Raw genomic sequence first — 56,432 nt, forward strand, 5'->3', positions numbered from 1 at the left:
ACTCCGAATGCCAATGACTTATCCTTAGGAGTCAGACTGCGAGTGATAAGATCCGTAGTCAAAAGGGAAACAGCCCAGACCGCCAGCTAAGGTCCCAAAGTGTGTATTAAGTGGAAAAGGATGTGGAGTTGCTTAGACAACTAGGATGTTGGCTTAGAAGCAGCCACCATTTAAAGAGTGCGTAATAGCTCACTAGTCGAGTGACTCTGCGCCGAAAATGTACCGGGGCTAAATACACCACCGAAGCTGCGGATTGATACCGAATGGTATCAGTGGTAGGGGAGCGTTCTAAGGACAGTGAAGTCAGACCGGAAGGACTGGTGGAGTGCTTAGAAGTGAGAATGCCGGTATGAGTAGCGAAAGACGGGTGAGAATCCCGTCCACCGAATGCCTAAGGTTTCCTGAGGAAGGCTCGTCCGCTCAGGGTTAGTCAGGACCTAAGCCGAGGCCGACAGGCGTAGGCGATGGACAACAGGTTGATATTCCTGTACCACCTCTTTATCGTTTGAGCAATGGAGGGACGCAGAAGGATAGAAGAAGCGTGCGATTGGTTGTGCACGTCCAAGCAGTTAGGCTGATAAGTAGGCAAATCCGCTTATCGTGAAGGCTGAGCTGTGATGGGGAAGCTCCTTATGGAGCGAAGTCTTTGATTCCCCGCTGCCAAGAAAAGCTTCTAGCGAGATAAAAGGTGCCTGTACCGCAAACCGACACAGGTAGGCGAGGAGAGAATCCTAAGGTGTGCGAGAGAACTCTGGTTAAGGAACTCGGCAAAATGACCCCGTAACTTCGGGAGAAGGGGTGCTTTCTTAACGGAAAGCCGCAGTGAATAGGCCCAAGCGACTGTTTAGCAAAAACACAGCTCTCTGCGAAGCCGTAAGGCGAAGTATAGGGGGTGACACCTGCCCGGTGCTGGAAGGTTAAGGAGAGGGGTTAGCGTAAGCGAAGCTCTGAACTGAAGCCCCAGTAAACGGCGGCCGTAACTATAACGGTCCTAAGGTAGCGAAATTCCTTGTCGGGTAAGTTCCGACCCGCACGAAAGGTGTAACGATTTGGGCACTGTCTCAACCAGAGACTCGGTGAAATTATAGTACCTGTGAAGATGCAGGTTACCCGCGACAGGACGGAAAGACCCCGTGGAGCTTTACTGTAGCCTGATATTGAATTTTGGTACAGTTTGTACAGGATAGGCGGGAGCCATTGAAACCGGAGCGCTAGCTTCGGTGGAGGCGCTGGTGGGATACCGCCCTGACTGTATTGAAATTCTAACCTACGGGTCTTATCGACCCGGGAGACAGTGTCAGGTGGGCAGTTTGACTGGGGCGGTCGCCTCCTAAAGTGTAACGGAGGCGCCCAAAGGTTCCCTCAGAATGGTTGGAAATCATTCGTAGAGTGCAAAGGCATAAGGGAGCTTGACTGCGAGACCTACAAGTCGAGCAGGGACGAAAGTCGGGCTTAGTGATCCGGTGGTTCCGCATGGAAGGGCCATCGCTCAACGGATAAAAGCTACCCCGGGGATAACAGGCTTATCTCCCCCAAGAGTCCACATCGACGGGGAGGTTTGGCACCTCGATGTCGGCTCATCGCATCCTGGGGCTGTAGTCGGTCCCAAGGGTTGGGCTGTTCGCCCATTAAAGCGGTACGCGAGCTGGGTTCAGAACGTCGTGAGACAGTTCGGTCCCTATCCGTCGTGGGCGTAGGAAATTTGAGAGGAGCTGTCCTTAGTACGAGAGGACCGGGATGGACGCACCGCTGGTGTACCAGTTGTTCTGCCAAGGGCATAGCTGGGTAGCTATGTGCGGAAGGGATAAGTGCTGAAAGCATCTAAGCATGAAGCCCCCCTCAAGATGAGATTTCCCATAGCGTAAGCTAGTAAGATCCCTGAAAGATGATCAGGTTGATAGGTTCGAGGTGGAAGCATGGTGACATGTGGAGCTGACGAATACTAATAGATCGAGGACTTAACCATATAATATGAAGCAATGTTATCTAGTTTTGAAGGAATATGCCTTCAATAGTTTGGTGATGATGGCAGAGAGGTCACACCCGTTCCCATACCGAACACGGAAGTTAAGCTCTCTAGCGCCGATGGTAGTTGGGACCTTGTCCCTGTGAGAGTAGGACGTCGCCAAGCAACTAAACACGAGTCAAATGACTCGTGTTTTTTCGTATTTTCTTTTATAATCCATAGTAATTAAAAAAATGTGCTTAAATAATTACTATTTTGATTAAATGCAGGGGAATGTGGCTAGGATAGTGAATAAGCAAAAGAGTTGCAAATTTTATTAATACGTATATAATTAAAGTCAAAGATAGTCAAAGTCAATAAAGGTGGCGGATAAATGAGAAATATATCTGATATCATTGAGCAATATCTAAAGCAAGTTATTGACTTAAGTAATAATAATGTGATTGAAATCAAAAGAAATGAGATTGCGGATCGCTTCGAGTGCGTACCATCTCAAATCAATTATGTAATCAATACCCGTTTTACATTAGAAAGAGGATTTGTAGTAGAAAGTAAACGTGGTGGAGGAGGTTACATTCGCATTATAAAAGTCAAACTGCATGATGATATAGACATTATTGATCAAATGCTTCATATGATTGATCATAGCGTTGCACAAGGGAATGCAGAGAGTATGATTATACGTTTATTAGAAGAGGGAATTATAACAGGCCGTGAAGCAAAACTAATGTTAAGTGTACTAGATCGTTCTGTATTATCAATGGATATTCCTTCTCGAGATGAACTTAGGGCTCGAATATTATGCGCAATGTTAAGAACACTGAAATATAAATAAATACAGCTTTTGTAAAAGAATGATAATTAAGATAGGGCAGTTAAATATTGTAGAAGTTTTGAAAAAGAGCATGTACTTTTATCTAAATGGATTAAGGAAAGAGGACAATCTAGTAATGTATGAAAAGTATCATGAGGTAGATCGTTCCTGTTGTAAAGGTGGGGATATTGATGACTTGTCAAAACTGTAATATAAGACCAGCAACTTTACATTATACAAAAGTAATCAACGAGAAGAAGGCGGAAGTTCATCTTTGTGAGCAATGTGCAGAGCAAAGTGGCTATACGTCTTTCTTTCAATCATCACAGTCTAACTTTTCATTTCATGATGTATTTGCTGGTTTATTACACGGTGAATCAACAATGTTTGGAGAAGGAAAAAACGGGTTTTCAAATACAAATACAGTAAGATGTCCAGGTTGTAAGATGACATATGAACATTTTACAAAGGTGGGACGCTTTGGTTGTGCTTCTTGTTACGATACATTTAAAGGACACTTAAACCCATTGTTAAAGCGACTTCATGGTGGACATACAGAACATTGTGGAAAAATTCCGGAACGAATGGAAGGAAATATCCACTTAAAGAAAGAATTAGATGAACTAAAACTTATTCTGAAACAATATGTACAGAATGAGGAGTTTGAGAAAGCTGCTGAGGTAAGAGATGAAATTCGAGGGCTTGAAACTCAGCTTAGTGAGCATAGAGAGGGGGAGTAGTTCTATGTCACTGGACAAAATTATGAATGAAGCGATTAGTCCATGGATGAAGGGGGATGGCCCTGATTCTGATATTGTTTTAAGTAGTCGAATTCGTTTGGCTCGTAATTTTAAGCAATATCAATTTTCTACTATGCAAAACGAAGAGGAAGCTCAAAAGGTTCAAGAATTATTTAAAAAGAAATTTATAAATAAAGCGGTAGAGCCCTTTGGGAAGTTTGGACTATTAAAAATGAATGAATTAACTCCTCTTCAAAGGAGAGTTTTAGTTGAAAAGCATTTAATTAGTCCAAATCTAGCAGGGACTGAATATGGAGCATGTCTGTTATCAGAAAGCGAACACATTAGTGTGATGCTTAATGAGGAAGACCACATTAGGATTCAGTGCCTATTTCCAGGACTACAGTTATCAAAGGCGCTTCAAAGCGCCAATCAAATAGATAATTGGATTGAAAAAGAGGTTGAATATGCTTTTGATGAATCACTTGGATATATTACGAGTTGTCCTACTAACGTTGGTACAGGATTAAGAGCTTCTGTAATGATTCATTTACCAGGGCTGGTTTTAACAAAAAGAATTAGCCGTATTATACAAGTAATTCAAAAATTAGGTTTAGTAGTAAGAGGAATATACGGTGAAGGTAGCGAAGCGTTAGGTAATATATTTCAAGTATCAAATCAAATGACGCTAGGGAAATCCGAAGAAGATATTATTGCAGATTTAAAGAGTGTCATGCAGCAAATCATACAACAAGAAAAATTGGCCAGAGAATTAATTGTACAAAATTCGAGTATTGAGCTTGAAGATAAGGTTTATCGTTCTTACGGTATACTAGCAAACAGTCGTTTAATTCAATCTGCAGAAGCGGCAACTTGCTTATCGGATGTACGACTCGGTATTGATCTAGGATATATAAAAGGTATATCGAGAAATATTTTGACTGAGCTAATGGTTCTTACGCAACCTGGTATTTTACAACAATATGCAGGAGGACCTTTAGGACCAGAAGAAAGAGATTATCGAAGAGCAACCTTAATCCGTGAGCGATTACGTATTGAAAAAAACTAAGCGCAAGTAGGAGGCGATTTCTATGATGTTTGGAAGATTTACAGAAAGAGCACAGAAAGTATTAGCTTTATCTCAAGAGGAAGCAATTCGCATTGGGCATAATAACATTGGAACAGAACATATTTTACTTGGGCTTGTACGCGAAGGTGAAGGAATTGCAGCAAAAGCGTTAATTGCTCTTGGATTGAGCCCGGAGAAAGTGCAAAAAGAGGTAGAAGCGTTAATTGGACGTGGAACAGAAGCTTCTCAAACTGTACATTATACACCTCGTGCTAAAAAAGTTATTGAATTGTCTATGGATGAAGCGCGTAAGCTAGGACATTCTTACGTTGGAACAGAACATATTTTACTTGGCTTAATCCGTGAAGGTGAAGGTGTAGCGGCACGTGTATTAAATAATTTAGGTGTAAGCCTCAATAAAGCAAGACAACAAGTGTTACAACTTCTTGGAAGTAACGAAGCAAGTTCAGGTCACCAAGGTGGTTCATCGACAAATGCAAATACACCGACACTAGACAGTTTAGCGCGCGACTTAACAGTTGTTGCACGTGAGAATCGTTTGGATCCTGTTATTGGACGTAGTAAAGAAATTCAACGTGTAATTGAAGTGTTAAGCCGTAGAACAAAAAACAATCCAGTGTTAATTGGAGAGCCTGGTGTAGGTAAAACAGCAATTGCTGAAGGGTTAGCACAGCAAATCGTAAATAATGAAGTTCCTGAAACGTTAAGAGATAAGCGTGTTATGACACTAGATATGGGAACAGTGGTAGCTGGGACGAAATATCGTGGTGAGTTTGAAGATCGTTTAAAGAAAGTAATGGATGAAATACGTCAAGCAGGGAATATTATTCTATTTATTGATGAACTTCATACATTAATCGGTGCAGGTGGAGCAGAAGGTGCAATCGATGCATCAAATATTTTAAAACCATCTTTAGCACGCGGAGAATTACAATGTATTGGTGCGACAACTTTAGATGAGTATCGTAAATATATTGAAAAGGATGCAGCTTTAGAGAGACGTTTCCAGCCAATTCATGTTGATGAGCCGAGTCTAGAAGAATCAACTCAAATCTTGAAAGGTTTACGCGATCGTTATGAGGCCCATCACCGTGTGTCTATTACAGATGATGCAATTGATGCAGCTGTGAAACTTTCCGATCGTTATATTACGGATCGTTTCTTACCAGATAAAGCAATTGATTTAATTGATGAAGCTGCTTCAAAGGTTCGCTTACGTTCTTATACAACACCACCAAACTTAAAAGAGCTTGAAGTGAAGCTTGAGGAAATTCGAAAAGAAAAAGATGCGGCTGTACAAAGTCAAGAGTTTGAAAAGGCTGCTTCCTTACGTGATATGGAACAACGCTTACGTGAGAAATTGGAAGATACAAAGCGTCAGTGGAAAGAACAACAAGGAAAAGAAAATTCAGAGGTTACGGTAGAAGATATTGCAAATGTCGTTTCTACATGGACACGTATCCCTGTTTCTAAACTTGCACAAACAGAGACTGATAAATTATTAAACTTAGAATCCATTCTTCATGATCGTGTCATCGGCCAGGATGAAGCGGTAGTGGCTGTAGCGAAAGCTGTTCGTCGTGCAAGAGCAGGACTGAAAGATCCGAAACGTCCAATTGGTTCATTTATTTTCTTAGGACCAACAGGTGTAGGTAAAACAGAATTAGCAAGAGCATTGGCAGAATCTATGTTCGGTGATGAGGATGCAATGATTCGCATTGATATGTCTGAGTATATGGAGAAACATTCAACTTCTCGCTTAGTTGGTTCTCCTCCAGGATATGTTGGGTATGAAGAAGGCGGACAATTAACAGAGAAGGTTCGTCGTAAGCCGTATTCAGTTGTCCTATTAGATGAAGTAGAGAAGGCGCATCCTGATGTATTTAATATTTTACTACAGGTATTGGAAGATGGTCGTTTAACTGATTCTAAAGGACGTACAGTTGACTTCCGTAATACGATTGTTATTATGACGTCTAACGTTGGTGCTGAGGCGTTAAAACGTAACAAACATCTTGGATTTAACGTACAAGATGAAAGCCGTGATTATTCGGATATGAAAGGTAAAGTAATGGATGAGCTGAAAAAGGCATTTCGTCCAGAATTCTTAAACCGTATTGATGAAATTATCGTATTCCATATGCTTGAGAAAAAACATATTCAAGAAATTGTGACTCTTATGGTAAATCAGTTAGTGAATCGCTTAAAAGAACAAGAAATTGAATTGCAATTAACAGAAGGGGCGATTGCAGCTATTGCTGATAAAGGGTTTGATCGTGAATATGGTGCTCGTCCACTACGTAGAGCAATTCAGAAGCATGTAGAGGATAGACTATCGGAAGAACTTTTAAAAGGTGCTATTGAGAAAGGACAAAAAGTTATCTTTGATGTAGAAGGGGAAACATTTGTCATTCATAGTGCTGAAAAGGTAAAATAAGTATAGACAAACTAAGAGGGCTACGAGATAGCCCTCTTTCTTGTACGAGAAGGTCAAATGTTTATAGATGAAAGCGAAGTGAAATATAAAAAGATATGGCTAAAAAGAAAACAAAATTCACATGTCAAGAGTGTGGTTATCAATCACCAAAATATATGGGTAAATGTCCAGGGTGTGGTCAATGGAATTCGCTTGTTGAAGAGATGGAACCAGTTGTATCATCCAGACGCCTAAATTATGCAAATGCAATTCAAACAGAAGTAACAAAACCAAGACGTCTTACAGAAGTAGAAACAAAGTCTGAGGCACGTATTGAAACAAAATTTCAGGAGTTTAACCGTGTACTAGGTGGCGGAATTGTAGATGGATCTTTAGTACTTATTGGTGGGGACCCTGGGATTGGAAAATCAACGTTATTATTACAGATTTCCTCGCAATTAGCAGATGCTTCATATGATGTATTGTATATATCAGGTGAGGAGTCAGCAAAGCAGATTAAACTTCGTGCAGATCGTTTACATGTAAATGGTAGTAATCTATTTGTTGTATCAGAGACAGATTTACAGCGTATTGCAGCACATATTGAAGAGATGAATCCTGCTTTTGTTGTTATTGATTCTATTCAAACGATACATTTACCTGAGGTGACATCAGCTCCTGGTAGTGTGGCGCAAGTACGTGAATGTACAGCAGAATTAATGAAACTTGCAAAAACAAAGGGAATCCCAATTTTCATCGTAGGGCATGTGACAAAAGAAGGTGCAATTGCGGGACCGCGTATGCTAGAACATATGGTCGATGCAGTTCTTTACTTTGAAGGAGATCGACACCATACATATCGTATTTTACGAGCTGTAAAGAATCGTTTTGGTTCTACGAATGAAATGGGTATCTTTGAAATGAAAGAACTTGGCCTTGCAGAAGTCTTAAATCCTTCTGAGATTTTCCTTGAGGAAAGACCAGTTGGAGTTGCAGGTTCAACAGTAGTTGCCTCAATGGAAGGAACAAGACCAGTTTTAGTAGAAATACAGGCATTAATTTCCCCTACTAGTTTTGGAAACCCTCGAAGAATGGCGACAGGAATTGATCATAATCGTGTCTCGCTTATTATGGCGGTACTAGAGAAAAGAACAGGTTTACTATTACAAAATCAAGATGCGTATTTAAAAGTAGCTGGTGGTTTGAAATTAGATGAACCGGCAATTGATTTAGCTGTTGCCTTAAGTATAGCTTCAAGTTTTAGAGATAAATCTACGGCACCAACTGATGCGGTAATAGGAGAAGTTGGATTAACTGGAGAAATAAGAAGAGTATCAAGAATCGAACAACGTGTACAAGAAGCAGCTAAATTAGGATTTCAACGTGCTATCATTCCTAGAAAAAATTTAGGGGGGTGGACAATTCCAGAGGGGATTGAGGTTGTAGGTGTTTCTAATTTAGGAGAAGCGCTTCGTTTGACATTAGGAGGCTAGGCTATGGAAGAAAATAAGCAACGTGTCAAAAGTATAATTAATATTTTACAGCTCGTGGCCCCGGGAACACCACTGCGCGAAGGGATAGATAATGTACTTCGCGCACAAACAGGGGGACTAATTGTTCTTGGGTATAATGAGCAGATTAAAAGCATTGTTGATGGTGGTTTTCATATTAATTGCGCATTCTCTCCTGCTAGTTTATATGAATTAGCAAAAATGGATGGAGCACTTATTTTAAATGAAACTGGAAGTAAAATTTTAATTGCAAACGCACAGTTAGTTCCGGATTCATCTATTGATTCTATTGAAACAGGTATGCGTCACCGAACAGCAGAGCGTGTAGCAAAGCAGACGGGCAGCCTTGTTGTGGCCATTTCACAAAGACGTAATGTAATTACGCTATATCAAGGGAACTTACGTTATACATTAAAAGATATAGGTGTCATTTTAACAAAAGCAAATCAAGCAATTCAAACGCTAGAAAAATATAAGGCTGTATGGAATGACGGCATTACGAATTTGGGCATTCTAGAATTTGAAGAGGTCGTTACAATGTCCGAGGTGGTTCACGTTTTACATAGTGTTGAAATGGTGCTGCGTATAAAAAATGAAATATTGAGCTATATTCATGAGTTAGGAACAGAAGGTAGGTTAATTCGTTTACAGCTTACAGAATTACTAGCTGATTTAGAGGCAGAGGCAGCATTGTTAATTAAAGATTATCACCAGGAGAAAACACAAGACCATCATCAAATCTTGAAAAAGTTACAAGATCTTGCAAATACACAACTTTTAGAGGATAGTGATTTAGTTAAATTACTTGGCTATCCAGGACAAACAAGTTTAGAAGAAAGTGTGACACCTAGAGGGTATCGAATTACAAGCAAGATTTCTCGTGTTCCGCCACTTATTATAGAGAATTTAATTAATCGATTTAAAACATTGCAAGGTGTTTGCCGAGCAACTATTAATGAATTGGATGATGTGGAAGGAATTGGAGAAGTGAGAGCGAAGAAAATACGAGAAGGTCTAAAAAGAATTCAAGAGCATCTCTATATGAGTAGACACAATTAAGAATATTACATTGATTCTATAATATAACGACACTAGAACATTTTTGGTATATGATATGATATATTGGTAAATAAAACTATTTACAAAAAAACACGTCCGCTTTTGCATTCGGCGTTTTGATTAGCGAAACAATGGTTAATAATGAGTAGGAGGTGGTTGGATGTTAAAACGGATTGTACAGCTCTTCTTTTTAGTGATCGGGGGAGCGTTAGGGATTTACTTAATCCCAAAAATTATTAATGTATTAGATATCGGTGCGGTTCCTTTGTTGGAAGGATCGTATGTTCGTGCAATTATTGGTGCAATTATTTTATTTTTAACAACATTTTGGCTTGTAGATTATATTGTTCAACTTATTAAGCATATTGAAGAGGCTCTTGTAAAGGCGCCTGTAGCAGATGTTTTATTTGGTACATTAGGATTAATCTCTGGTCTTATTGTTGCATATTTAATTTTGATACCAATTCGTGAATTTACAATTCCAGTTATTAGTACGGTGTTGCAAGTGTTCTTCACCCTTTTACTTGGATATTTAGGATTCCAAGTAGGATTTAAAAAGAGGAATGAATTGCTAGGATTATTTACATTACCCCAACGCGGAGGTAAGAAGAAAAACAATAGTGAGAATGAAGAGGTAGAGGTCGAAGCGGAAAAATCTACGACTCATTGGAAAATTCTTGATACGAGTGTAATTATTGATGGACGTATTGCAGATATTTGCCAAACAAAGTTTTTAGAAGGAACAATTGTCATTCCGCAATTCGTATTAGAAGAGCTTCAGCATATTGCCGATTCTTCAGATGCTTTAAAGCGTAATCGTGGCCGCAGAGGACTAGACATTTTAAATCGTATTCAAAAGGAGATGCCAATTCCGGTAGAAATTTATGAAGGCGATTTCGATGATATCCAAGAAGTAGATAGCAAGCTTGTAAAGTTGGCAAAAATCACTGGTGGAACTGTAGTAACAAACGATTTCAATTTAAACAAAGTTTCTGAATTACAAGGGGTTACGGTGTTAAACATTAATGATTTAGCTAATGCGATTAAACCAGTCGTACTCCCTGGTGAAGAATTAAGTGTTTATGTTGTGAAAGATGGTAAAGAACAAAATCAAGGTGTTGCATACTTAGATGATGGTACGATGATTGTAGTAGAAGATGGTAGAGAGTATGTGGGTTCACAACTTGACGTACTTGTTACTAGCGTATTACAAACATCGGCTGGTCGTATGATTTTCGCAAAACGTAAATTGCTAGAAAAAGCATTATAAGTAGAGGATTATTAATATGTATACATTAATTATTCCGGCAGCGGGCCAAGGAAAACGAATGGGTGCTGGTAAAAATAAGTTATTTTTACTTATAGATGAAGTACCAATTATTGTGCACACATTGCGTGCTTTTGAAAAAGATAAAGCGTGCAAAAGTATTATTATGGCAATTAACGAAGAGGAACGCCCGTATTTTGAAGAGTTAATGCAGAAGTACCAGATTGAAAAGCACGTACAATTTATTCAGGGTGGAGCCGAAAGACAAGATAGCGTATATAACGCACTTCAGTATGCGAGTGGTGTCGAATATGTTCTTGTGCATGACGGGGCGCGCCCGTTCGTAACGAATAAAGTGATTCGCGATGTATTAACTGCAGCAGAAAAATATGGAGCTTCCATTTGTGCAGTGCCAGTAAAAGATACTGTTAAGAAAGTAGAGCGGGGTGTTGTTGTAGAAACGGTAGAGCGATCTCAACTTAACGCTGTACAAACACCACAAGGATTCTCTGTTTCTCTTTTGCTAGAAGCTCATAGAAGCGCAAAGCAAAGTTGTTTTCTTGGCACAGATGATGCAAGTCTCGTAGAACGTGTTGGGAAGCAAGTAGGTGTAGTAGAGGGGAGTTACTATAATATTAAAGTGACGACTCCGGAAGATCTATTAATTGCTGAAAGTTTCCTACGTGTTCAGAAGAAATAACGTTGATGATGTGTTAATAAAGAAAAGCTCGGCAACAGCCGGGCTTTTCTTTATAAGGATAGCGATATAATATAGAGTCATAAAGCTCAGTAGTTTAGCTTAAGGAGGAAGTAAGGATGTTTCGAATTGGACAAGGTTTTGATGTACATGAATTTGCGGAAGGGCGCCCGTTGATTATCGGTGGAATTACAATTCCACACGAGAAAGGATTAATCGGTCATTCAGATGCAGATGTATTGTTACATACGATTGCTGATGCATGTTTAGGTGCGATTGCAGCAGGAGATATCGGAAAGCATTTTCCTGATACAGACCCAGCTTTTAAAGATGCAGATTCAGCTGTATTGTTACAAAAAGTTTGGGAATTTGTACGTGAACAAGGTTATGAGTTAGGAAATTTAGATTGTACAATTATTGCTCAAAAACCAAAAATGGCACCACATATTGAGAGCATGCGTAAGCGCATTAGTGAACTGTTAGAAACGTCTATCGATAACATTAATGTAAAGGCAACAACAACAGAAAAATTAGGATTTACAGGTAGAGAAGAAGGGATTGCTTCTCAAGCAGTTGTTTTATTACAGAAAAAATAATGGTTTTTAATTCGTAAGATGGATAATCACATTTTTTTGGTGTACAATTATAGAATGTGTTGACATTAAGAATGGAAGGTGTACCAATTATGGAAAAGCAAGTGAGAGTACGCTACGCGCCAAGTCCAACAGGACACTTACATATCGGAAATGCGCGTACGGCATTATTTAATTATTTATTTGCTCGTCATTTAGATGGCAAGTTTATTATTCGTATTGAAGATACTGATGTAAAACGTAACGTGGCTGGTGGAGAAGAAAGCCAATTAAAATACTTGAAATGGCTCGGTATGGACTGGGATGAAGGTGTTGATGTTGGTGGTGAATTTGGACCATATCGCCAAACAGAGCGTTTAGATATTTATAAAAAATTATATGAAGATTTATTAGAGCGTGGTTTAGCTTATAAATGTTATATGACAGAAGAAGAGCTTGAAGCAGAGCGTGAAGGACAAATCGCTCGCGGTGAAACACCTCGTTACGCAGGTAACCACCGTGAATTAACTGCAGAACAAGTGAAAGAATTTGAAGCTGAGGGACGTATTCCAAGTATTCGCTTCCGTGTACCAGCTGATCGTGACTACACATTCAAAGATATTGTAAAAGATGAAGTTGCGTTCCATTCAAATGATTTCGGTGATTTTGTTATTGTGAAAAAAGATGGAATTCCAACTTATAACTTTGCAGTAGCAGTAGATGATCATCTAATGGAAATTACACATGTACTTCGTGGTGATGATCATATTTCAAATACACCGAAACAAATGATGATTTATGAAGCTTTCGGCTGGGATATTCCACAATTCGGTCATATGACTCTAATTGTTAATGAAAGTCGTAAAAAGTTAAGTAAGCGTGATGAATCTATTATTCAATTTATTGAGCAATATAAAGAGCTTGGGTATCTTCCAGAAGCAATCTTTAACTTTATTGCACTACTAGGTTGGTCTCCGGTAGGAGAAGAAGAAATCTTCTCTAAAGATGAGTTTATCAAAATGTTCGATGCAGCTCGTTTATCAAAATCACCTGCATTATTTGATTCTCAAAAACTAAAATGGATGAACAACCAGTATATGAAAAAGCAAGATTTAGATACGGTTGTAGAGTTAAGCTTACCGCATTTAGTGAAAGCTGAACGTGTGGGAGAAACTTTAAGCGAACAAGACCAAGCTTGGATTCGTGATGTAATTGCTTTATACCATGAACAAATGAGTTTTGGAGCTGAAATTGTAGAGCTTTCTGAAATGTTCTTTAAAGATCATGTTGATTATGAAGAAGAAGGACAAGAAGTATTAAATGGTGAACAAGTACCTGAAGTACTTCGTGCATTTGCTGGTCAAATAGAAGCTCTAGAAGCGATGGAGCCAGCAGCAATTAAGGCAGCGATTAAAGCAGTTCAAAAGGAAACAGGACATAAAGGTAAAAATTTATTTATGCCAATCCGTGTTGCAACTACAGGACAAACGCATGGTCCAGAGCTTCCGAATGCTATTGCACTTCTTGGAAAAGAAAAAGTTTTAAATCGTCTTCAAAAAGTAATTGGTTAACATTTTCTAGGTTTAGAAATATAATAAGTATACCTAAAACCTAATAAGGAAAAGCGACGAGAAGGAGAAGTAGAAAATCAGGCTTTTTACAGAGAGAACCACCTTTAGGCTGGGAGTGGTTTATAAGCGGATTTTTGAAATGCCCCTTCGAGTCTTCTGCTGAACAGTGAATTGCTTCGTGGGATGTCTTAGGCCGCAAAGTAAGCAGAAGCGGTGTACACCGTTATCATGGATGAGTTTGAGGCTTTTTTAAGCCTAAACAGAGTGGAACCGCGCTTAAAAGGCGTCTCTGTCAATATGACAGAGACGCCTTTTTTTTATACCGTGTAAATAGGTATGAATATGGAATTTATCTCCTTATATAAAGAATTAGGGGAGAAGTGATGGGTTAGGGGAGTTAGTTTGCTTGACAAAAAAGCAGCCCATAAAGGGGAGGGAACACCGATGTTTAAGAGGCTTCGGGAAGATATTGAAGTCGTTTTTGAACAGGATCCAGCGGCAAGAGGTTATTTCGAAGTCATTTTAACTTACTCTGGATTACATGCAGTTTGGGCCCATCGAATTGCACATGCTTTTTATAAAAGAAATTTTTTCTTTCTTGCACGTTTTGTTTCACAAGTGAGCCGCTTTTTTACTGGCATTGAGATCCATCCAGGAGCAACTATTGGTCGACGCTTTTTCATAGATCATGGAATGGGAGTTGTAATTGGAGAAACTTGTGAAATTGGTGATAATGTAACGATTTATCAAGGGGTTACATTAGGTGGTACAGGAAAAGAAAAAGGGAAGAGGCACCCAACAATTCAGGATAATGTATTAATTGCGACGGGTGCTAAAGTTCTTGGGTCTATTACTGTGGGAGAGAATTCTAAAATCGGAGCAGGGTCTGTCGTATTAAAAGAAGTTCCTGCACATTCTACAGTTGTAGGTATACCTGGCCGTGTCGTTATTCAAAATGGAGTAAAGATTGGTCAAGAATTAAATCACTCTGACCTTCCAGATCCGATTTTTGATAAATTAAAGGCTATGGAAGTAGAAATTGATAAATTGAAGAAACAATTGGAATTAAAGGTAGAAAGGAAGGATAAAAATGACTATTCACATTTATAATACGTTAACACGTCAAAAAGAAGAGTTTATTCCATTAGAAGAAAATAAGGTAAAGATGTATGTATGCGGACCTACAGTTTATAACTACATTCATATTGGGAATGCAAGACCTCCTATGGTATTCGATACAGTGCGTCGTTATTTAGAATACAAAGGATACGATGTGCAATATGTATCTAACTTTACGGATGTAGATGATAAATTAATTAAAGCGGCAAATGAATTAGGTGAAGATGTACCGACAATTGCTGATCGTTTTGTTGAAGCGTACTTTGAAGATGTAACAGCACTAGGTTGCAAACACGCAACAGTTCATCCTCGTGTAACAGAAAATATGGATATCATTATTGAATTTATTCAAGAACTTGTGAATAAAGGGTATGCATATGAATCAGAGGGTGATGTGTACTTTAAGACGAAGGAATTCGAAGGTTACGGTAAATTATCACATCAACCAATCGCAGATTTACGTCACGGTGCTCGTATTGAGGTAGGGGAAAAGAAACAAGACCCTCTTGATTTTGCTTTATGGAAAGCTGCGAAAGAAGGAGAAATCTTCTGGGAAAGCCCTTGGGGGCAAGGACGTCCAGGATGGCATATTGAATGCTCAGCAATGGCGCGTAAGTACTTAGGGGATACAATTGACATTCATGCTGGTGGTCAAGACTTGGCGTTCCCACATCATGAAAATGAAATTGCGCAGTCAGAGGCATTGACTGGAAAAACGTTTGCACGTTACTGGATGCATAATGGATATATTAATATTAACAATGAGAAGATGTCTAAATCGCTTGGTAACTTTATTTTAGTTCACGATATTATTAAGCAATACGACCCGCAGTTAATTAGATTCTTTATGTTATCAGTACACTATCGTCACCCGATTAACTTTAGTGAAGAGTTATTACAAAGTACGAATAATGGACTGGAAAGAATTAAAACAGCTTATGGAAACTTAAAGCATCGTATGGAGAGTAGTACGGATTTAACGGACCATAATGAGAAATGGTTAGCTGAAATAGAGAAATTCCAGACTGCATTTGAAGAGGCAATGAATGATGACTTTAACACTGCAAATGCAATTACCGAATTATACAACGTAGCAAATCATGCAAATCAATATTTACTTGAAGAGCATACATCTAAAGTTGTAATTGAAGCATACGTAAAACAATTGGAAACGTTATTTGATATTTTAGGATTAGAATTATCAAAAGAAGAATTACTGGATGAAGAAATTGAAGAGCTTATCCAAAAGCGCATTGAAGCTCGTAAAAATCGCGATTTCGCATTGTCTGATCAAATTCGTGACGATTTAAAAGAACGTAATATTATTTTAGAAGATACCGCTCAAGGTACAAGATGGAAAAGAGGATAAGGATGATTGATGCAAAGCAATTAAACAGCTTGGCGTTAGCGTATATGGGTGATGCGGTATATGAACAATATATCCGCTATCACCTCCTTCAAAAAGGAAAAGTTCGCCCTAATCAATTACATCGCTTAGGGACGAGCTTTGTTTCAGCAAAAGCACAGGCGAAAGTTGTTTATCATTTATTAGAGACGGCATTTTTGACAGAGGAAGAAGAGGCGGTATTAAGAAGAGGGCGTAATGCAAATTCAGGTACAGTTCCGAAAAATACGGATGTACAAACATATCGACATAGTACAGCCTTTGAAGCACTAATTGGTTATCATCATTTATTAAATAATCGTGAAAGATTAGATGAAATTGTATATAAGGCAATTGCAGTTTTAGAAGAAAAGGAAGGGGGCACATCATCATGACTAGTGAATATATTATCGGACGTAACCCTGTAATTGAAGCGTTAAGATCAGGGAGAGATATTAATAAAATTTGGATCGCAGAAGGTGCTGCCAAAGGACAAGTACAAATTGTACTAGCGTTAGCGAAAGAAAATAAGATTATTTTACAACATGCACCAAAGAAAAAGTTAGATCAATTAGTTGAGGGTAATCATCAAGGTGTAATTGCTCAAGTAGCTGCATATCAGTATGCAGAGTTAGAAGATTTATTCAAAGTGGCAGAAAAACGTAATGAAGATCCATTCTTCTTAATTTTAGATGAGATTGAAGATCCGCATAACCTAGGTTCTATTATGCGTACTGCTGATGCAACAGGAGCTCATGGAATTATTATTCCGAAGAGAAGAGCTGTGGGACTTACAGCATCAGTTGCGAAAGCATCAACAGGAGCGATTGAATACATTCCTGTTGCGCGCGTAACAAACTTATCTCGTACAATTGATGAATTAAAAGAGCGTGGACTTTGGATTGCTGGTACAGATGCCAAAGGGAAAACGGATTACCGTAATTTAGATGGTACAATGCCGATTGGATTAGTAATTGGTAGTGAAGGAAAAGGTATGAGTCGTATTATTGGTGAAAAATGTGATTTCCTAATCACTCTACCGATGGTGGGGAAAGTTACATCCTTAAATGCTTCAGTAGCCGCAAGTTTGTTAATGTATGAGGTATATCGTAAACGTCACGAAATTGGTAAATAAAAAATGAACGATATTTTAATCGTTGACGGTTACAACATTATCGGAGCTTGGGGAGATTTGAAGAAACTGCGGGATGTAGATTTACAATCATCAAGAGATGCGCTTATTGATAAGATGGCGGATTATCAAGGGTATACAGGCACAAAAGTGATGATAGTCTTTGATGCCTATACAGTCCATGGTATTGAAAAAAAGATGAAACAATCTCGTGTAGAAGTCATATTCACACGAAAGAATCAAACTGCAGACGAAAAGATAGAGCAACTTGCAATAGAGCTTAGAAATATAAATACACAAATATATGTTGCGACTTCTGATTATACAGAACAATGGGTTATATTTGGGCAAGGTGCCCTTCGAAAATCTGCGCGTGAATTAGAGTTGGAAGTACAAGCGATGGAACAACAAGTAAGAAGGCGTACAAAAGACACGAAAGAACAGCAGCCCGCCATGAGAAAGATATTTAGTAAAGATATTACAGAAAAATTAGAAAAATTAAGAAGAGGAGAGCGTTGAAGCATTGACGCTCTTTATCTTTTTACTGTATAATATTGCTAAATAAATAGCGGTCGGAGGGATCAAGGTGGAAGCAGGCTTCGTAAGTATAGGCGACGTTACATTTCGTGATTTAGAGGATGAGGCAATCGTTGAGTTAGTTCGAAAAGGTAATACTGACGCTCTAGAATATTTAATTCACAAGTATAAGAACTTTGTTCGTGCGAAATCAAGATCTTACTTTTTAGTGGGTGCCGATCGAGAAGACATTGTTCAAGAAGGTATGATAGGGTTGTTTAAAGCAATTCGTGATTATAAAGAGGACAAGCTGTCTTCATTCAAAGCATTTGCTGAACTATGTATCACTCGACAAATTATTACCGCTATTAAAACGGCAACAAGACAAAAACATATTCCTTTAAATTCGTATGTGTCTTTAGATAAGCCGATTTACGATGAGGAATCTGATCGAACGTTATTGGATGTTATTTCTGAAGCAAAGGTGACTGATCCTGAAGAGATGATCATTAGCCAGGAAGAATATACAGACATAGAATCAAAAATATCTGAATTATTAAGCGATTTAGAAAGGAAAGTGCTTTCTTTATATTTAGATGGTCGTTCTTATCAAGAGATTTCAGAACAGTTAAACAGGCATGTGAAATCTATTGATAACGCTTTACAACGAGTAAAGAGGAAATTGGAACGATATATGGAAATGAGAGAAAGTACAACTTTAAATTCATAAGAAGTAACAAGTGCTACAGGTGTAAAATAAATCACCTGTTTTCTTTTGTAGAAAGTACAAATGCATGTCATTGACATTGTCTTTTATTGTATGATACATTTTTAGGGACATAATGTTACAAGGTTGGTGTAACTAATGAGGAAAAAAGTTGTACTCTCATGTGAAGAGTGTAAAAATCGAAACTACTCTACTATGAAAGATACGAGCTCAATAGAGCGACTTGAAATAAAAAAGTTTTGTAAAACATGCAATCAGCATACAGTTCACAAGGAAACAAAATAAATAATTGAAATAATACACTGGAGGTCCCGCAGATGCGTTTAACGAACTTTTTCGGCGATGTAGGTCGCGAAATGAAAAAAGTAAGTTGGCCTAAAAAAGATGAATTACTCCGCTCAACAGCGACTGTTGTTGCTACAGTTGTGTTCTTTGCGATTTTCTTCGCAGTAGTTGATATGGGCATTTCTTCTTTAATTCGGTTAATTCTTGGTTAATTCTTGAATAAGAAGCACTTATCCATGATATAATGTTATTTATAAGAACTGTGTAAAAGCCCGGTGAACGGGTTTTTTCATTTGCGCAAAAAAATGTACGTCAGGGAGGGAAGGACGCTCGTCCTAAATGAATGGAAAAAAGTTGGTATGTTGTCCATACTTATTCTGGATATGAAAATAAAGTAAAAGCAAACCTAGAGAAACGTGTAGAATCAATGGGTATGCAAGATAAAATTTTCCGTGTTGTTGTCCCGGAAGAAGTAGAAGTAGAAATGAAAAACGGAAAAGAAAAATTAATGAAAAGAAAAGTGTTCCCAGGTTATGTATTAGTAGAATTAATCATGACTGATGACTCTTGGTATGTTGTACGTAACACGCCAGGTGTAACTGGGTTCGTTGGTTCTTCTGGTTCTGGATCTAAACCATCACCTCTATTAGAAGAGGAAGTTGTTACCATTATGAAACATATGGGCATGGATAACGAAGTGGTTGATTTCGACTTTGAACTTCATGAGACAGTACGTGTAAATGAGGGGCCATTCGCAGATTATACAGGTGCTATTGAAGAAATTGATGTGGAGAAGAAAAAGGTTAGCGTACTTGTGGACATGTTTGGTCGCGAGACTCCAGTTGAACTTGACTTCCATCAAATTGAAAAATTATAAAATGAAACTTGAAATGAATTGTAAAAAGTGATAATATCTTTTAAGTCAGTACGTCTTCGTTATCGGAGACGTTTTTTGAAAGATTTTATCCTTACAGATAAAATATGACGTGGGAGGGCAAATCACTGTCCAATTGACCACATCACGGACTTAAGGAGGTGTGTCTCGTGGCTAAAAAGGTAATTAAAATGGTAAAGCTTCAAATTCCTGCAGGTAAAGCTAACCCAGCTCCACCAGTTGGTCCAGCATTAGGACAAGCAGGTGTTAACATCATGGGCTTCTGTAAAGAGTTTAACGCTCGTACAGCAGATCAAGCTGGTCTTATCATCCCTGTTGAAATTACGGTATTTGAGGACCGTTCATTCACTTTCATTACTAAAACTCCTCCTGCTGCTGTTCTTCTTAAGAAAGTAGCTGGTATTGAGTCTGGTTCTGGTGAACCAAACCGTAATAAAGTGGCAACTGTTAAGCGTGATAAAGTACGCGAAATCGCTGAAACTAAAATGCCTGACCTAAACGCTGCTAGCGTAGAAGCTGCAATGCGTATGGTTGAAGGTACTGCACGCAGTATGGGCATCGTTATCGAAGACTAATTCGATTTGTTTTTAAAAAAGGTTGCGGGTCTGGAATTCCAATTCGCAACCTTTATTATCGTAAATGATTATCGTTTTTAAATAAATGGATGGCGCTCATCCTCAGGTTATACCTGAAAACAGGCGTAAACGTGGGAGGTTATTCCGCTAAAACCACATTCGAGGAGGAAATAAAAATGGCTAAAAGAGGTAAAAAGTACGTAGAAGCTGCAAAGCTTGTTGATCGTGCAGCTGCTTACTCTGCAACAGAAGCAGTAGAATTAGTAAAGAAAACAAACACAGCTAAATTTGATGCAACTGTAGAAGCTGCATTCCGTTTAGGTGTTGACCCTAAGAAAGCTGACCAACAAATCCGTGGTGCAGTTGTTCTTCCACATGGTACTGGTAAAGTACAACGTGTATTAGTATTTGCTAAAGGTGAAAAAGCTAAAGAAGCTGAAGCTGCTGGAGCTGACTTCGTAGGCGATACTGATTACATCGGTAAAATCCAACAAGGTTGGTTCGATTTCGATGTAGTAGTAGCAACTCCTGATATGATGGGTGAAGTTGGTAAACTTGGTCGCGTATTAGGACCTAAAGGTTTAATGCCAAACCCTAAAACTGGAACAGTTACTTTCGATGTAACTAAAGCTGTTAACGAAATCAAAGCTGGTAAAGTTGAATACCGCGTTGATAAAGCTGGTAACATCCACGTTCCAATCGGTAAAGTATCTTTCGAAGATGCTAAATTAGTAGAAAACTTCAAAACAATTGCTGACACTTTACAAAAAGTTAAGCCAGCTGCTGCAAAAGGTACTTACATGAAGAACGTAACAGTTGCTTCTACAATGGGACCTGGCGTACGTGTAGACGTTTCTACATTAGCGTAAATTTTGGAAGTTGACTTCATAAAGAAGTTTTAATATAATCATTTATGTTGTGAATTTAATTAGTGTACCGTAGACAGTAGGTGTCAATAGACTTAATTTCCTACCTAGGTGTTAATATACGAAGCGGAATCTTTTTTCTGTGACTATATGCCTCCATGTCTACAAGTTGGGCATGGAGGTTTTTAGTGCACTTTCGGTACATCTTCTATATAATCTACAGGAGGTGTAATAACATGAGCAAAGTAATCGAAACTAAACAACAAGTTGTAACTGAAATCGCGGACAAACTTCGCGCTAGTAAATCTACAATCGTTGTTGACTACCGTGGTTTAACAGTTTCTGAAGCAACAGAATTACGTAAGCAATTACGTGAAGCTGGCGTTGAGTTCAAAGTTTACAAAAACTCTCTAACTCGTCGTGCTGCAGAATCTGCTGAAATGGCTGAGTTAAATGAATTCTTAACAGGACCAAACGCAATCGCGTTCAGTAACGAGGATGTAGTTGCTCCTGCGAAAGTATTAAACGACTTCGCTAAAGATCATGAAGCTTTAGAAATTAAAGCGGGCGTAATCGAAGGTAAACTTGTAACACTTGATGAGGTTAAAGCAATCGCTACTCTTCCATCACGTGAAGGCTTACTTTCTATGCTTCTTAGCGTTCTTCAAGCTCCAATCCGTAACCTTGCACTTGCTACTAAAGCAGTTGCAGACCAAAAGGAAGAGCAAGGCGCTTAATTTTTTAAAAGATAATTACGTATTATCGATAAAACAATACAAACCTATTTAAGGGAGGATATTTACAATGACTAAAGAACAAATCATTGAAGCAGTTAAATCTATGACTGTATTAGAACTTAACGACTTAGTAAAAGCTATCGAGGAAGAATTCGGCGTAACTGCTGCTGCTCCTGTAGCTGTAGCTGGTGGCGCTGGAGAAGCTGCTGCTGAGAAAACTGAATTTGATGTGGAACTAACTAGCGCTGGTGCACAAAAAATCAAAGTTATCAAAGTTGTTCGTGAAATCACTGGTCTTGGCTTAAAAGAAGCTAAAGAATTAGTTGACAACACTCCAAAAGTAATCAAAGAAGCTGCTGCTAAAGAAGAAGCTGAAGAAATCAAAGCTAAACTTGAAGAAGTTGGCGCTGCTGTAGAAGTTAAGTAATTAACTTTTGATGCTTTAAAAAAAGCTCGCTCTCATGCGAGCTTTTTTTTTAACTGTAAAGAAAAGAGGTGGCCATATGGCAGACCATTATTTTTCTAACGACCCTTCTAGTAAAAGTGATCGCAAGCGATGGGAGTTTGTCCTTCGTGGATCTCGATTTACTTTCTTATCTGACCATGGGGTGTTCTCGAAAAACGAAGTGGACTTTGGTTCCCGTCTTTTAATTGAAGCGTTTCAAATGCCAGATATTAAAGGTAATATATTAGACGTAGGTTGCGGATACGGTCCTATTGGTTTGTCGTTAGCGAAAGAGTTTCAAGGTCGTGAAGTTCACATGGTGGATGTGAATGAGAGGGCACTTGGGCTTGCGAAAGAAAACGCCGCTAATAACAAAATCGAGAATATACGTATTTTTCAAAGTAGCGTCTATGAAAATGTAGATGGTAAGTATGCTGCTATTCTATCTAACCCTCCGATTCGTGCGGGTAAAGATATCGTACATGAGATTTTAGAAAAAGCTGTGGAGTATTTAGTTCCAGGTGGAGAACTTTGGATTGTTATTCAAAAGAAACAAGGTGCACCGTCTGCGCTAAAAAAACTAGAAGAAGTATTTTCTGAAGTTGAGGTTGTAGAAAAGAAAAAAGGATATTATATCATAAAATCAAAAAAACGTTGACGGTTATTTTTGGCTATGTTAACATTATACAATGCCAATATATGATTTTCTGCGTTGAGAAAGATGTATATTTTTGTTTCTCTTGGAAAAGATAGTAAAATCAGCAGATTATGAAACAGAATGATGGTTTTCTTATAGAAGCCATTTTTCTTTTTTGAGCAGGTAGAAAGACTCAACGTATTTATCTTTAAGAGAAAGAGACTACGCTAATAGCAGTAGTTGTATTTATTTGTGATTTTGCACAAATTTTTTTGTGCATTTATAATACTCATGATTTGAGGGGTGAAGCAGTTGACAGGTCAACTAGTTCAATACGGACGCCACCGCCAACGAAGAAGTTATGCCCGTATTAGTGAAGTATTAGAGTTACCAAATCTTATCGAAATTCAAACCTCTTCTTATCAGTGGTTTCTTGATGAGGGTTTGCGAGAAATGTTCCAAGACATTTCTCCGATTGAAGACTTTACGGGAAATCTATCGCTTGAATTTATCGACTACAGCTTAGGTGAACCTAAATACTCTGTAGACGAATGCAAAGAGCGTGATGTGACGTATGCAGCACCACTTCGTGTAAAAGTGCGTCTAATCAACAAGGAAACTGGTGAAGTAAAAGAACAAGATGTGTTCATGGGAGATTTCCCACTCATGACAGAGACTGGAACATTCGTAATTAACGGTGCAGAACGTGTTATCGTTTCCCAGTTAGTTCGCTCTCCAAGCGTATACTATAGTGGCAAAGTGGATAAAAACGGAAAACGTGGTTTTACTGCTACTGTAATTCCAAACCGCGGAGCTTGGTTAGAGTATGAGACAGATGCTAAGGATGTTGTATATGTGCGTATTGACCGTACGCGTAAACTTCCTGTAACTGTTTTGTTACGCGCATTAGGGTTTGGCTCTGATCAAGAAATCACCGAGCTTTTAGGTGATAACGAATACTTAAGCAACACATTAGAAAAAGACAACACAGATAGCACAGAAAAAGCATTGCTTGAAATTTATGAGCGTCTACGTCCTGGTGAACCACCAACAGTAGAAAATGCTAAGAGCTTACTTGTGTCTCGTTTCTTCGATCCAAAGCGCTACGATTTAGCAAATGTAGGTCGCTATAAGATCAACAAGAAGTTACACATTAAAAACAGATTGTTTAATCAACGTTTAGCTGAAACATTAGTGGATCCAGAAACTGGTGAAATTTTAGCGGCAGAAGGAACAATCTTAGATCGTCGTACACTTGATCGCATTTTACCTTACTTAGAGAAAAACATTGGATTCAAAACAGCGAAACCAATGGGTGGAGTGGTAGAAGGCGATGTTGAGCTGCAATCTATTAAGATTTATGCTCCTGAGTCGGAAGGCGAACGCGTAATTAATGTAATTGGTAATGCAAACATTACTCGTGATGTGAAACACATCACACCAGGTGATATCCTTGCTTCTATCAGTTACTTCTTCAACCTACTATACAAAGTAGGGGATACAGATGATATTGACCATTTAGGAAACCGTCGTCTGCGTTCTGTTGGAGAACTATTACAAAATCAATTCCGTATCGGTCTTTCTCGTATGGAACGTGTTGTTCGTGAGAGAATGTCGATCCAAGATACAAATGCAATTACACCACAGGCACTAATTAATATTCGTCCTGTTATTGCATCTATTAAAGAGTTCTTCGGAAGTTCTCAGTTATCTCAGTTTATGGACCAAACAAACCCATTAGCAGAGTTAACTCACAAACGAAGACTATCTGCATTAGGACCTGGTGGTTTAACACGTGAGCGCGCAGGCTTTGAAGTGCGTGACGTTCATTACTCTCACTACGGTCGTATGTGTCCGATTGAAACACCAGAGGGACCAAACATCGGTTTGATTAACTCGTTATCTTCGTTCGCGAAAGTAAATGAGTTTGGTTTCATTGAAACACCATACCGTCGTGTTGACCCAGAAACTGGTCTTGTAACAGGGCATGTTGATTACTTAACAGCAGATGAAGAAGATAACTATGTTGTAGCCCAAGCGAATATGAAATTATCTGACGAAGGTGAATTCCTAAGTGAAGATATCGTAGCTCGTTTCCGTGGTGAAAACATTGTCACAAATAGAGAACGCATCGACTACATGGATGTATCTCCAAAACAAGTAGTGTCGGCAGCGACAGCTTGTATTCCGTTCTTAGAAAACGATGACTCTAACCGCGCACTTATGGGAGCGAACATGCAACGTCAGGCGGTTCCGTTAATGAATCCGGAATCTCCGATTGTAGGTACAGGTATGGAGTACGTATCAGCAAAAGACTCAGGTGCTGCAGTAATCTGTAAACATCCTGGTGTTGTTGAGCGCGTAGAAGCACGTGAAGTTTGGGTACGTCGCTATGTAGAAGTTGACGGTCAAACAGTAAAAGGCGACTTAGATCGCTATAAAATGCAAAAATTCATTCGTTCTAACCAAGGAACTTGTTACAACCAACGTCCAATCGTAAGTGTTGGAAATGAAGTTGTAAAAGGTGAAATCCTTGCGGATGGTCCTTCTATGGAATTAGGTGAACTAGCACTTGGACGTAACGTGCTTGTTGGCTTCATGACTTGGGACGGTTATAACTACGAGGATGCGATCATCATGAGTGAGCGCCTTGTAAAAGATGATGTGTACACTTCTATTCATATTGAAGAATATGAATCAGAAGCTCGTGATACGAAGCTTGGACCAGAAGAAATTACACGTGACATTCCAAACGTTGGGGAAGACGCATTACGTAACCTTGACGAGCGCGGTATCATTCGCGTTGGTGCTGAAGTAAAAGATGGAGATTTACTTGTTGGTAAAGTAACACCTAAAGGTGTAACAGAATTAACAGCTGAAGAACGTCTATTACATGCTATCTTTGGAGAAAAAGCGCGTGAAGTACGTGATACATCACTACGTGTACCACACGGTGGTGGCGGTATTATCTTAGACGTAAAAGTATTCAACCGTGAAGATGGCGATGAATTGCCACCAGGCGTGAATCAACTTGTACGTGCATATATCGTTCAAAAACGTAAAATTTCTGAAGGTGACAAGATGGCCGGACGTCACGGTAACAAAGGTGTTATTTCTCGTATTTTACCAGAAGAAGATATGCCTTACTTACCAGACGGTACGCCAATCGATATCATGTTAAACCCATTAGGGGTACCATCTCGTATGAATATCGGTCAGGTATTAGAGCTTCATCTTGGTATGGCAGCAAGATACCTTGGCATTCACATTGCAACACCAGTATTCGATGGTGCTCGTGAGGAAGATGTTTGGGGCACAATTGAAGAAGCTGGTATGGCAAATGACGCGAAAACAATCCTGTATGACGGACGTACTGGTGAACCATTCGATAACCGCGTATCTGTTGGTGTCATGTATATGATCAAACTTGCGCACATGGTTGACGATAAACTTCATGCTCGTTCTACTGGACCATACTCACTTGTAACGCAGCAACCTCTTGGAGGTAAAGCTCAGTTCGGTGGACAGCGTTTCGGTGAGATGGAGGTTTGGGCACTTGAAGCTTACGGTGCTGCTTATACTCTTCAAGAAATCTTAACAGTGAAGTCTGATGATGTTGTTGGACGTGTTAAGACTTATGAAGCAATTGTTAAAGGCGAAAATGTTCCAGAACCAGGCGTTCCTGAATCATTCAAAGTATTGATTAAAGAGCTGCAAAGTTTAGGTATGGACGTTAAAATGATGTCTAGCGACGATACAGAAATTGAAATGCGTGATACAGAAGATGACGATGATCATCAATCAGCAGATAAATTGAATGTCGAAGTTGAGACAACTAAGGAATAATTGGGATAACCTGTAGACTAAAAGGGAGGTAGGCCCCTTGATAGATGTAAATAACTTTGAATATATGAAGATTGGACTTGCTTCACCTGACAAGATTCGTTCTTGGTCATACGGTGAAGTTAAGAAACCAGAAACTATTAACTATCGTACGTTAAAGCCTGAAAAAGATGGCTTGTTCTGTGAGCGTATTTTCGGACCACAAAAGGACTGGGAATGTCATTGCGGAAAATACAAACGTGTACGTTATAAAGGTGTAGTTTGTGATCGATGTGGCGTTGAAGTAACGCGTGCAAAAGTACGTCGTGAACGCATGGGTCATATCGAATTAGCTGCTCCTGTATCTCATATTTGGTATTTCAAAGGTATCCCGAGCCGCATGGGACTTGTCTTAGACATGTCCCCTCGCGCGCTTGAAGAAGTAATTTATTTCGCTTCTTATGTTGTAACAGAAAGTGGAGATACACCACTTGATAAGAAGCAATTACTTTCTGAAAAAGAATACCGTGCATATCGTGATCGATATGGTAGCACATTCCAAGCTGCTATGGGTGCAGAAGCGATTAAAAAGCTACTACAAGACATTGATTTAGATAAAGAAGTAGACTTCTTAAAAGAAGAATTAAAAACAGCACAAGGACAACGCCGTACTCGTGCTATTAAACGTCTAGAAGTATTAGAAGCATTCCGTAACTCTGGAAATGAACCATCTTGGATGATCTTAGATGTTCTACCAGTAATCCCACCAGAACTACGCCCAATGGTACAGTTAGATGGTGGACGTTTTGCTACTTCTGACTTAAACGACTTATACCGTCGTGTAATTAACCGTAACAATCGTTTAAAACGTCTATTGGACTTAGGTGCACCAAGCATCATCGTTCAAAACGAAAAACGTATGTTACAAGAAGCTGTAGACGCATTAATCGATAATGGTCGTCGTGGCCGTCCAGTTACTGGACCAGGTAACCGTCCATTAAAATCACTATCTCACATGCTTAAAGGTAAACAAGGACGTTTCCGTCAAAACTTATTAGGTAAACGTGTTGACTACTCTGGTCGTTCTGTAATTGTTGTAGGACCGAACTTAAAGATGTATCAATGTGGATTACCAAAAGAAATGGCGCTTGAACTGTTCAAACCTTTCGTAATGAAAGAGTTAGTTGAAAAAGGATTAGCACATAACATTAAGAGTGCGAAACGTAAAATCGAGCGTGTACAACCTGAAGTTTGGGACGTTTTAGAGTCTGTGATTAAAGAACATCCAGTACTTCTAAACCGCGCACCAACACTTCACCGTCTTGGTATCCAGGCGTTTGAACCTACATTAGTAGAAGGTCGCGCAATCCGTCTTCACCCACTTGTATGTACTGCATACAACGCGGACTTTGACGGTGACCAAATGGCCGTTCACGTACCTTTATCATCAGAAGCTCAAGCTGAAGCTCGTCTTCTTATGTTAGCGGCACAAAACATCTTGAACCCGAAAGACGGTAAACCAGTTGTTACTCCATCTCAGGATATGGTATTAGGTAACTATTACTTAACACTTGAGCGTGAAGGTGCAATCGGTGAAGGTATGGTCTTCAAAGATGCAAACGAAGCATTACTTGCATATCAAAATGGATATGTTCATCTTCATACACGTGTTGCAGTAGCTGCAAGTGCAGTAAACAACGCAACATTTACTGAAGAGCAAAAGAGTATGCTTCTATTAACAACAGTTGGTAAATTAATATTTAACGAAATCTTACCAGAGTCGTTCCCTTATATTAATGAACCAACAAATTCAAACCTTGAAAAAGAAACACCAGCGAAATACTTCGTTGAAAAAGGTGCGAACATTAAAGAAATTATTGCTAGTCGCGAAGAAGTGGCGCCATTTAGCAAGAAAATCCTTGGTAACATCATTGCGGAAGTGTTCAAACGTTTCCAAATTACAGAAACGTCTCGCATGCTTGATCGTATGAAAAACTTAGGATTCAAGTACTCTACAAAAGCTGGTATTACAGTTGGGGTATCTGACATTCTTGTATTAGGCGAAAAAGATGAAATTCTCCACGAAGCACAAGCAAAAGTAGATAATGTAATTAAACAATTCCGTCGCGGTTTAATCACGGAAGAAGAACGTTACGATCGTGTTATCTCTATTTGGAGTAATGCAAAAGATGTTATCCAAGGAAAACTGATGAAATCCTTGAATAAACGCAACCCAATCTTCATGATGAGTGACTCAGGTGCCCGTGGTAACGCATCTAACTTTACTCAGCTTGCTGGTATGCGTGGTCTTATGGCCAATCCATCTGGTCGTATCATCGAACTTCCAATCAAATCGAGTTTCCGTGAAGGTTTAACAGTACTTGAGTACTTCATCTCTACGCATGGTGCGCGTAAAGGTCTTGCCGATACAGCACTTAAAACTGCCGATTCTGGTTACTTAACACGTCGTCTTGTTGACGTTGCACAAGATGTAATCGTTCGTGAAGATGATTGTGGAACAGATCGCGGTTTATTAATTGGTGCGATTAAAGAGGGTAATGAAGTTATCGAGTCATTATATGATCGTCTTGTTGGACGTTTTGCAAGAAAAACTGTAAAACATCCTGAAACAGGTGAAGTATTAGTTGCTGAAAATCAATTAATTACTGAAGATATCGCTCATATCGTTGAAAATTCGGGTGTTGAAACTGTAAACATTCGTTCAGCGTTTACGTGTAACACTCGCCACGGTGTATGTAAGAAGTGTTACGGTCGTAACTTAGCAACTGGAACAGACGTAGAAGTAGGAGAAGCGGTAGGTATTATCGCAGCTCAATCTATCGGTGAGCCAGGTACACAGTTAACGATGCGTACATTCCATACAGGTGGGGTTGCCGGAGATGATATCACTCAAGGTTTACCTCGTATCCAAGAGATCTTCGAAGCTCGTAATCCGAAAGGTCAGGCAGTTATCAGTGAAATCGACGGTGTTATCGCAGCGATCAACGACGTTAAAGATCGCCAAGAAGTAGTTGTACAGGGTGAAGTTGAAGCTCGTACGTATGCTATTCCTTACGGTGCTCGTCTGAAAGTAACTCCAGGACAGCCAATTAGCCACGGTAAAGAGTTAACAGAAGGTTCTATTGATCCGAAAGAATTACTAAAAGTAACGGACATTACAGCGGTTCAAGAATACTTATTACGTGAAGTTCAAAAAGTATACCGTATGCAAGGGGTAGAAATTGGTGACAAACACGTAGAAGTAATGGTACGTCAAATGTTACGTAAAGTTCGTGTAAGTGATGCAGGTGAAACAGATGTATTACCAGGAACATTACTAGATATCCATCAGTTTACTGATGCGAATGCTAAGGTCTTACTGCAAGGTAAGCAACCAGCAACAGCTAGACCTGTTCTGCTTGGTATTACAAAAGCTTCACTTGAAACAGATTCATTCTTATCTGCAGCATCGTTCCAAGAAACAACTCGTGTCTTAACTGATGCAGCAATTAAGGGTAAACGCGATGAACTTCTAGGATTAAAAGAAAATGTTATTATCGGTAAACTTGTTCCTGCTGGAACAGGTATGAATCGTTATCGCAAAGTGGATCTTGTAAAAACAACACAAGATGACATGAATGTAGAAAACGATGAGGTTTATGTGGAACAGTAAAATTTTCCGGCATAAATTTTGTATAAAAACAATTAATCTTAGTTGACATTGTATGAGTCAAAATGTTACTATAATCAAGGTTGCTCCTGAACGATGCTTTGGAGGATATTTATATGTCTTATCAAAAAGTATCAACTGCTGAAAATGTAGTCGTTGGTCATAAACGCACATTGGAGGCAATCAAAAATGGTACAGTTAAAGAAGTTGTCATCGCAGAGGATGCTGACATGCGGTTAACCCATGCTATCATTCGTGTTGCAATGCAATATAACGTGCCCATAACAAAAGTTGAATCAGTTCGTAAGCTTGGTAAAGCTTCGGGGATTCAAGTGGGAGCTTCAGCAATAGGAATAATAAGTTAAAACTGTTTTTGTGAGGAGAGAGCATTTGCTCTTCCTTGCAAAAACTTTGTTTTCAACTAATAATGAACCACCTGGATATGTGGTCATACAAACATGCGAAGGGAGGATAATCAAATGCCTACTATTAACCAATTAGTGAGAAATGGTCGTACTGATAAAGTATGGAAATCTAAATCACCTGCGTTAAACAAAGGTTTTAACTCTTTAAAGAAAAAATCAACTGATATCTCTGCACCTCAAAAACGTGGTGTATGTACTCGTGTTGGTACAATGACTCCAAAGAAACCTAACTCAGCGTTACGTAAATACGCTCGTGTACGTTTAACAAACGGTATCGAGGTTACAGCTTACATCCCAGGTATCGGTCATAACCTACAAGAGCATAGCGTAGTATTAATTCGCGGTGGTCGTGTAAAGGATTTACCGGGGGTACGTTACCACATCGTTCGTGGTGCGCTTGACACAGCTGGTGTTGACAAACGTATGCAAGGACGTTCTAAATATGGTACTAAGAGACCAAAACCTGCTAAAAAATAATAACTTTAAAATGAAAGGAGGAACTCAATATGCCTCGTAAAGGACCTGTTGCGAAACGTGACGTGTTACCAGATCCAATGTACAATTCGAAGCTAGTAACACGCCTTATCAACAAAATGATGGTTGACGGTAAAAAAGGTAAATCTCAAACAATTCTTTATAATGCGTTCGATATCGTAAACGAACGTACTGGTAAAGAGCCAATGGAAGTATTCGAGCAAGCTCTTAAGAACATCATGCCTGTTCTTGAAGTACGCGCTCGTCGTGTTGGTGGTGCTAACTACCAAGTTCCAGTTGAGGTTCGTCCAGAACGCCGTACAACTTTAGGTCTTCGTTGGTTAGTAAACTACGCTCGTCTTCGTGGTGAAAAAACTATGGAAGAGCGTCTTGCTAACGAAATCTTAGATGCAGCTAACAACGCTGGTGCATCTGTTAAGAAACGTGAAGACACTCATAAAATGGCAGAAGCTAACAAAGCATTTGCTCATTACCGTTGGTAGGATTCAACGTAAAATAAATGTAAGCATAAACCGCTTTATTTGTCGCTTATGGAAGTGTGGAGAGGGAGAATGCCTCTCCCTTTCATCGGGCGCTCGTTTTACATAATGAGAGTACTGGACATACTGACATGTGTAACAATATAAAGTGGCTTTTTTGCTACTTAAAATAAAAAAATCCAATCCATATATGGAAGGAGCAAGACACCAAATGGCAAGAGAGTTCTCTTTAGAAAACACTCGTAATATTGGTATCATGGCTCACATCGATGCTGGTAAAACAACAGCAACTGAGCGTATTCTGTACTACACAGGACGTATTCATAAAATCGGTGAAACTCACGAAGGTGCATCTCAGATGGACTGGATGGAGCAAGAGCAAGAGCGTGGTATCACAATTACTTCTGCTGCAACTACAGCACAATGGAAAGGTCATCGTGTAAACATCATTGATACTCCAGGACACGTAGATTTCACAGTAGAAGTAGAACGTTCTTTACGCGTACTTGATGGTGCTGTAGCAGTACTTGATGCGCAATCTGGTGTAGAACCACAAACAGAAACTGTTTGGCGTCAGGCTACTACTTACGGCGTACCTCGTATCGTATTCGTTAACAAAATGGATAAGATCGGTGCAGATTTCTTATACTCTGTAGGAACAATCCACGATCGTTTACAAGCAAACGCACATCCAATTCAGTTACCAATCGGTGCTGAAGATGAGTTCAATGGTATCATTGACCTTGTTGAAGAGTGTGCTTACATGTACGGTAACGATTTAGGAACAGACATTCAACGTGTTGAAATTCCTGAAGAGCACAAAGAATTAGCTGAAGAATACCGTGGAAAACTTATTGAAGCGGTAGCTGAGCTTGATGAAGAAATGATGATGAAGTACCTAGAAGGTGAAGAAATCACTGTAGAAGAGCTTAAAGCTGGTATCCGTAAGGCTACAACTTCTGTAGAATTCTTCCCAGTAATCTGTGGTTCTGCATTCAAAAACAAAGGTGTTCAAATTCTGTTAGACGCAGTTATCGACTACCTTCCATCTCCACTAGATGTACCTGCTATTAAAGGTACTCTACCGGATACAGATGAAGAAGTAGAACGTAAGTCTAGCGATGAAGAACCATTCGCAGCTTTAGCATTCAAAATCATGACTGACCCTTATGTTGGTAAGTTAACGTTCTTCCGTGTGTACTCTGGTGTGTTAAACTCTGGATCATACGTGAAAAACTCAACTAAAGGTAAGCGTGAGCGTGTAGGTCGTATCCTACAAATGCACGCTAACAGCCGTGAAGAGATTTCAACAGTTTACGCTGGTGATATCGCTGCTGCTGTAGGTTTAAAAGATACTACTACTGGTGATACTCTTTGTGACGAGAAGAGCCTTGTTATCCTTGAGTCTATGGAATTCCCAGAGCCAGTTATCTCTGTAGCTATCGAACCAAAATCTAAAGCTGACCAAGATAAAATGGGTACAGCATTATCTAAGCTTTCTGAAGAAGATCCAACATTCCGTGCTCACACTGACCAAGAAACTGGCCAAACTATCATCGCTGGTATGGGTGAACTTCACCTTGATATCATCGTTGACCGTATGCGTCGTGAATTCAAAGTGGAAGCAAACGTTGGTGCTCCTCAGGTAGCATACCGTGAGACTTTCCGCGCTGCTGCGAAAGTTGAAGGTAAGTTCGCTCGTCAATCTGGTGGTCGTGGACAATTCGGTCACGTTTGGATTGAGTTTGAACCTAACGAAGAAGGTAAAGGATTCGAATTCGAAAACAAGATCGTCGGTGGTGTAGTTCCTCGTGAATACATCCCAGCTGTTGGAGCAGGTCTTGAAGATGCACTTAAAAATGGTGTACTAGCTGGTTATCCACTAGTTGACATTAAAGCTGCATTAGTTGACGGATCTTACCATGATGTCGATTCATCTGAGATGGCGTTCAAAATCGCTGCATCTATGGCACTTAAAGCTGCGGTTTCTAAATGTAGCCCAGTAATTCTTGAGCCAATGATGAAAGTTGAAGTTGTAATTCCTGAAGAGTACATGGGTGACATTATGGGTGACGTAACATCTCGTCGTGGACGTGTAGAAGGTATGGAAGCTCGCGGTAACGCACAAGTTGTTCGCGCTATGGTTCCACTTTCTGAAATGTTCGGTTATGCAACGTCATTACGTTCTAACACTCAAGGACGCGGAACATTCTCTATGGTGTTTGACCACTATGAAGAAGTACCAAAGTCTGTTTCTGAAGAAATTATCAAAAAAAATAAAGGTGAATAATTGATTTTTATCGATTGTTCAAGTATAACTACTTATGTAAGCTTAGAAAGTGGGACGTAAGTTTCACTTTCTAGTCTAAATATAAAATAACCTATATAAACTAAGGAGGAATTTAGAATGGCTAAAGCTAAATTCGAACGTTCTAAACCCCATGTTAACATCGGTACAATCGGCCACGTTGACCATGGTAAAACTACATTAACTGCTGCGATCACTACAGTTCTTGCAAAAGCTGGTGGTGCTGAAGCACGCGGATACGATCAAATCGATGCTGCTCCAGAAGAAAGAGAGCGCGGTATCACAATCTCAACTGCACACGTTGAGTACGAAACTGAAACTCGTCACTATGCACACGTTGACTGCCCAGGTCACGCTGACTATGTTAAAAACATGATCACTGGTGCTGCTCAAATGGACGGCGGTATCTTAGTAGTATCTGCTGCTGATGGCCCAATGCCTCAAACACGTGAGCACATCCTTCTTTCTCGTCAAGTAGGTGTTCCTTACATCGTTGTATTCTTAAACAAATGCGACATGGTAGATGACGAAGAATTATTAGAATTAGTAGAAATGGAAGTTCGCGACCTATTATCTGAATACGGATTCCCAGGCGACGACATTCCTGTAATCAAAGGTTCTGCTCTTAAAGCTCTTCAAGGAGAAGCTGATTGGGAAGCAAAAATCATTGAATTAATGGCTGAAGTTGATGCTTACATCCCAACTCCAGAACGTGAAACTGACAAACCATTCTTAATGCCTGTAGAGGACGTATTCTCTATCACAGGTCGTGGTACAGTTGCTACTGGTCGTGTTGAGCGCGGTATCGTTAAAGTTGGTGACGTAGTAGAAATCATCGGTCTTGCTGAAGAAAATGCTTCTACAACTGTAACTGGTGTAGAGATGTTCCGTAAACTTCTTGACCAAGCTCAAGCTGGAGACAACATCGGTGCTTTACTTCGTGGGGTTGCTCGTGAAGACATCCAACGTGGACAAGTACTTGCAAAAAGCGGTTCTGTAAAAGCTCACGCTAAATTCAAAGCTGAAGTTTTCGTATTATCTAAAGAAGAAGGTGGACGTCACACTCCATTCTTCGCTAACTACCGTCCTCAGTTCTACTTCCGTACAACTGACGTAACTGGTATCATCCAATTACCAGAAGGTACTGAAATGGTAATGCCTGGTGACAACATCGAAATGACTATCGAACTTATCGCTCCAATCGCTATCGAAGAGGGAACTAAATTCTCTATTCGTGAAGGTGGACGTACAGTAGGTTACGGTGTAGTTGCTACTATCGTTGAGTAATCTTAACTGATATAAAAAAACCTAAGGGATTTTCCCTTAGGTTTTTTGTTTGCGTTTATATAAGGGAGAAGAGAGTGTTTTTTTGTTTTGACGAGTTTCTTCTATAGTATATAAAAACAACAAAAGATAATCCAGAAATTGTAAAATGAATTCTGTTAGATGAAAACTTGAAATTCTTTAAAGTGCCATGTATAATAGCAAAAGTAGAGAAAAGCGGATGCAAACAAAAAGATGCTTGCATCTAGACGAATAACATTGTATAATAGACAATGTTGGTCTTTGACTGCGATGAAGTGGAAGGTTGCTGACACACCCGGCCGCTTTGCCATGGCATGGTGTGGGGAAATTTCCATGGAGAAGGTCTATTTTAGAAATAGGCGAACGAAGGAGGGAAAATAATGGCAAAAGAAAAAATTCGTATCCGTTTAAAAGCTTACGATCACCGTATTCTTGATCAGTCAGCTGAGAAAATTGTAGAAACAGCTAAGCGTTCTGGGGCAACAGTTTCTGGTCCGATCCCATTACCAACTGAAAAAACTGTTTACACAATTCTTCGTGCTGTTCATAAGTACAAAGATTCTCGTGAGCAATTCGAAATGCGCACGCACAAACGTCTAATCGACATCGTGAGTCCTACTCCACAAACAGTAGATTCATTAATGCGTTTAGACTTACCATCTGGTGTAGATATCGAAATCAAACTATAATTTATATAACTTAAAAATGTAGGAGGTGTAACTCATGACCAAAGGAATCTTAGGAAGAAAGATCGGTATGACTCAAGTATTTGCTGAGAACGGTGAGTTAATCCCAGTAACAGTTATCGCTGCTAATCCAAACGTTGTTCTTCAAAAGAAAACAACTGAAACTGATGGCTACAATGCAATCCAGTTAGGATTTGAAGATAAACGTGAAAAGTTAACTAACAAACCTGAACAAGGCCACACTGCTAAAGCATCTACAACTCCTAAGCGCTTCATTCGCGAAATCCGCGATGCAGACGTGGACGGATTAGAGGTTGGTCAAGAGGTAAAAGTTGACGTATTCGCTACAGGTGAAATCGTTGATGTAACAGGAATTTCTAAAGGTAAAGGTTTCCAAGGTGTTATCAAACGCCACGGACAATCTCGCGGACCTATGTCTCATGGTTCTCGCTATCACCGTCGTCCAGGTTCAATGGGCCCAGTTGCTCCGAACCGTGTATTCAAAGGCAAAAAACTTGCTGGACGTATGGGTGGAGACCAAGTTACTATCCAAAACTTAGAAATCGTTCAAGTTGACACTGAGCGCAACTTATTACTAGTAAAAGGTAACGTTCCAGGTGCTAAGAAATCTCTTGTAGTTGTTCAAGGCGCTGTGAAGGTTAGCAAATAATTCACAATAGGAAGGAGGAATTCCAATGCCAAAAGTTACTGTATATAACCAAACTGGTTCACAGGTTGGTGAAATCGAATTAGCTGAAGCTATTTTCGGTATCGAACCAAATGAAGCTGTACTTTTCGAAGCTGTAATGATGCAACGTGCATCTTTACGTCAAGGTACACACAAAGTAAAAACTCGCTCTGAAGTTCGCGGTGGTGGTCGTAAACCATGGCGTCAAAAAGGAACTGGACGTGCTCGTCAAGGGTCTATCCGCTCTCCTCAATGGCGTGGTGGTGGTACGGTATTCGGACCTACACCAAGAAGCTATGCGTACAAACTTCCTAAGAAAGTTCGTCGTTTAGCAATCAAATCTGCATTAGCTACTAAAGTAGTTGAGAACAACATTGTAGTTCTTGAAGACCTAGTGTTAAATGCACCAAAAACAAAAGATATGCTAGCAGTACTTAAAGGATTAACTGTTGAGAAGAAAGCTCTTATCGTAACTGCTGATGCAAACGAATCTGTAGAGTTATCTGCTCGCAATATCCCTGGAGTAACAGTAATCACTGCTGATGGCGTAAACGTTTTAGACGTGCTTCATCATGATAAGCTAATCATGACAAAAGCGGCAGTGGAAAAAGTAGAGGAGGTGCTTGCATAATGAGAGATCCTCGTGATATCATTAAGCGCCCAGTTATCACTGAACGTTCTATGGAAATGATGGCTGAAAAAAAATACACGTTCGATGTGGACGTTAAATCTAATAAAACAGAAGTTAAAGATGCTCTTGAAGCGATCTTTGGTGTTAAAGTAGAAAAAGTGAACATCATGAACTACAAGCCGAAAGCAAAACGCGTTGGTCGTCACGCTGGTTTTACTAGCCGTCGTCGTAAAGCAATCGTTAAGCTAACTGCTGACAGCAAAGAAATCGAAATCTTCCAAGGCGTTTAATTCTTACTAAAGAAGGAGGGAAATTGAGATGGGAATCAAAAAGTATAATCCAACTACTAACGGTCGTCGTAATATGACTACGAATGATTTCGCTGAAATCACGACTGATAGACCCGAAAAGTCATTACTTGCTCCTTTAAGCAAGAAGGCTGGTCGTAATAACCAAGGTAAAATCACTGTACGTCATCAAGGTGGCGGACATAAGCGTCAATACCGTATCATCGACTTTAAGCGTAACAAAGATGGAATTCCAGGACGCGTTGCTACGATCGAATACGATCCAAACCGCTCTGCGAATATCGCATTAATTAACTACGTTGACGGTGAAAAACGTTACATTCTTGCTCCTAAATCTTTAGAAGTAGGTATGGAAGTTATGTCTGGCCCAGAAGCTGACATTAAAATCGGTAACGCATTACCATTAATCAACATTCCAGTAGGTACTGTTGTTCATAACATCGAGCTTAAGCCTGGTCGTGGCGGACAATTAGTTCGTTCTGCTGGTACATCTGCTCAAGTACTTGGTAAAGAAGGTAAATACGTACTTGTACGTTTAACTTCTGGTGAAGTACGTCTTGTATTATCTGCTTGTCGCGCTTCAATCGGTCAAGTAGGTAACGAACAACACGAACTTATCAAAATCGGTAAAGCAGGTCGCTCTCGCTGGTTAGGTAAACGCCCAACAGTTCGTGGTTCTGTAATGAACCCGGTTGATCACCCACACGGTGGTGGTGAAGGACGTTCTCCAATCGGACGTAAGTCTCCAATGTCTCCATGGGGTAAACCAACTCTTGGATTCAAGACTCGTAAGAAAAACAAAGCGTCTGACAAATTCATCGTTCGTCGTCGTAAAAAATAATGGGATTGTAGTACGGTTCATTTCTAGAACCGTACGCCAATCACGAAGGGAGGCACCAAAATGGCTCGTAGCTTAAAAAAAGGACCATTTGTCGATGATCACTTAATGAGCAAAATGGAAAAATTAGTTGCATCTGAGCAAAAACAAGTTGTTAAAACTTGGTCTCGCCGTTCAACAATCTTCCCTCAGTTCATCGGACACACAATCGCTGTATATGATGGTCGTAAACACGTACCTGTGTACATCACTGAGGATATGGTTGGCCATAAGTTAGGTGAATTCGCACCAACTCGTACGTACAAAGGTCACCTTGCTGACGATAAGAAAACTAGAAGATAATGAGAGGAGGCACTTCAATGCAAGCTAAAGCAGTAGCGAGAACAGTTCGTATTGCTCCTCGTAAAGTTCGTTTAGTAGTAGACTTAATCCGAGGTAAGCAAGTGGGTGAAGCGATTGCTATCCTTAACCACACACCAAAAACTGCTTCTCCAGTTGTAGAAAAAGTTTTAAAATCTGCAATCGCAAATGCAGAGCACAATTATGAGATGGACATTAACAACCTAGTTGTTGAAAAAGTTTTCGTTGACGAAGGTCCAACGTTAAAACGTTTCCGTCCACGTGCAATGGGTCGTGCAAGCCAAATTAACAAACGCACAAGCCACATCACAGTTGTGGTATCAGAAAAGAAGGAGGGATAATCGATGGGTCAAAAGGTTAATCCAATTGGTCTTCGTGTCGGCGTTATCCGTGACTGGGAATCTCGTTGGTTCGCTGAGAAAGATTACGCTACATTATTACATGAAGACATCAAAATCCGTGAGTACATTAATGTACGCTTAAAAGATTCTGCTGTTGCTAAAGTAGAAATCGAACGTGCAGCAAATCGTGTAAATGTTACAATTCACACTGCAAAACCTGGTATGGTAATTGGTAAAGGTGGTACTGAAGTTGAAGCACTTCGTAAAGCTCTTAACCAATTAACAGGCAAGCGTGTACACATCAACATTTTAGAAGTTAAGAGAGCTGATCTTAACGCTAAATTAGTAGGCGAAAACATCGCTCGTCAATTAGAAAACCGTGTATCATTCCGTCGTGCACAAAAGCAAGTTATTCAACGTGCTATGCGTGCAGGTGCTAAAGGTATTAAAACACAGGTTTCTGGTCGTCTTGGCGGAGCTGATATCGCTCGTGCAGAATCTTACAGTGAAGGAACTGTTCCACTTCATACACTTCGCGCTGATATTGACTATGCAGCAGTTGAAGCTGATACAACATACGGTAAATTAGGCGTAAAAGTATGGATCTACCGTGGAGAAGTCCTTCCTACAAAAAAGAAAGCTTCTGAGGAAGGAGGAAAATAATATGTTAATGCCAAAACGCGTAAAATATCGTAGAGAGCATCGTGGTAAAATGCGTGGTCGTGCTAAAGGTGGAACTGAAATTGCTTTCGGTGAATTCGGTTTACAAGCACAAGCTGCTTCATGGATTACAAACCGTCAAATCGAAGCTGCTCGTCGTGCAATGACTCGTTACATGAAACGTGGCGGTAAAGTATGGATTAAAATTTTCCCTTCTAAACCTTACACTGCAAAACCTCTAGAAGTACGTATGGGTTCCGGTAAAGGGGCACCAGAAGGCTGGGTAGCAGTAGTAAAACCTGGGAAAATTATGTTCGAAATCGCGGGTGTATCTGAAGAGGTAGCACGCGAAGCATTACGTCTTGCAGCTCACAAGTTACCTGTGAAATGTAAATTCGTAAAACGTGAAGAAAATGGTGGTGAATCTAATGAAAACTAATGATATTCGTGAATTAACCACTGCCGAAATCGAAACAAAAGTTAAAGCTTTAAAGGAAGAGTTGTTTAATCTTCGCTTCCAACTTGCTACAGGACAATTAGAGAATCCAACTCGCATTCGTGAAGTGCGTAAAGCAATTGCTCGTATGAAAACTGTAGTTCGTGAAAGAGAGATCGGAATTAATCGATAAATTGAGGGGAGGTTTGCATAGTGAGCGAACGTAACCAACGCAAAGTTTATACTGGTCGTGTAGTGTCTGACAAAATGGACAAAACGATTACAGTTTTAGTTGAAACTTACAAAACTCATTCCTTGTACGGAAAACGTGTTAAGTATTCTAAGAAGTACAAAGCCCATGATGAGCAAAACCAAGCGAAACTTGGCGATATCGTTAAAATCATGGAAACTCGCCCGCTTTCTGCTACTAAGCGTTTCCGTTTAGTTGAAATCGTTGAAGAAGCGGTTATTATCTAAATAGACGAATCGGAATTTTTAGTCCGAAGGGAGGTTTCATAACATGATCCAACAAGAATCTCGTTTGAAAGTTGCTGACAACTCTGGTGCACGTGAACTTTTAACAATTAAAGTATTAGGCGGCTCTGGTCGTAAATATGCTAACATTGGTGACATTATCGTTGCTACGGTAAAACAAGCAACACCAGGTGGCGTTGTTAAAAAAGGTGACGTTGTTAAAGCAGTAGTGGTACGTACGAAGAGCGGAGCTCGTCGTCCGGACGGTTCTTACATCAAATTTGATGAAAACGCAGCGGTTATCATTAAAGACGATAAGAGCCCACGTGGTACTCGTATCTTCGGACCAGTAGCTCGTGAATTACGTGATAGCAACTTCATGAAGATCGTTTCTTTAGCTCCAGAAGTTCTATAATTTAAGGTATTGCCTTGCTAAGGAGGTGCAGAATTAAGATGCATGTAAAAAAAGGTGATAAAGTACAGGTAATCACTGGTAAAGACAAAGGAAAACAAGGCGTTATCCTTGTGGCTTTCCCAAAGCAAAACCGTGTTATCGTTGAGGGTGTCAATATCGTTAAGAAGCACTCTAAGCCATCTCAATTAAATCCACAAGGTGGAATTATTACTAAAGAAGCACCTATTCACGTTTCTAACGTTATGATTTTAGATCCGAAAACAGGTGAACCTACTCGTGTAGGCTTCAAAGTAGAAGATGGTAAAAAAGTTCGTATTGCAAAAAAATCTGGTGAATTATTAGATAAATAATTTTCTTAAGAAAGGAGGTCACTTCATTGAATCGCCTTAAAGAGAAGTTCCAAAAGGAAATTACTCCTGCTCTAGTGAGCAAGTTTAACTATAAATCTGTAATGCAGGTACCAAAAATCGAAAAGATCGTAATCAACACTGGTGTTGGTGACGCGGTATCTAACTCAAAAGCGTTAGACAACGCAGTAGAAGAATTAACACAAATCACAGGTCAAAAACCTGTTGTAACTCGTGCTAAAAAATCAATCGCTGGTTTCCGTCTTCGTGAAGGTATGCCAATCGGTGCGAAAGTAACTTTACGCGGCGAGCAAATGTATGAGTTCTTCGACAAATTAGTATCAGTTTCTTTACCACGTGTACGTGATTTCCGTGGTGTTTCTAAGAAATCATTCGATGGTCGTGGAAACTATACATTAGGTGTTAAAGAGCAACTTATTTTCCCTGAGATTGATTATGATAAAGTAAGCAAAGTCCGCGGTATGGACATCGTAATCGTTACTACAGCGAAAACTGATGAAGAAGCTCGTGAACTTTTAACACAATTCGGTATGCCATTCCAAAAATAATGGAAGCCAACGCTAAGTAGAGGAGGCGAAAACGTGGCTAAAAAATCTATGATAGCGAAACAAAAGCGTACTCCTAAGTTTAAAGTACAAGAGTATACACGTTGCGAACGCTGCGGTCGTCCGCATTCTGTATACCGCAAATTTAAACTTTGCCGTATTTGTTTCCGTGAACTTGCATATAAAGGTCAAATTCCTGGTGTTAAAAAAGCTAGTTGGTAAAACCCACAAATGGGAAGGAGGTAAAACACATGGTGATGACAGATCCAATTGCAGACATGCTTACTCGCATCCGTAATGCGAACATGGTACGTCATGAGAAATTAGAGGTTCCTGCTTCTAAAATCAAAAAAGAGATCGCTGAACTTTTAAAACGTGAAGGTTTCATTCGTGATGTAGAATACATCGAGGATAACAAACAAGGTATCCTTCGTATTTTCCTGAAATATGGTGCAAACAATGAACGTGTAATCACTGGATTAAAACGTATCAGTAAACCTGGCTTACGCGTTTACGCTAAAGCTGACGAAGTACCACGTGTACTTAACGGATTAGGTATCGCTCTTGTTTCTACATCTAAGGGAGTAATGACAGACAAAGACGCTCGTCAATTACAAACTGGTGGAGAAGTAGTAGCATACGTTTGGTAATATATATTTAAAACGAACGGAGGTGTGACCACATGTCTCGTATTGGTAAAAAGATTCTTGAAATCCCTGCAGGTGTTACTATTACAGTTGCAGAAGACAATACTGTAACAGTAAAAGGCCCTAAAGGTGAATTAACTCGTACTTTCAATGCTGATATGCTTATCAAAATTGAAGAGAATACATTAACAGTTGAGCGTCCATCTGAACAGAAGGAACACCGTGCATTACACGGTACAACTCGTGCTTTAATCGGAAACATGGTTGAAGGTGTAACTGAAGGTTTCGCACGCGGACTTGAATTAGTCGGTGTTGGTTACCGTGCTCAAAAACAAGGTGATAAACTTGTATTAAGCGTAGGTTATTCTCATCCAGTAGAAATGACTCCGGAAGCAGGTCTTGAAGTTGAAGTACCTGCACCAACTAAGATCGTAATTAAAGGTATCGACAAGCAACGTGTTGGCGAATTCGCTGCTAACATCCGTGCTGTACGTGCTCCTGAGCCTTACAAAGGTAAAGGTATTCGTTACGAAGGCGAAGTTGTTCGTCGTAAAGAAGGTAAAACTGCTAAGTAAACCCGTTAGGTGAGAGAAAGGAGTGACAAGAATGATCACTAAAGCTGATAAAAATGCGACTCGTAAGAAAAGACATGCACGTGTACGTGCTAAACTTACTGGTACTGCAGAGCGTCCACGTTTAAACGTGTTCCGTTCTAACCAACATATTTACGCTCAAGTTATTGATGATGTGAATGGTGTAACGTTAGTAAGTGCATCTACTCTTGATAAAGACCTTGCTCTTAACGGTACTAGCAATATTGAAGCTGCTACGAAAGTTGGAGAATCAGTTGCTAAGCGTGCTGTAGAGAAAGGCGTTAAAGAAGTAGTATTTGATCGCGGTGGTTACTTATACCATGGCCGTGTTAAAGCTCTAGCTGAAGCTGCTCGTGAGGCTGGATTACAATTTTAATGGTCAAAGGAGGGAAAATTGATGCATCGCATTGACCCAAGTAAATTAGAACTTGAAGAACGTGTAGTTACGATAAATCGTGTCGCGAAAGTTGTTAAGGGTGGTCGTCGTTTCCGCTTTGCTGCACTAGTTGTAGTTGGCGATAAAAACGGTCATGTTGGATTCGGTACTGGTAAAGCACAAGAGGTACCAGACGCAATCCGTAAAGCTATCGAAGACGCTAAGAAAAACTTAATCGCTGTACCATTAGTTGGTACAACAATTCCACACACAATCAACGGTCATTTTGGCGCTGGTGAAGTATTCTTAAAACCTGCTGCTGAGGGTACTGGTGTTATTGCTGGTGGACCTGTTCGTGCGGTCCTTGAATTAGCTGGTGTACAAGATATTCTTTCGAAATCTCTTGGTTCTAACACACCAATCAACATGATTCGCGCTACTGTGAACGGATTAAGCGAACTTAAGCGCGCTGAAGATGTTGCAAAATTACGCGGTAAATCTGTAGAAGAGCTACTAGGTTAAGGAGGGAAAACAAATGGCGAAAAAGTTAGAAATTACCCTCACTCGTAGTGTAATTGGTCGTCCACAAGATCAACGTGCGACGGTAGAAGCTTTAGGTCTTAAAAAGTTGAATTCAACTGTAGTTAAGGAAGAAACTCCTGCTATTCTTGGTATGATCAACAAAGTTTCTCACCTTGTAACTGTAAAAGAAGCTTAAGGATAACTCATTAATATAAGGAGGTGCCTGGGAATGAAACTTCATGAATTAAAACCTGCAGAAGGTTCTCGTAAAGTACGTAACCGTGTCGGTCGTGGTATCGGTTCTGGTAACGGTAAAACTGCTGGTAAAGGTCATAAAGGACAAAACGCACGTTCTGGCGGCGGTGTTCGTCTTGGCTTCGAAGGTGGTCAAACTCCATTATTCCGTCGTTTACCAAAACGCGGCTTCACAAACATTAACCGTAAAGAGTTTGCTATTGTAAACTTATCAACGTTAAATCGTTTTGAAGATGGTACAGAAGTAACACCTGAATTATTGCTGGAAACTGGCGTTATCAGCAAGTTAAACGACGGTGTTAAAGTTCTTGCAAGCGGAGCAGTAGAGAAAAAACTAACTGTTAAAGCGCACAAGTTCTCTTCAAGTGCTAAAGAAGCAATTGAAGCAGCTGGCGGATCAGTTGAGGTGATCTAATGTTTCGTACAATCTCCAACTTTATGCGCGTTGCTGAGATAAGACGTAAAATATTATTCACTTTAGCGATGTTAATCGTATTCAGGATTGGCACGTTTATCCCCGTGCCATTTACAAATGGAGACGTACTGAAGGCACAAGATCAATTAAATGCTTTAGGTATTCTAAATACATTTGGCGGTGGAGCCTTGAAAAACTTCTCCATCTTTGCGATGGGAATCATGCCGTATATTACAGCATCCATCATCGTGCAATTATTGCAGATGGATGTTGTTCCTAAATTTTCGGAATGGTCGAAGCAAGGTGAAATGGGCCGTCGTAAATTAACGCAATTCACGCGTTACTTTACAATTGTTCTTGCGTTTATTCAGGGGTTTGGTATGTCAATCGGTTTTAACGGTATGGTAGGTGGACAATTAATTTTGAATCCAGGTTGGAGCACTTATTTATACATTGCTACGGTACTGACTGCTGGTACTGCATTTTTAATGTGGTTAGGTGAACAGATTACAGCTAAAGGTGTAGGTAATGGTATTTCCATCCTTATCTTTGGCGGTATTGCCGCGGCGATCCCAAGTGTTATATCTCAAGTGTATCAGCAACAGTTTCAAAATATCGGAGATCAATTGTTCATGAGTATCGTTAAAGTTGCATTGATTTTACTAGCTGTGCTAGCAGTTATTGTGGGTGTTATTTTCATTCAACAGGCTGTTAGAAAGATCCCAATTCAATATGCGAAGCGTGTAACAGGAGGAAATGGTGGTTATGCTGGAGCACAAAACACACATTTACCGCTTAAGGTAAATAGTGCTGGTGTTATTCCAGTAATTTTTGCTGTTTCATTCTTAATTACGCCTCCGACTATTGCACAGTTCTTCCCGAAACATGATGTATCGCAGTGGATTATTGCAAACTTTAACTATTCTCACCCAGTGGGAATGATCATATATGTTGCGCTCATTGTAGCCTTCACATATTTCTATGCATTTGTTCAGGTTAATCCAGAGCAAATGTCAGAGAATCTAAACAAGCAAGGTGGATATGTTCCAGGTATTCGTCCGGGTAAGAATACGGAACAATATCTAACAAAAATCTTGTATCGTTTGACCTTTGTAGGATCAATTTTCCTAGCAGCGATTGCAATCTTACCAGTTATCTTTACGAAATTGGGAAATCTTCCTCCATCTGCACAGATCGGTGGAACGAGTATGTTAATCGTTGTCGGCGTTGCTTTAGAAACAATGAAGCAGCTAGAAAGCCAACTGGTAAAACGCCATTACAAAGGGTTTATCAAGCAGTGAGTAAGTGGGAAGAATTGTCTTCCCTACATGCTCATGTACTCTGAGGGGGAACAAGGATGAACTTAATTTTAATGGGGCTTCCTGGTGCTGGTAAAGGTACACAAGCCGAACAGATTGTTGCCAAGTATAACATCCCTCACATTTCAACAGGAGACATGTTCCGTGCAGCTATGAAGGCTGAAACTGAAATGGGTCTACAAGCAAAATCTTTTATTGATAAAGGTGCACTTGTTCCAGATGAAGTTACAATCGGAATCGTTCGTGAACGTTTAAGTCAAGACGACTGCGTAAGAGGTTTCTTACTAGACGGTTTCCCACGAACTGTTGCACAAGCATCAGCTCTTGAAGAAATTATGAAAGATCTTGGCAAAAAAATCGACTATGTTTTAAACATTAATGTGGATTCAGGGTTGTTATTAAAACGCCTTACAGGCCGTCGCATTTGTAAAGAGTGCGGTGCGACTTACCACTTAGAATTCAATCCACCAGCAAAAGCTGATGTGTGCGATAAATGTGGTGGCGAATTATATCAACGCTCTGATGACAATGAAGAAACTGTAGCAAATCGTTTAGATGTAAATATTAAGCAAACAAAACCTTTGCTTGATTTCTACGAAGAGCTTGGTTACTTACAAAGCATTAATGGTGAGCAAGATATCAATAAAGTATTTGCTGATATCGATGTTCTCATCGGAGGCTTAGCGTAATGATAATCTGCAAAACTCCTCGCGAGATAGAAATCATGCGAGAAGCTGGCAGGATCGTTGCTTTGACTCATCAAGAGTTGAAACAGCACATTACTCCAGGAATTACAACGAAAGAGCTCGATCAAATAGCGGAAAAGACGATTCAAAAATATGGTGCTACGCCATCTTTTAAAGGATACAACGGATTTCCGGGGAGCATATGTGCTTCTGTAAATGAAGAGCTTGTACACGGAATTCCAGGGAAGCGCAAGCTCAAAGAGGGCGATATCATCAGTATCGATATTGGTGCGAAATACAATGGGTACCATGGAGATTCTGCATGGACGTATCCAGTTGGAAACATTTCTGAATCTGTTCAAAAGCTACTTGATGTCACAGAAAAATCGTTGTATCTTGGTCTAGAACAAGTAAAACCAGGCGAGAGATTATCAAATATCTCACATGCGGTTCAAACCCATGCTGAAGAGAATGGATTCTCGATCGTTAGGGAGTATGTTGGTCACGGAATCGGGCAAGACTTACATGAGGACCCTCAAATCCCGCACTATGGTCCACCAAATAGAGGCCCTAGATTAAAGCCGGGAATGGTCATCTGTGTTGAGCCGATGGTGAATCAAGGAAGACGATATGTAAAAACACTATCTGATGACTGGACAGTGGTAACGGTAGATGGTAAATGGTGTGCCCATTTTGAGCACACGATTGCTCTTACAGAAGCAGGATACGAAATCCTTACCACTTTATAAGTAGCTGGCTCTCCGGGATTTCAGAGCAGTGTAAAATGTTACTGATTTGAAGAAGGGAGAACTATTGAATGGCTAAAGATGATGTAATTGAAGTCGAAGGTACCGTTCTTGAAACGTTGCCAAATGCTATGTTCAAAGTAGAATTAGAGAATGGGCATGTCGTATTGGCTCACGTTTCTGGTAAAATCCGTATGAACTTCATTCGTATTTTACCAGGAGACAAAGTTACGGTAGAATTATCTCCGTACGATTTAAATCGTGGTCGTATTACGTACCGTTTTAAATAATATAGCACTCCGTAATCTTTAAGGAGGTTCGAGACATGAAAGTAAGACCGTCAGTTAAACCAATCTGCGAAAAATGTAAAGTTATTCGTAGACGTGGAAAAGTAATGGTTATTTGTGAAAACCCTAAACATAAACAAAAACAAGGTTAATCAGAAGGAGGTGCATTCGTAATGGCACGTATCGCAGGTGTAGATATTCCTCGAGACAAACGCGTTGTTATTTCTTTAACTTACGTATTCGGCATTGGTCGCACAACTGCTGAAAAAATTCTTGCTGAAGCAGGTATTTCTGAAGAAACACGAGTTCGTGATTTAACGGAAGACGAATTAGGACGTATCCGTGATATCATCGATCGTATTAAAGTTGAGGGAGACCTTCGTCGTGAAGTATCTCTTAACATTAAACGTCTAATGGAGATCGGTTCTTACCGTGGTCTTCGTCACCGTCGTGGCTTACCAGTTCGTGGTCAAAATTCTAAAAACAATGCTCGTACACGTAAAGGTCCACGTCGTACAGTAGCAAATAAAAAGAAATAATAAGTAAAGGAGGTTGAACTAACAATGGCACGTAAAACAAACACTCGTAAAAAACGTGTGAAAAAGAATATTGAAGCTGGTATAGCTCATATTCGTTCTACTTTCAACAACACAATCGTAACTCTTACAGATACTCACGGTAACGCACTTTCTTGGTCTAGTGCTGGTGCACTTGGTTTCCGTGGATCTCGTAAATCTACTCCATTCGCTGCGCAAATGGCTGCTGAAACTGCTGCTAAAGCTGCAATGGAACACGGTTTAAAAACTTTAGAGGTTACTGTTAAAGGTCCTGGTGCTGGTCGTGAAGCTGCAATTCGTGCTCTTCAAGCTGCAGGTCTAGAAGTAACAGCAATTAGAGATGTTACTCCAGTTCCTCATAATGGATGTCGTCCACCAAAACGTCGTCGTGTGTAATTTTTCTGTATAGAATTTTCCCTTTTGTCTATAATGGATATGATGCATTATCGAGAAATTTCGTACAGAAACATCGCTTGTTGTGCACAATCGGGAACTGCCTAAGGGGGACTTTCGGTTAGACAGGGGTTGTACCTTTGTTTAACCGGGGTTTCGACGTTTTGAAGGAGGGTTTAGTTAATGATTGAAATCGAAAAGCCGAAAATCGAAACGGTTGAACTTAACGAAGATGCTAAATATGGTAAATTCGTAATTGAACCGCTTGAGCGTGGATATGGTACTACGTTGGGTAACTCCTTACGTCGTATTCTTTTATCTTCACTCCCTGGTGCCGCTGTTACTGCTATCCAAATCGATGGCGTATTACATGAATTTTCAACAGTTGAGGGCGTAGTAGAAGACGTTACAACGATCATCTTAAACTTGAAAAAGTTAGCTCTTAAAATCTACTCTGAAGAAGAGAAGACGTTGGAAATTGATGTGCAGGGCGAAGGTATTGTCACAGCTGCTGATATTACTCACGATAGTGATGTAGAAATCTTAAATCCAGATTTACACATTGCAACGTTAGCAAAAGATGCGCATTTCCGCGTGCGTTTAACTGCAAAGCGTGGCCGTGGGTATACGCCAGCTGATGCAAATAAAAGCGAAGATCAACCAATAGGAGTAATTCCTATTGATTCTATTTATACTCCAGTATCACGTGTGACTTACCAAGTGGAAAAGACACGTGTCGGACAAGTGGCTAATTATGATAAGCTTACGCTTGATGTATGGACGGATGGAAGCATCGGGCCAAAAGAAGCTATCTCTTTAGGTGCCAAAATCTTAACTGAGCATTTAAATATCTTTGTTGGTTTAACTGATGAAGCACAAAATGCTGAGATTATGGTTGAGAAGGAAGAAGATCAAAAAGAGAAAGTTCTTGAGATGACTATCGAGGAACTAGATCTTTCTGTTCGTTCTTATAATTGCCTTAAACGTGCAGGAATTAATACTGTACAAGAGCTTGCGAACAAAACAGAAGAAGATATGATGAAAGTTCGTAACTTAGGACGTAAATCCTTAGAAGAAGTTAAACATAAACTTGAAGAATTAGGTTTAGGTTTACGTAAAGACGACTGAGGATTTAAACCCATCAACAAAGGAGGGAACTACGAATGGCATACAGAAAATTAGGCCGTACAAGTGCGCAACGTAAAGCTATGTTACGTGACTTAGCTACTGATTTAATTATCAACGAGCGCATCCAAACGACAGAAACTCGTGCAAAAGAACTTCGTTCTGTAGTGGAAAAAATGATCACTTTAGGTAAACGCGGAGATCTTCATGCTCGTCGTCAAGCAGCAGCTTTCATTCGCAATGAAGTAGCTAACGCTGAGACTGGTCAAGATGCACTTCAAAAATTATTCGCTGATGTAGCTCCACGCTATGCTGAGCGCCAAGGCGGATACACTCGTATTGCAAAAATTGGTCCACGTCGCGGAGACGCAGCACCAATGGTAATTATCGAGTTAGTATAATGATAATTAAAAGGGCAGGACAGTTCTTTTCAAGAAACTGGTCATGGCCCTTTTTTTTAAATATAAAAATAGGCTAACTTGGCGAAGGAAAGGGTGCCTTGTATTGAAAAAAGAGAAACTTCGGACAGAAAATATATCCTTTCAATATCCTGGGGCAGCCACTTATGCATTAAAAGATGTTTCATTTTCCTTATATGAGGGAGAATGGGTATCTGTTATTGGACAAAACGGTTCAGGGAAGTCTACACTTGCAAAATTATTGAATGGTTTGTTTTTGCCAGAAGCAGGAACTATTACAGTAAATGATACAATGGTTTTATCAGAGGAAACGGTATGGGATGTTCGAAAACAAATTGGGATGGTATTTCAAAACCCAGATAATCAATTTGTTGGAACGACAGTGCAAGACGACGTTGTTTTTGGCTTAGAGAATATCGGAATGCCAAGAGAACAGATGGTAGAAAGATTAGATCAGGCTCTCAAACTTGTCCGTATGGAAGATTTTCTTAATGATGAGCCTCATTCGTTATCTGGTGGGCAAAAACAGCGAGTGGCAATAGCAGGCGTTTTAGCACTTCAGCCATCTATTTTAATATTAGATGAAGCATCGTCAATGCTAGACCCCCAAGGGAGACGTGAAGTAGTAGAAACGGTTAGACAACTTGTTAATCAAAAAGGTATTACCGTGTTATCAATTACGCACGATTTAGAAGAAGCGGCACAATCAGACCGTGTCATTATTTTAAATAAGGGAGAGATATTAGAGGAAGGGACTCCAGAACAAATTTTCAAATCCTCTCATATGCTCCAAGAAATTGGATTAGATGTACCATTTTCAGTGAAAATAGCAGAATTATTAAAAAGAAATGAAATTCTCTTGCAAAATACGCATCTTACAATGGAAAGCTTGGTGAACGAACTTTGGAGATTACATTCCAAAAAGTAGAACATCGTTATCAATATAAAACTCCATTTGAAAGACGCGCACTTTATGATGTAGACGTGTCGTTTCCAAGTGGGGGTTATTATGCCATTATCGGTCATACTGGTTCAGGTAAGTCGACGATGATTCAACATTTAAATGGTTTATTGCAGCCGACAAATGGTACAGTTCAAATTGGTGAACATTTGATTTCGGCAGGAAAGAAAGAAAAAAAGCTAAAGCCACTACGTAAAAAAGTAGGGGTTGTCTTTCAATTCTCAGAACATCAGTTGTTTGAAGAGACTGTGGAGAAAGATATTTGTTTCGGCCCTACTAATTTTGGAGTATCTGTAGACGAAGCAAGGCAAAAGGCTAGAAAGGCAATTGAACTTGTAGGGCTAGAACCGGAACTGTTAACACGTTCTCCGTTCGAATTAAGTGGTGGACAAATGAGACGTGTTGCTATAGCGGGTGTACTGGCGATGGAACCTGAAGTGCTTGTATTAGATGAACCTACAGCAGGACTAGATCCAAAAGGGCAGAACGAACTTATGGAGATGTTTTATAAGCTGCACAAGGAGAAGGGTCTTACAGTTATCCTTGTAACGCATAATATGGAGGATGCTGCTCAGTATGCGGAGCAGATTGTAGTTATGCATAAAGGAACGGTCTTTTTGCAAGGAAGTGCAGAGGAAGTATTTTCACATGCTGATGAACTAGAGAAAATTGGTGTGGATCTTCCTATGTCATTAAAGTATAAACGTGCAATTGAAGAGAAGTTTGGTATTTCAATTCCAAAGGCTACCTTATCTTTAGAGGATCTTACTCATGAAGTTGTGCAGGTGTTACGAAAAGGTGGTCATGAATCATGCAGCAGTTGATTATTGGGAGATATATCCCGGGGAATTCACTTATTCATCAACTTGATCCACGTACGAAGCTGCTGATTGTCTTTTTATATGTATTTGTTGTTTTCTTAGCAAATAATGCGATTTCATATGGATTTTTATTTTTATATGCACTCATTGCTTTATTTTTTGCAAAAGTGCCGATTCGTTATGTACTTTCGGGCTTAAAACCAATTTTATGGATTTTTCTTTTTACATTTTTCCTGCATATTTTTACAAATAAAGAGGGGGATGTACTATTCCAGCTTGGTTGGTTTTCGATATATGAAAAAGGATTAGAGCAAGGGATATACATTTCTGTACGATTCTTCGTTATTATTTTAATGACGACATTATTAACGTTAACGACGACACCTATTGAAATTACAGATGGTTTGGAGACGTTATTAAAGCCGTTGAAGCGTATAAAGGTTCCTGTTCATGAAATCGCATTAATGATGTCAATTTCTCTTCGTTTTATCCCGACATTAATGGATGAAACGAGTAAAATAATGAAAGCACAAGCGTCACGTGGTATTGATTTTGCCGGGGGACCGATAAAAGATAGAATGAAAGCTATTATTTCACTGCTCGTTCCTCTGTTTATCAGTGCTTTTAAGCGTGCAGAGGACTTAGCCATTGCGATGGAAGCTCGTGGATATCAAAGTGGTGAAGGACGTACTAAATTTAGGCAACTACGCTGGAAAACAAGCGATACAGTAACGATTGTCAGCTTATTTTGTTTAGCTTGTATTTTGGCATGGGTGCGATCGTAATGGAGAATAGAGAAATGGATAGAATAAAATGTACGGTTGCATATGATGGCATGCATTTTTGTGGTTATCAAATTCAGCCGAACCATCGTACTGTTCAACAGGAGATAGAAAAAGCATTGCAGAAATTGCATAAGGGAGAACTTGTTCGTGTTCAGGCATCTGGTAGAACAGATTCTACAGTTCATGCAAAAGGACAAGTAATACACTTTGATACCCCTTTGTCTCTTGAAGAGTGGCAATGGAGTAATGCTTTAAACACAATGTTGCCAGATGATATTGTTATAAGGCAAGTAGAGAAAAAAACAGAAGAATTTCATGCACGTTACGGTGTTGAGAAAAAAGAATATCGTTATCGTGTATTATTATCAAAGACTGCGGATGTATTCCGTAGAAATTACGTATATCAATATCCATACCCGCTCGAAATCAACTCTATAAGAAAAGCAATTCCTTATTTTATTGGAACGCATGATTTCACTTCTTTTTGTTCGGCAAAAACTGACAAAAAAGATAAAGTGCGAACAATTTATGAAATTGAGTTAATTGAACAAGATGATGAAATAATTTTTCGTTTTGTAGGTAATGGATTTTTATATAATATGGTCAGAATTATTGTTGGTACGTTACTTAGCATAGGACAAGGAAAGCTTGATCCTGATAGCATTCCAGAGATTTTAGCGAAACAAAATCGTCAGTTTGCTGGAAAGATGGCTCCAGGTCATGGGCTTTACTTATGGGAGGTAAACTATAACAACTAATCCTGGTGTAACATTTGCTTGACATTAGAAACTCAAAAGTATATCATAACATATGGTATTGTTTCTAAAACCACGATTAGCCCCGGAAGGAAATCGTGTTTAAGATAAACAATAGATTTTTTCTATGGAAAAGATAACGAGGAGGGAAACACATGCGTACGACTTTTATGGCAAAAGCTAACGAAGTTGAGCGTAAATGGTATGTGGTTGATGCTGAAGGTCAAACTTTAGGTCGCCTTGCTAGTGAAGTAGCATCCATTTTACGTGGTAAAAACAAACCTACATTTACACCACACGTTGACACGGGTGATCATGTAATTATTATTAACGCTGAGAAAATTCATTTAACAGGTAATAAATTAAACGATAAAATTTACTACCGTCACACTAACCACCCAGGTGGACTTAAGCAAAGAACAGCTCTTGAAATGCGTACAAACTACCCTGTACAAATGTTAGAGCTTGCAATTAAAGGCATGCTTCCAAAAGGACGCTTAGGCCGTCAAGTTTCTAAGAAACTTAACGTGTATGCTGGAGCAGAGCATCCACACCAAGCACAAAAACCAGAAGTTTACGAACTTCGCGGATAATTAATTAAAGGAGGGCTTACTTTGGCACAGGTTCAATACTATGGTACTGGACGTCGTAAGAGTTCAGTAGCGCGCGTACGCCTAGTTCCAGGCGAAGGACGCGTTATCATTAACGGTCGTGATTTTGAAAACTATATCCCATTTGCTGCATTACGTGAAGTAGTGAAACAACCTCTAGTTGCAACAGAAACTTTAGGTAACTACGATGTACTTGTAAACGTAAATGGTGGTGGATACACTGGTCAAGCTGGTGCTATTCGTCACGGTATTTCTCGCGCTTTATTAAAAGCTGATCCAGAATACCGTCTAACACTAAAACGTGCAGGTCTATTAACTCGTGACGCACGTATGAAAGAGCGTAAAAAATACGGTCTTAAAGGCGCACGTCGTGCACCTCAGTTCTCAAAACGTTAATTTTTGCGAACTACAAACCCCAACCATTTTGGTTGGGGTTTTTTTATGTTTCATTCCTCTTTTGCAATTTTTATAGCTTGGAATATTTTAGTGCTACCGCCGCGCGTATGCTTCTTCTTTAGAAGTTTAGACTAATACGTATTAGGGAGGTTTATAAGTACTATGAATGTCATTGTCAGCTTACAAGAAAAACAAAAAGAAAAGCAGTTAAAATACGAGCGGAAGATGTTGCGGGAATTATCATTAAAAACATTGCGTTCAAATATTCGTGATGCCTTTCAAATGCAAGAGCTTCATCGTCAGTATGAAGATTACTGTATTGAATTAGGGATAGAATCTTATTTATTAGGAGCGAGATACAGTAAATTTGGTTATTATGGTGAATCATTTTTTGATGTGAAATATAGAGCTTTAGAAGAAGAACAACAATTAACTGAAACGCTATTTCAATTTTTAACGAGTATGACTATGCGAGAAATAAAGTTGAAAGATGAGGAATTACTTTTTGAATCTTGTCAGCAGTTTATAGGATTGTGGTGGCAAGAAGGGTATGAAAAAGGTGAAAGAAGATATCGATTAAAGCTTCATTAAGACAAGCATAAACTTTCCTCTTGTCCCATATAAGTAATTAGAGGGACTAGCTGGAGGAGGAAAGGTATGAAGAGAATTCGAATTATCTCTTTTGCACTCGCTGCGGTTGTATTGTTTTTTTTAGTCAAACAAGAATTTCAAATTACAAAATCGTGGCGTGCTTGGAATTTACCCTTATCAGGGAAAGTAATCGTATTAGATGCTGGGCATGGTGGACCAGATGGAGGGGCTGTTGGTGGAAAGGATATTATAGAAAAGGATATTACGCTTGAAATTACAAAAAAGGTACAAGACTATTTACAAGAACAAGGTGCACTAGTTATTTTAACGCGTGAGGGAGATTATGATTTAGCTAACAAAGATACAAAGTCATATAGCAGACGTAAAGCAGAGGATTTAAAAAAACGTGTAGAAATCATCAATAAACCTGATGTAGACTTTTTTGCAAGTATTCATTTAAATGCTTTAACTAGTAGTGGATCAAAAGGCGCACAAACGTTCTATTACCGTTCTTCAATTGAAAATGAACGTGCTGCAAAATTTATACAGGCTGAATTGAGAACAAGTTTAGAGAACACGAATCGTTCTGCTAAGACTATTTCGCATGTGTATTTATTAAAGTATTCTAAAACACCAGGTGCTTTAATTGAAGCTGGCTTTTTATCGAATGTGAACGAAAGGTATATGTTAAATTCGGAGAAATATCAGCAAAAGTTAGCAGCTGCAATATACCGTGGTATATTACGTTATTTCACGGAAAAAGGAAATCCTCCAGAATAAGGAGGATTTTTTTGAGCTTCTCTCGTTAACGAAGTTTTCGGAAAATATGTTATACTGGAAATGTAAACGCATTTATTTCAAGAATAAGCAGAGATAAATTCAATTAACATTACGTTA

The 56,432-nt window shown here is 39.5% G+C and carries 69 protein-coding genes, 2 rRNA genes and 2 other annotated features (1 of these 73 cut by a window edge); all 71 genes read left to right on the forward strand.

Annotated features, from left to right (window positions below; all coding sequences use genetic code 11):
* Positions 1–1,966: ribosomal RNA gene (locus tag AC0OM3_RS12675) — 23S ribosomal RNA — on the forward strand; it begins 957 nt to the left of the window's first position.
* 49 nt (positions 1,967–2,015) lie between these two features.
* Positions 2,016–2,131, forward strand: a 5S ribosomal RNA gene (gene rrf, locus AC0OM3_RS12680).
* 208 nt (positions 2,132–2,339) lie between these two features.
* Positions 2,340–2,801, forward strand: coding sequence for a transcriptional regulator CtsR (ctsR, locus tag AC0OM3_RS12685; protein ID WP_001244565.1), 462 nt, complete (start codon positions 2,340–2,342; stop codon positions 2,799–2,801).
* Between the two features lie 170 nt (positions 2,802–2,971).
* Complete coding sequence (locus AC0OM3_RS12690; protein ID WP_000128402.1) at positions 2,972–3,520, forward strand: UvrB/UvrC motif-containing protein; 549 nt, start codon at positions 2,972–2,974, stop codon at positions 3,518–3,520.
* 4 nt (positions 3,521–3,524) lie between these two features.
* On the forward strand, positions 3,525–4,589 hold the full coding sequence (locus tag AC0OM3_RS12695) for a protein arginine kinase (RefSeq protein ID WP_000050842.1): 1,065 nt from the start codon (positions 3,525–3,527) through the stop codon (positions 4,587–4,589).
* Positions 4,590–4,611: 22 nt separating this feature from the next.
* The gene (gene clpC, locus AC0OM3_RS12700) at positions 4,612–7,047 is read left to right on the forward strand and encodes an ATP-dependent protease ATP-binding subunit ClpC (RefSeq protein ID WP_000971184.1); all 2,436 of its coding nucleotides are present in this window, start codon (positions 4,612–4,614) and stop codon (positions 7,045–7,047) included.
* Between the two features lie 95 nt (positions 7,048–7,142).
* Complete coding sequence (gene radA / locus AC0OM3_RS12705) at positions 7,143–8,519, forward strand: DNA repair protein RadA (RefSeq protein ID WP_001085202.1); 1,377 nt, start codon at positions 7,143–7,145, stop codon at positions 8,517–8,519.
* Positions 8,520–8,522: 3 nt separating this feature from the next.
* Positions 8,523–9,596, forward strand: a complete 1,074-nt coding sequence (disA, locus tag AC0OM3_RS12710) for a DNA integrity scanning diadenylate cyclase DisA (RefSeq protein ID WP_000392158.1) — start codon at positions 8,523–8,525, stop codon at positions 9,594–9,596.
* Positions 9,597–9,756: 160 nt separating this feature from the next.
* Complete coding sequence (locus AC0OM3_RS12715) at positions 9,757–10,866, forward strand: PIN/TRAM domain-containing protein (RefSeq protein WP_000919677.1); 1,110 nt, start codon at positions 9,757–9,759, stop codon at positions 10,864–10,866.
* A 16-nt stretch (positions 10,867–10,882) separates the two neighbouring features.
* Complete coding sequence (gene ispD / locus AC0OM3_RS12720; protein ID WP_000288285.1) at positions 10,883–11,563, forward strand: 2-C-methyl-D-erythritol 4-phosphate cytidylyltransferase; 681 nt, start codon at positions 10,883–10,885, stop codon at positions 11,561–11,563.
* Positions 11,564–11,679: 116 nt separating this feature from the next.
* On the forward strand, positions 11,680–12,156 hold the full coding sequence (gene ispF / locus AC0OM3_RS12725) for a 2-C-methyl-D-erythritol 2,4-cyclodiphosphate synthase (RefSeq protein WP_000488386.1): 477 nt from the start codon (positions 11,680–11,682) through the stop codon (positions 12,154–12,156).
* Positions 12,157–12,245: 89 nt separating this feature from the next.
* Entirely contained in the window at positions 12,246–13,703 is a 1,458-nt protein-coding gene (gene gltX / locus AC0OM3_RS12730) for a glutamate--tRNA ligase (protein ID WP_000415141.1), read from the forward strand.
* 47 nt (positions 13,704–13,750) lie between these two features.
* Positions 13,751–13,997, forward strand: a binding site (T-box leader).
* A gap of 150 nt (positions 13,998–14,147) precedes the next feature.
* Complete coding sequence (cysE, locus tag AC0OM3_RS12735) at positions 14,148–14,813, forward strand: serine O-acetyltransferase (protein ID WP_000476496.1); 666 nt, start codon at positions 14,148–14,150, stop codon at positions 14,811–14,813.
* Entirely contained in the window at positions 14,794–16,191 is a 1,398-nt protein-coding gene (gene cysS, locus AC0OM3_RS12740) for a cysteine--tRNA ligase (RefSeq protein WP_000152251.1), read from the forward strand. Before cysE ends, cysS begins: the two co-directional genes overlap by 20 nt.
* A 2-nt stretch (positions 16,192–16,193) precedes the next feature.
* A complete protein-coding gene (locus AC0OM3_RS12745; protein ID WP_000564261.1) occupies positions 16,194–16,601 on the forward strand; it encodes a Mini-ribonuclease 3 in 408 nt (135 codons plus the stop codon).
* The gene (gene rlmB / locus AC0OM3_RS12750; RefSeq protein WP_000200237.1) at positions 16,598–17,341 is read left to right on the forward strand and encodes a 23S rRNA (guanosine(2251)-2'-O)-methyltransferase RlmB; all 744 of its coding nucleotides are present in this window, start codon (positions 16,598–16,600) and stop codon (positions 17,339–17,341) included. The genes AC0OM3_RS12745 and rlmB overlap by 4 nt, the downstream gene beginning before the upstream one ends.
* Before the next feature lie 3 nt (positions 17,342–17,344).
* Positions 17,345–17,857 carry an NYN domain-containing protein gene (locus AC0OM3_RS12755; RefSeq protein ID WP_000997886.1) on the forward strand — a complete coding sequence of 171 codons (513 nt, stop codon included), beginning with the start codon at positions 17,345–17,347 and terminating at the stop codon, positions 17,855–17,857.
* Positions 17,858–17,924: 67 nt separating this feature from the next.
* On the forward strand, positions 17,925–18,584 hold the full coding sequence (locus tag AC0OM3_RS12760) for an RNA polymerase factor sigma-70 (protein WP_000387193.1): 660 nt from the start codon (positions 17,925–17,927) through the stop codon (positions 18,582–18,584).
* 135 nt (positions 18,585–18,719) lie between these two features.
* Positions 18,720–18,866 carry a 50S ribosomal protein L33 gene (gene rpmG / locus AC0OM3_RS12765; RefSeq protein WP_014481927.1) on the forward strand — a complete coding sequence of 49 codons (147 nt, stop codon included), beginning with the start codon at positions 18,720–18,722 and terminating at the stop codon, positions 18,864–18,866.
* A gap of 32 nt (positions 18,867–18,898) precedes the next feature.
* Positions 18,899–19,078: a preprotein translocase subunit SecE gene (gene secE / locus AC0OM3_RS12770; RefSeq protein WP_001241323.1), complete on the forward strand. Its 180-nt coding sequence runs from the start codon at positions 18,899–18,901 to the stop codon at positions 19,076–19,078.
* 131 nt (positions 19,079–19,209) lie between these two features.
* The gene (nusG, locus tag AC0OM3_RS12775; protein WP_000415794.1) at positions 19,210–19,743 is read left to right on the forward strand and encodes a transcription termination/antitermination protein NusG; all 534 of its coding nucleotides are present in this window, start codon (positions 19,210–19,212) and stop codon (positions 19,741–19,743) included.
* A gap of 167 nt (positions 19,744–19,910) precedes the next feature.
* A complete protein-coding gene (rplK, locus tag AC0OM3_RS12780; RefSeq protein ID WP_001085872.1) occupies positions 19,911–20,336 on the forward strand; it encodes a 50S ribosomal protein L11 in 426 nt (141 codons plus the stop codon).
* Positions 20,337–20,512: 176 nt separating this feature from the next.
* Positions 20,513–21,205 (forward strand): 50S ribosomal protein L1, encoded by a 693-nt coding sequence (gene rplA, locus AC0OM3_RS12785; protein ID WP_001987630.1) that lies wholly within the window; start codon positions 20,513–20,515, stop codon positions 21,203–21,205.
* A gap of 49 nt (positions 21,206–21,254) precedes the next feature.
* Positions 21,255–21,399: a sequence feature (ribosomal protein L10 leader region), on the forward strand.
* Between the two features lie 39 nt (positions 21,400–21,438).
* Positions 21,439–21,939 carry a 50S ribosomal protein L10 gene (gene rplJ, locus AC0OM3_RS12790; protein WP_000048716.1) on the forward strand — a complete coding sequence of 167 codons (501 nt, stop codon included), beginning with the start codon at positions 21,439–21,441 and terminating at the stop codon, positions 21,937–21,939.
* A 67-nt stretch (positions 21,940–22,006) separates the two neighbouring features.
* Complete coding sequence (gene rplL, locus AC0OM3_RS12795; RefSeq protein WP_000159736.1) at positions 22,007–22,366, forward strand: 50S ribosomal protein L7/L12; 360 nt, start codon at positions 22,007–22,009, stop codon at positions 22,364–22,366.
* Between the two features lie 76 nt (positions 22,367–22,442).
* Positions 22,443–23,042 (forward strand): class I SAM-dependent methyltransferase, encoded by a 600-nt coding sequence (locus AC0OM3_RS12800; protein ID WP_000763289.1) that lies wholly within the window; start codon positions 22,443–22,445, stop codon positions 23,040–23,042.
* 291 nt (positions 23,043–23,333) lie between these two features.
* A complete protein-coding gene (rpoB, locus tag AC0OM3_RS12805; RefSeq protein WP_000147553.1) occupies positions 23,334–26,867 on the forward strand; it encodes a DNA-directed RNA polymerase subunit beta in 3,534 nt (1,177 codons plus the stop codon).
* 37 nt (positions 26,868–26,904) lie between these two features.
* Entirely contained in the window at positions 26,905–30,516 is a 3,612-nt protein-coding gene (rpoC, locus tag AC0OM3_RS12810) for a DNA-directed RNA polymerase subunit beta' (RefSeq protein WP_000567939.1), read from the forward strand.
* Between the two features lie 113 nt (positions 30,517–30,629).
* Positions 30,630–30,878, forward strand: coding sequence for a 50S ribosomal protein L7ae-like protein (locus AC0OM3_RS12815; protein ID WP_000121837.1), 249 nt, complete (start codon positions 30,630–30,632; stop codon positions 30,876–30,878).
* 114 nt (positions 30,879–30,992) lie between these two features.
* A complete protein-coding gene (rpsL, locus tag AC0OM3_RS12820) occupies positions 30,993–31,415 on the forward strand; it encodes a 30S ribosomal protein S12 (protein WP_001142341.1) in 423 nt (140 codons plus the stop codon).
* Positions 31,416–31,444: 29 nt separating this feature from the next.
* Positions 31,445–31,915, forward strand: coding sequence for a 30S ribosomal protein S7 (gene rpsG / locus AC0OM3_RS12825; RefSeq protein ID WP_001137491.1), 471 nt, complete (start codon positions 31,445–31,447; stop codon positions 31,913–31,915).
* 208 nt (positions 31,916–32,123) lie between these two features.
* A complete protein-coding gene (gene fusA, locus AC0OM3_RS12830; RefSeq protein WP_000090370.1) occupies positions 32,124–34,202 on the forward strand; it encodes an elongation factor G in 2,079 nt (692 codons plus the stop codon).
* 117 nt (positions 34,203–34,319) lie between these two features.
* Positions 34,320–35,507, forward strand: a complete 1,188-nt coding sequence (gene tuf, locus AC0OM3_RS12835) for an elongation factor Tu (RefSeq protein ID WP_001029614.1) — start codon at positions 34,320–34,322, stop codon at positions 35,505–35,507.
* Between the two features lie 398 nt (positions 35,508–35,905).
* Positions 35,906–36,214 (forward strand): 30S ribosomal protein S10, encoded by a 309-nt coding sequence (gene rpsJ / locus AC0OM3_RS12840; RefSeq protein ID WP_001040596.1) that lies wholly within the window; start codon positions 35,906–35,908, stop codon positions 36,212–36,214.
* A 34-nt stretch (positions 36,215–36,248) separates the two neighbouring features.
* Positions 36,249–36,881 carry a 50S ribosomal protein L3 gene (gene rplC, locus AC0OM3_RS12845; protein ID WP_000160207.1) on the forward strand — a complete coding sequence of 211 codons (633 nt, stop codon included), beginning with the start codon at positions 36,249–36,251 and terminating at the stop codon, positions 36,879–36,881.
* A 25-nt stretch (positions 36,882–36,906) separates the two neighbouring features.
* A complete protein-coding gene (gene rplD, locus AC0OM3_RS12850) occupies positions 36,907–37,530 on the forward strand; it encodes a 50S ribosomal protein L4 (protein WP_001127258.1) in 624 nt (207 codons plus the stop codon).
* Complete coding sequence (gene rplW, locus AC0OM3_RS12855) at positions 37,530–37,820, forward strand: 50S ribosomal protein L23 (protein ID WP_001205558.1); 291 nt, start codon at positions 37,530–37,532, stop codon at positions 37,818–37,820. The genes rplD and rplW overlap by 1 nt, the downstream gene beginning before the upstream one ends.
* 28 nt (positions 37,821–37,848) lie before the next feature.
* Positions 37,849–38,679 (forward strand): 50S ribosomal protein L2, encoded by an 831-nt coding sequence (rplB, locus tag AC0OM3_RS12860; RefSeq protein ID WP_000511583.1) that lies wholly within the window; start codon positions 37,849–37,851, stop codon positions 38,677–38,679.
* A gap of 60 nt (positions 38,680–38,739) precedes the next feature.
* On the forward strand, positions 38,740–39,018 hold the full coding sequence (gene rpsS, locus AC0OM3_RS12865; protein ID WP_000124454.1) for a 30S ribosomal protein S19: 279 nt from the start codon (positions 38,740–38,742) through the stop codon (positions 39,016–39,018).
* Positions 39,019–39,035: 17 nt separating this feature from the next.
* Positions 39,036–39,377: a 50S ribosomal protein L22 gene (gene rplV / locus AC0OM3_RS12870; RefSeq protein WP_001148024.1), complete on the forward strand. Its 342-nt coding sequence runs from the start codon at positions 39,036–39,038 to the stop codon at positions 39,375–39,377.
* 3 nt (positions 39,378–39,380) lie between these two features.
* On the forward strand, positions 39,381–40,040 hold the full coding sequence (gene rpsC, locus AC0OM3_RS12875) for a 30S ribosomal protein S3 (protein WP_000529956.1): 660 nt from the start codon (positions 39,381–39,383) through the stop codon (positions 40,038–40,040).
* Position 40,041: 1 nt separating this feature from the next.
* Positions 40,042–40,476 carry a 50S ribosomal protein L16 gene (gene rplP / locus AC0OM3_RS12880; RefSeq protein ID WP_000928969.1) on the forward strand — a complete coding sequence of 145 codons (435 nt, stop codon included), beginning with the start codon at positions 40,042–40,044 and terminating at the stop codon, positions 40,474–40,476.
* Positions 40,466–40,666, forward strand: coding sequence for a 50S ribosomal protein L29 (gene rpmC, locus AC0OM3_RS12885; RefSeq protein WP_000855718.1), 201 nt, complete (start codon positions 40,466–40,468; stop codon positions 40,664–40,666). The genes rplP and rpmC overlap by 11 nt, the downstream gene beginning before the upstream one ends.
* A gap of 20 nt (positions 40,667–40,686) precedes the next feature.
* A complete protein-coding gene (gene rpsQ, locus AC0OM3_RS12890; protein WP_000004106.1) occupies positions 40,687–40,950 on the forward strand; it encodes a 30S ribosomal protein S17 in 264 nt (87 codons plus the stop codon).
* A gap of 43 nt (positions 40,951–40,993) precedes the next feature.
* Positions 40,994–41,362, forward strand: a complete 369-nt coding sequence (rplN, locus tag AC0OM3_RS12895) for a 50S ribosomal protein L14 (protein WP_000615912.1) — start codon at positions 40,994–40,996, stop codon at positions 41,360–41,362.
* Positions 41,363–41,400: 38 nt separating this feature from the next.
* A complete protein-coding gene (gene rplX, locus AC0OM3_RS12900) occupies positions 41,401–41,712 on the forward strand; it encodes a 50S ribosomal protein L24 (RefSeq protein WP_000558200.1) in 312 nt (103 codons plus the stop codon).
* A gap of 26 nt (positions 41,713–41,738) precedes the next feature.
* Positions 41,739–42,278 (forward strand): 50S ribosomal protein L5, encoded by a 540-nt coding sequence (rplE, locus tag AC0OM3_RS12905; protein ID WP_001080831.1) that lies wholly within the window; start codon positions 41,739–41,741, stop codon positions 42,276–42,278.
* 33 nt (positions 42,279–42,311) lie between these two features.
* Positions 42,312–42,497: a 30S ribosomal protein S14 gene (gene rpsN / locus AC0OM3_RS12910; protein ID WP_001085700.1), complete on the forward strand. Its 186-nt coding sequence runs from the start codon at positions 42,312–42,314 to the stop codon at positions 42,495–42,497.
* A gap of 29 nt (positions 42,498–42,526) precedes the next feature.
* The gene (gene rpsH, locus AC0OM3_RS12915; RefSeq protein ID WP_000245511.1) at positions 42,527–42,925 is read left to right on the forward strand and encodes a 30S ribosomal protein S8; all 399 of its coding nucleotides are present in this window, start codon (positions 42,527–42,529) and stop codon (positions 42,923–42,925) included.
* A 32-nt stretch (positions 42,926–42,957) separates the two neighbouring features.
* Complete coding sequence (gene rplF, locus AC0OM3_RS12920) at positions 42,958–43,497, forward strand: 50S ribosomal protein L6 (RefSeq protein WP_000086558.1); 540 nt, start codon at positions 42,958–42,960, stop codon at positions 43,495–43,497.
* A gap of 31 nt (positions 43,498–43,528) precedes the next feature.
* Entirely contained in the window at positions 43,529–43,891 is a 363-nt protein-coding gene (gene rplR / locus AC0OM3_RS12925; protein WP_000628816.1) for a 50S ribosomal protein L18, read from the forward strand.
* Positions 43,892–43,912: 21 nt separating this feature from the next.
* Positions 43,913–44,413, forward strand: coding sequence for a 30S ribosomal protein S5 (gene rpsE, locus AC0OM3_RS12930; protein WP_000554646.1), 501 nt, complete (start codon positions 43,913–43,915; stop codon positions 44,411–44,413).
* Positions 44,414–44,426: 13 nt separating this feature from the next.
* Entirely contained in the window at positions 44,427–44,609 is a 183-nt protein-coding gene (gene rpmD / locus AC0OM3_RS12935) for a 50S ribosomal protein L30 (protein ID WP_001085234.1), read from the forward strand.
* A gap of 33 nt (positions 44,610–44,642) precedes the next feature.
* Complete coding sequence (rplO, locus tag AC0OM3_RS12940) at positions 44,643–45,083, forward strand: 50S ribosomal protein L15 (RefSeq protein ID WP_000766081.1); 441 nt, start codon at positions 44,643–44,645, stop codon at positions 45,081–45,083.
* Positions 45,083–46,384 (forward strand): preprotein translocase subunit SecY, encoded by a 1,302-nt coding sequence (gene secY / locus AC0OM3_RS12945; protein ID WP_000490117.1) that lies wholly within the window; start codon positions 45,083–45,085, stop codon positions 46,382–46,384. The genes rplO and secY overlap by 1 nt, the downstream gene beginning before the upstream one ends.
* 56 nt (positions 46,385–46,440) lie before the next feature.
* The gene (locus AC0OM3_RS12950) at positions 46,441–47,091 is read left to right on the forward strand and encodes an adenylate kinase (protein ID WP_001048989.1); all 651 of its coding nucleotides are present in this window, start codon (positions 46,441–46,443) and stop codon (positions 47,089–47,091) included.
* A complete protein-coding gene (gene map / locus AC0OM3_RS12955) occupies positions 47,091–47,837 on the forward strand; it encodes a type I methionyl aminopeptidase (protein WP_000582539.1) in 747 nt (248 codons plus the stop codon). The genes AC0OM3_RS12950 and map overlap by 1 nt, the downstream gene beginning before the upstream one ends.
* Before the next feature lie 68 nt (positions 47,838–47,905).
* Positions 47,906–48,124: a translation initiation factor IF-1 gene (gene infA / locus AC0OM3_RS12960; protein ID WP_001029884.1), complete on the forward strand. Its 219-nt coding sequence runs from the start codon at positions 47,906–47,908 to the stop codon at positions 48,122–48,124.
* A gap of 35 nt (positions 48,125–48,159) precedes the next feature.
* Positions 48,160–48,273 (forward strand): 50S ribosomal protein L36, encoded by a 114-nt coding sequence (rpmJ, locus tag AC0OM3_RS12965; RefSeq protein ID WP_000868344.1) that lies wholly within the window; start codon positions 48,160–48,162, stop codon positions 48,271–48,273.
* Between the two features lie 21 nt (positions 48,274–48,294).
* The gene (gene rpsM, locus AC0OM3_RS12970; protein WP_000090788.1) at positions 48,295–48,660 is read left to right on the forward strand and encodes a 30S ribosomal protein S13; all 366 of its coding nucleotides are present in this window, start codon (positions 48,295–48,297) and stop codon (positions 48,658–48,660) included.
* Positions 48,661–48,684: 24 nt separating this feature from the next.
* Entirely contained in the window at positions 48,685–49,074 is a 390-nt protein-coding gene (gene rpsK, locus AC0OM3_RS12975) for a 30S ribosomal protein S11 (RefSeq protein WP_000101798.1), read from the forward strand.
* A gap of 180 nt (positions 49,075–49,254) precedes the next feature.
* Positions 49,255–50,199 (forward strand): DNA-directed RNA polymerase subunit alpha, encoded by a 945-nt coding sequence (locus tag AC0OM3_RS12980; RefSeq protein ID WP_000569643.1) that lies wholly within the window; start codon positions 49,255–49,257, stop codon positions 50,197–50,199.
* A 35-nt stretch (positions 50,200–50,234) separates the two neighbouring features.
* A complete protein-coding gene (gene rplQ, locus AC0OM3_RS12985) occupies positions 50,235–50,597 on the forward strand; it encodes a 50S ribosomal protein L17 (protein WP_000331490.1) in 363 nt (120 codons plus the stop codon).
* A gap of 103 nt (positions 50,598–50,700) precedes the next feature.
* A complete protein-coding gene (locus tag AC0OM3_RS12990) occupies positions 50,701–51,543 on the forward strand; it encodes an energy-coupling factor ABC transporter ATP-binding protein (protein WP_139032696.1) in 843 nt (280 codons plus the stop codon).
* The gene (locus AC0OM3_RS12995; RefSeq protein ID WP_474212054.1) at positions 51,519–52,400 is read left to right on the forward strand and encodes an energy-coupling factor ABC transporter ATP-binding protein; all 882 of its coding nucleotides are present in this window, start codon (positions 51,519–51,521) and stop codon (positions 52,398–52,400) included. The genes AC0OM3_RS12990 and AC0OM3_RS12995 overlap by 25 nt, the downstream gene beginning before the upstream one ends.
* Entirely contained in the window at positions 52,388–53,182 is a 795-nt protein-coding gene (locus tag AC0OM3_RS13000) for an energy-coupling factor transporter transmembrane component T family protein (RefSeq protein WP_001186526.1), read from the forward strand. Before AC0OM3_RS12995 ends, AC0OM3_RS13000 begins: the two co-directional genes overlap by 13 nt.
* A gap of 14 nt (positions 53,183–53,196) precedes the next feature.
* Positions 53,197–53,940, forward strand: a complete 744-nt coding sequence (truA, locus tag AC0OM3_RS13005; RefSeq protein ID WP_002163816.1) for a tRNA pseudouridine(38-40) synthase TruA — start codon at positions 53,197–53,199, stop codon at positions 53,938–53,940.
* Positions 53,941–54,092: 152 nt separating this feature from the next.
* Positions 54,093–54,530: a 50S ribosomal protein L13 gene (gene rplM, locus AC0OM3_RS13010; RefSeq protein ID WP_001260793.1), complete on the forward strand. Its 438-nt coding sequence runs from the start codon at positions 54,093–54,095 to the stop codon at positions 54,528–54,530.
* Positions 54,531–54,551: 21 nt separating this feature from the next.
* Positions 54,552–54,944 (forward strand): 30S ribosomal protein S9, encoded by a 393-nt coding sequence (gene rpsI / locus AC0OM3_RS13015; protein WP_000079986.1) that lies wholly within the window; start codon positions 54,552–54,554, stop codon positions 54,942–54,944.
* 162 nt (positions 54,945–55,106) lie between these two features.
* Positions 55,107–55,535, forward strand: a complete 429-nt coding sequence (locus AC0OM3_RS13020; RefSeq protein ID WP_001101005.1) for a DUF2521 family protein — start codon at positions 55,107–55,109, stop codon at positions 55,533–55,535.
* Positions 55,536–55,601: 66 nt separating this feature from the next.
* Positions 55,602–56,315, forward strand: coding sequence for an N-acetylmuramoyl-L-alanine amidase CwlD (gene cwlD / locus AC0OM3_RS13025; RefSeq protein ID WP_000822438.1), 714 nt, complete (start codon positions 55,602–55,604; stop codon positions 56,313–56,315).
* Positions 56,316–56,432: the final 117 nt, after the last annotated feature.

It is taken from the genome of Bacillus sp. FAU20, assembly GCF_056033865.1.

Coding starts and splice junctions, on each gene's coding strand:
- rplD (WP_001127258.1), top strand. CDS start 36,907: ATGCCAAAAGTTACTGTATATAACCAAACTGGTTCACAGGTTGGTGAA.
- rpsC (WP_000529956.1), top strand. CDS start 39,381: ATGGGTCAAAAGGTTAATCCAATTGGTCTTCGTGTCGGCGTTATCCGT.
- radA (WP_001085202.1), top strand. CDS start 7,143: ATGGCTAAAAAGAAAACAAAATTCACATGTCAAGAGTGTGGTTATCAA.
- rplA (WP_001987630.1), top strand. CDS start 20,513: ATGGCTAAAAGAGGTAAAAAGTACGTAGAAGCTGCAAAGCTTGTTGAT.
- rpsE (WP_000554646.1), top strand. CDS start 43,913: ATGCATCGCATTGACCCAAGTAAATTAGAACTTGAAGAACGTGTAGTT.
- rplN (WP_000615912.1), top strand. CDS start 40,994: ATGATCCAACAAGAATCTCGTTTGAAAGTTGCTGACAACTCTGGTGCA.
- AC0OM3_RS12695 (WP_000050842.1), top strand. CDS start 3,525: ATGTCACTGGACAAAATTATGAATGAAGCGATTAGTCCATGGATGAAG.
- rpmC (WP_000855718.1), top strand. CDS start 40,466: ATGAAAACTAATGATATTCGTGAATTAACCACTGCCGAAATCGAAACA.
- fusA (WP_000090370.1), top strand. CDS start 32,124: ATGGCAAGAGAGTTCTCTTTAGAAAACACTCGTAATATTGGTATCATG.
- rpsK (WP_000101798.1), top strand. CDS start 48,685: ATGGCACGTAAAACAAACACTCGTAAAAAACGTGTGAAAAAGAATATT.
- AC0OM3_RS12755 (WP_000997886.1), top strand. CDS start 17,345: ATGAACGATATTTTAATCGTTGACGGTTACAACATTATCGGAGCTTGG.
- AC0OM3_RS12690 (WP_000128402.1), top strand. CDS start 2,972: ATGACTTGTCAAAACTGTAATATAAGACCAGCAACTTTACATTATACA.
- infA (WP_001029884.1), top strand. CDS start 47,906: ATGGCTAAAGATGATGTAATTGAAGTCGAAGGTACCGTTCTTGAAACG.
- rplP (WP_000928969.1), top strand. CDS start 40,042: ATGTTAATGCCAAAACGCGTAAAATATCGTAGAGAGCATCGTGGTAAA.
- rpsM (WP_000090788.1), top strand. CDS start 48,295: ATGGCACGTATCGCAGGTGTAGATATTCCTCGAGACAAACGCGTTGTT.
- ispF (WP_000488386.1), top strand. CDS start 11,680: ATGTTTCGAATTGGACAAGGTTTTGATGTACATGAATTTGCGGAAGGG.
- tuf (WP_001029614.1), top strand. CDS start 34,320: ATGGCTAAAGCTAAATTCGAACGTTCTAAACCCCATGTTAACATCGGT.
- rlmB (WP_000200237.1), top strand. CDS start 16,598: ATGACTAGTGAATATATTATCGGACGTAACCCTGTAATTGAAGCGTTA.
- disA (WP_000392158.1), top strand. CDS start 8,523: ATGGAAGAAAATAAGCAACGTGTCAAAAGTATAATTAATATTTTACAG.
- AC0OM3_RS12745 (WP_000564261.1), top strand. CDS start 16,194: ATGATTGATGCAAAGCAATTAAACAGCTTGGCGTTAGCGTATATGGGT.
- truA (WP_002163816.1), top strand. CDS start 53,197: ATGGATAGAATAAAATGTACGGTTGCATATGATGGCATGCATTTTTGT.
- AC0OM3_RS12815 (WP_000121837.1), top strand. CDS start 30,630: ATGTCTTATCAAAAAGTATCAACTGCTGAAAATGTAGTCGTTGGTCAT.
- cysS (WP_000152251.1), top strand. CDS start 14,794: ATGACTATTCACATTTATAATACGTTAACACGTCAAAAAGAAGAGTTT.
- rpsG (WP_001137491.1), top strand. CDS start 31,445: ATGCCTCGTAAAGGACCTGTTGCGAAACGTGACGTGTTACCAGATCCA.
- rplV (WP_001148024.1), top strand. CDS start 39,036: ATGCAAGCTAAAGCAGTAGCGAGAACAGTTCGTATTGCTCCTCGTAAA.
- secY (WP_000490117.1), top strand. CDS start 45,083: ATGTTTCGTACAATCTCCAACTTTATGCGCGTTGCTGAGATAAGACGT.
- nusG (WP_000415794.1), top strand. CDS start 19,210: ATGGAAAAAAGTTGGTATGTTGTCCATACTTATTCTGGATATGAAAAT.
- AC0OM3_RS12715 (WP_000919677.1), top strand. CDS start 9,757: ATGTTAAAACGGATTGTACAGCTCTTCTTTTTAGTGATCGGGGGAGCG.
- rpmJ (WP_000868344.1), top strand. CDS start 48,160: ATGAAAGTAAGACCGTCAGTTAAACCAATCTGCGAAAAATGTAAAGTT.
- AC0OM3_RS12950 (WP_001048989.1), top strand. CDS start 46,441: ATGAACTTAATTTTAATGGGGCTTCCTGGTGCTGGTAAAGGTACACAA.
- rpmD (WP_001085234.1), top strand. CDS start 44,427: ATGGCGAAAAAGTTAGAAATTACCCTCACTCGTAGTGTAATTGGTCGT.
- rplR (WP_000628816.1), top strand. CDS start 43,529: ATGATCACTAAAGCTGATAAAAATGCGACTCGTAAGAAAAGACATGCA.
- ctsR (WP_001244565.1), top strand. CDS start 2,340: ATGAGAAATATATCTGATATCATTGAGCAATATCTAAAGCAAGTTATT.
- rplQ (WP_000331490.1), top strand. CDS start 50,235: ATGGCATACAGAAAATTAGGCCGTACAAGTGCGCAACGTAAAGCTATG.
- rplB (WP_000511583.1), top strand. CDS start 37,849: ATGGGAATCAAAAAGTATAATCCAACTACTAACGGTCGTCGTAATATG.
- AC0OM3_RS13020 (WP_001101005.1), top strand. CDS start 55,107: ATGAATGTCATTGTCAGCTTACAAGAAAAACAAAAAGAAAAGCAGTTA.
- rplX (WP_000558200.1), top strand. CDS start 41,401: ATGCATGTAAAAAAAGGTGATAAAGTACAGGTAATCACTGGTAAAGAC.
- rplF (WP_000086558.1), top strand. CDS start 42,958: ATGTCTCGTATTGGTAAAAAGATTCTTGAAATCCCTGCAGGTGTTACT.
- rplJ (WP_000048716.1), top strand. CDS start 21,439: ATGAGCAAAGTAATCGAAACTAAACAACAAGTTGTAACTGAAATCGCG.
- rplW (WP_001205558.1), top strand. CDS start 37,530: ATGAGAGATCCTCGTGATATCATTAAGCGCCCAGTTATCACTGAACGT.
- map (WP_000582539.1), top strand. CDS start 47,091: ATGATAATCTGCAAAACTCCTCGCGAGATAGAAATCATGCGAGAAGCT.
- cysE (WP_000476496.1), top strand. CDS start 14,148: ATGTTTAAGAGGCTTCGGGAAGATATTGAAGTCGTTTTTGAACAGGAT.
- rpsS (WP_000124454.1), top strand. CDS start 38,740: ATGGCTCGTAGCTTAAAAAAAGGACCATTTGTCGATGATCACTTAATG.
- cwlD (WP_000822438.1), top strand. CDS start 55,602: ATGAAGAGAATTCGAATTATCTCTTTTGCACTCGCTGCGGTTGTATTG.
- ispD (WP_000288285.1), top strand. CDS start 10,883: ATGTATACATTAATTATTCCGGCAGCGGGCCAAGGAAAACGAATGGGT.
- clpC (WP_000971184.1), top strand. CDS start 4,612: ATGATGTTTGGAAGATTTACAGAAAGAGCACAGAAAGTATTAGCTTTA.
- gltX (WP_000415141.1), top strand. CDS start 12,246: ATGGAAAAGCAAGTGAGAGTACGCTACGCGCCAAGTCCAACAGGACAC.
- secE (WP_001241323.1), top strand. CDS start 18,899: ATGCGTTTAACGAACTTTTTCGGCGATGTAGGTCGCGAAATGAAAAAA.
- AC0OM3_RS13000 (WP_001186526.1), top strand. CDS start 52,388: ATGCAGCAGTTGATTATTGGGAGATATATCCCGGGGAATTCACTTATT.
- rplL (WP_000159736.1), top strand. CDS start 22,007: ATGACTAAAGAACAAATCATTGAAGCAGTTAAATCTATGACTGTATTA.
- rpmG (WP_014481927.1), top strand. CDS start 18,720: ATGAGGAAAAAAGTTGTACTCTCATGTGAAGAGTGTAAAAATCGAAAC.
- rplC (WP_000160207.1), top strand. CDS start 36,249: ATGACCAAAGGAATCTTAGGAAGAAAGATCGGTATGACTCAAGTATTT.
- rplM (WP_001260793.1), top strand. CDS start 54,093: ATGCGTACGACTTTTATGGCAAAAGCTAACGAAGTTGAGCGTAAATGG.
- AC0OM3_RS12800 (WP_000763289.1), top strand. CDS start 22,443: ATGGCAGACCATTATTTTTCTAACGACCCTTCTAGTAAAAGTGATCGC.
- rpsL (WP_001142341.1), top strand. CDS start 30,993: ATGCCTACTATTAACCAATTAGTGAGAAATGGTCGTACTGATAAAGTA.
- AC0OM3_RS12980 (WP_000569643.1), top strand. CDS start 49,255: ATGATTGAAATCGAAAAGCCGAAAATCGAAACGGTTGAACTTAACGAA.
- rpsJ (WP_001040596.1), top strand. CDS start 35,906: ATGGCAAAAGAAAAAATTCGTATCCGTTTAAAAGCTTACGATCACCGT.
- rplO (WP_000766081.1), top strand. CDS start 44,643: ATGAAACTTCATGAATTAAAACCTGCAGAAGGTTCTCGTAAAGTACGT.
- rpsH (WP_000245511.1), top strand. CDS start 42,527: ATGGTGATGACAGATCCAATTGCAGACATGCTTACTCGCATCCGTAAT.